The 56,469-nt window shown below is 73.6% G+C and carries 48 protein-coding genes (2 of these 48 cut by a window edge); 21 read left to right on the forward strand and 27 right to left on the reverse strand.

The window, feature by feature from the left end:
- On the reverse strand, window positions 1-170 hold the 5' portion of the coding sequence (locus KBY32_RS20170; RefSeq protein WP_210981058.1) for a hypothetical protein. 670 nt of this gene lie to the left of the window's left edge; only the first 170 of its 840 coding nucleotides appear in the window; the start codon lies at window positions 168-170; its stop codon lies off the left edge, out of view.
- Between the two features lie 75 nt (window positions 171-245).
- On the opposite strand from KBY32_RS20170, the gene KBY32_RS20175 reads away from it, so the two are divergent.
- Both KBY32_RS20175 and KBY32_RS20180 read left to right on the forward strand, forming a co-directional pair.
- Window positions 246-1,031 (forward strand): SDR family oxidoreductase, encoded by a 786-nt coding sequence (locus KBY32_RS20175; protein ID WP_210981059.1) that lies wholly within the window; start codon window positions 246-248, stop codon window positions 1,029-1,031.
- 160 nt (window positions 1,032-1,191) lie between these two features.
- Window positions 1,192-2,760, forward strand: coding sequence for a sodium:solute symporter family protein (locus KBY32_RS20180; RefSeq protein WP_210981060.1), 1,569 nt, complete (start codon window positions 1,192-1,194; stop codon window positions 2,758-2,760).
- A gap of 40 nt (window positions 2,761-2,800) precedes the next feature.
- On the opposite strand, the gene KBY32_RS20185 is transcribed toward KBY32_RS20180, so the two are convergent.
- On the reverse strand, window positions 2,801-3,916 hold the full coding sequence (locus KBY32_RS20185) for an ADP-ribosylglycohydrolase family protein (RefSeq protein ID WP_210981061.1): 1,116 nt from the start codon (window positions 3,914-3,916) through the stop codon (window positions 2,801-2,803).
- Between the two features lie 138 nt (window positions 3,917-4,054).
- On the reverse strand, window positions 4,055-7,363 hold the full coding sequence (locus tag KBY32_RS20190; RefSeq protein WP_210981062.1) for a tetratricopeptide repeat protein: 3,309 nt from the start codon (window positions 7,361-7,363) through the stop codon (window positions 4,055-4,057).
- 157 nt (window positions 7,364-7,520) lie between these two features.
- On the opposite strand from KBY32_RS20190, the gene KBY32_RS20195 reads away from it, so the two are divergent.
- On the forward strand, window positions 7,521-7,970 hold the full coding sequence (locus tag KBY32_RS20195) for a DUF2165 domain-containing protein (protein ID WP_308293766.1): 450 nt from the start codon (window positions 7,521-7,523) through the stop codon (window positions 7,968-7,970).
- Between the two features lie 24 nt (window positions 7,971-7,994).
- On the opposite strand, the gene KBY32_RS20200 is transcribed toward KBY32_RS20195, so the two are convergent.
- The 3 genes from KBY32_RS20200 to KBY32_RS20210 form a co-directional block, all read right to left on the reverse strand.
- Window positions 7,995-8,546, reverse strand: a complete 552-nt coding sequence (locus KBY32_RS20200; protein WP_055623578.1) for a L,D-transpeptidase — start codon at window positions 8,544-8,546, stop codon at window positions 7,995-7,997.
- A gap of 136 nt (window positions 8,547-8,682) precedes the next feature.
- The gene (locus KBY32_RS20205; RefSeq protein ID WP_210981063.1) at window positions 8,683-11,268 is read right to left on the reverse strand and encodes a bifunctional FO biosynthesis protein CofGH; all 2,586 of its coding nucleotides are present in this window, start codon (window positions 11,266-11,268) and stop codon (window positions 8,683-8,685) included.
- 97 nt (window positions 11,269-11,365) lie between these two features.
- Window positions 11,366-12,217, reverse strand: a complete 852-nt coding sequence (locus tag KBY32_RS20210) for an LLM class F420-dependent oxidoreductase (protein WP_210981064.1) — start codon at window positions 12,215-12,217, stop codon at window positions 11,366-11,368.
- Between the two features lie 194 nt (window positions 12,218-12,411).
- Here KBY32_RS20210 and KBY32_RS20215 point away from each other — a divergent pair, with 194 nt between their 5' ends.
- Both KBY32_RS20215 and KBY32_RS20220 read left to right on the forward strand, forming a co-directional pair.
- Window positions 12,412-13,926 (forward strand): CehA/McbA family metallohydrolase, encoded by a 1,515-nt coding sequence (locus tag KBY32_RS20215; protein WP_210981065.1) that lies wholly within the window; start codon window positions 12,412-12,414, stop codon window positions 13,924-13,926.
- A 213-nt stretch (window positions 13,927-14,139) separates the two neighbouring features.
- Window positions 14,140-16,419: an ABC transporter permease gene (locus tag KBY32_RS20220; protein WP_210981066.1), complete on the forward strand. Its 2,280-nt coding sequence runs from the start codon at window positions 14,140-14,142 to the stop codon at window positions 16,417-16,419.
- Between the two features lie 16 nt (window positions 16,420-16,435).
- On the opposite strand, the gene KBY32_RS20225 is transcribed toward KBY32_RS20220, so the two are convergent.
- A complete protein-coding gene (locus tag KBY32_RS20225; RefSeq protein WP_210981067.1) occupies window positions 16,436-17,251 on the reverse strand; it encodes an endonuclease/exonuclease/phosphatase family protein in 816 nt (271 codons plus the stop codon).
- A 113-nt stretch (window positions 17,252-17,364) separates the two neighbouring features.
- On the opposite strand from KBY32_RS20225, the gene KBY32_RS20230 reads away from it, so the two are divergent.
- The 3 genes from KBY32_RS20230 (at window position 17,365) to KBY32_RS20240 (ending at window position 20,655) form a co-directional block, all read left to right on the forward strand.
- Window positions 17,365-17,760 carry a nitroreductase/quinone reductase family protein gene (locus tag KBY32_RS20230; protein WP_210981068.1) on the forward strand — a complete coding sequence of 132 codons (396 nt, stop codon included), beginning with the start codon at window positions 17,365-17,367 and terminating at the stop codon, window positions 17,758-17,760.
- A 119-nt stretch (window positions 17,761-17,879) separates the two neighbouring features.
- A complete protein-coding gene (locus tag KBY32_RS20235; protein WP_210981069.1) occupies window positions 17,880-18,257 on the forward strand; it encodes a hypothetical protein in 378 nt (125 codons plus the stop codon).
- Window positions 18,241-20,655 (forward strand): caspase family protein, encoded by a 2,415-nt coding sequence (locus KBY32_RS20240; protein ID WP_210981070.1) that lies wholly within the window; start codon window positions 18,241-18,243, stop codon window positions 20,653-20,655. Before KBY32_RS20235 ends, KBY32_RS20240 begins: the two co-directional genes overlap by 17 nt.
- Before the next feature lie 21 nt (window positions 20,656-20,676).
- Here the strand turns inward: KBY32_RS20240 and KBY32_RS20245 are convergent, their stop codons facing one another.
- The 6 genes from KBY32_RS20245 to KBY32_RS20270 all read right to left on the reverse strand — a co-directional run bounded on the left by KBY32_RS20245 (window position 20,677) and on the right by KBY32_RS20270 (window position 28,123).
- On the reverse strand, window positions 20,677-22,122 hold the full coding sequence (locus tag KBY32_RS20245; RefSeq protein WP_210981071.1) for an aldehyde dehydrogenase family protein: 1,446 nt from the start codon (window positions 22,120-22,122) through the stop codon (window positions 20,677-20,679).
- A complete protein-coding gene (locus tag KBY32_RS20250; RefSeq protein ID WP_210981072.1) occupies window positions 22,119-23,852 on the reverse strand; it encodes an amidohydrolase family protein in 1,734 nt (577 codons plus the stop codon). Before KBY32_RS20250 ends, KBY32_RS20245 begins: the two co-directional genes overlap by 4 nt.
- Window positions 23,853-23,937: 85 nt before the next feature.
- Window positions 23,938-25,056: an LLM class flavin-dependent oxidoreductase gene (locus KBY32_RS20255; protein ID WP_210981073.1), complete on the reverse strand. Its 1,119-nt coding sequence runs from the start codon at window positions 25,054-25,056 to the stop codon at window positions 23,938-23,940.
- Between the two features lie 117 nt (window positions 25,057-25,173).
- Complete coding sequence (locus KBY32_RS20260) at window positions 25,174-25,944, reverse strand: SDR family NAD(P)-dependent oxidoreductase (RefSeq protein WP_210981074.1); 771 nt, start codon at window positions 25,942-25,944, stop codon at window positions 25,174-25,176.
- An 11-nt stretch (window positions 25,945-25,955) separates the two neighbouring features.
- Window positions 25,956-26,873, reverse strand: coding sequence for a TIGR03619 family F420-dependent LLM class oxidoreductase (locus KBY32_RS20265; RefSeq protein WP_210981234.1), 918 nt, complete (start codon window positions 26,871-26,873; stop codon window positions 25,956-25,958).
- Between the two features lie 5 nt (window positions 26,874-26,878).
- The gene (locus KBY32_RS20270; protein ID WP_210981075.1) at window positions 26,879-28,123 is read right to left on the reverse strand and encodes an amidohydrolase family protein; all 1,245 of its coding nucleotides are present in this window, start codon (window positions 28,121-28,123) and stop codon (window positions 26,879-26,881) included.
- 184 nt (window positions 28,124-28,307) lie between these two features.
- Here KBY32_RS20270 and KBY32_RS20275 point away from each other — a divergent pair, with 184 nt between their 5' ends.
- Together KBY32_RS20275 and KBY32_RS20280 are read left to right on the forward strand one after the other, a co-directional pair.
- Window positions 28,308-31,268 carry a BTAD domain-containing putative transcriptional regulator gene (locus KBY32_RS20275; protein ID WP_210981076.1) on the forward strand — a complete coding sequence of 987 codons (2,961 nt, stop codon included), beginning with the start codon at window positions 28,308-28,310 and terminating at the stop codon, window positions 31,266-31,268.
- 198 nt (window positions 31,269-31,466) lie between these two features.
- Window positions 31,467-31,676 (forward strand): hypothetical protein, encoded by a 210-nt coding sequence (locus tag KBY32_RS20280; protein WP_210981077.1) that lies wholly within the window; start codon window positions 31,467-31,469, stop codon window positions 31,674-31,676.
- A gap of 63 nt (window positions 31,677-31,739) precedes the next feature.
- On the opposite strand, the gene KBY32_RS20285 is transcribed toward KBY32_RS20280, so the two are convergent.
- Window positions 31,740-33,317, reverse strand: a complete 1,578-nt coding sequence (locus KBY32_RS20285; protein ID WP_308293770.1) for a FadD3 family acyl-CoA ligase — start codon at window positions 33,315-33,317, stop codon at window positions 31,740-31,742.
- Between the two features lie 95 nt (window positions 33,318-33,412).
- Here KBY32_RS20285 and KBY32_RS20290 point away from each other — a divergent pair, with 95 nt between their 5' ends.
- From KBY32_RS20290 to KBY32_RS20300, 3 genes are read left to right on the forward strand one after another with little or no spacing between them, the layout of a single operon-like run.
- Entirely contained in the window at window positions 33,413-34,570 is a 1,158-nt protein-coding gene (locus tag KBY32_RS20290; RefSeq protein ID WP_210981078.1) for a lipid-transfer protein, read from the forward strand.
- 6 nt (window positions 34,571-34,576) lie between these two features.
- The gene (locus KBY32_RS20295; RefSeq protein WP_055623591.1) at window positions 34,577-34,993 is read left to right on the forward strand and encodes a Zn-ribbon domain-containing OB-fold protein; all 417 of its coding nucleotides are present in this window, start codon (window positions 34,577-34,579) and stop codon (window positions 34,991-34,993) included.
- On the forward strand, window positions 34,990-35,760 hold the full coding sequence (locus KBY32_RS20300) for an enoyl-CoA hydratase/isomerase family protein (RefSeq protein WP_210981079.1): 771 nt from the start codon (window positions 34,990-34,992) through the stop codon (window positions 35,758-35,760). Before KBY32_RS20295 ends, KBY32_RS20300 begins: the two co-directional genes overlap by 4 nt.
- Window positions 35,761-35,766: 6 nt before the next feature.
- Here the strand turns inward: KBY32_RS20300 and KBY32_RS20305 are convergent, their stop codons facing one another.
- The 3 genes from KBY32_RS20305 to KBY32_RS20315 form a co-directional block, all read right to left on the reverse strand.
- Window positions 35,767-36,282, reverse strand: coding sequence for a hypothetical protein (locus tag KBY32_RS20305; protein WP_210981080.1), 516 nt, complete (start codon window positions 36,280-36,282; stop codon window positions 35,767-35,769).
- Between the two features lie 109 nt (window positions 36,283-36,391).
- Complete coding sequence (locus KBY32_RS20310; RefSeq protein ID WP_210981081.1) at window positions 36,392-38,743, reverse strand: PQQ-binding-like beta-propeller repeat protein; 2,352 nt, start codon at window positions 38,741-38,743, stop codon at window positions 36,392-36,394.
- Window positions 38,744-38,956: 213 nt separating this feature from the next.
- Window positions 38,957-39,694 carry a VOC family protein gene (locus KBY32_RS20315; protein ID WP_210981082.1) on the reverse strand — a complete coding sequence of 246 codons (738 nt, stop codon included), beginning with the start codon at window positions 39,692-39,694 and terminating at the stop codon, window positions 38,957-38,959.
- A 134-nt stretch (window positions 39,695-39,828) separates the two neighbouring features.
- Between KBY32_RS20315 and KBY32_RS20320 the strand changes: the two genes are divergently transcribed.
- Window positions 39,829-40,464: a TetR family transcriptional regulator gene (locus KBY32_RS20320; protein ID WP_055623596.1), complete on the forward strand. Its 636-nt coding sequence runs from the start codon at window positions 39,829-39,831 to the stop codon at window positions 40,462-40,464.
- 99 nt (window positions 40,465-40,563) lie between these two features.
- Here the strand turns inward: KBY32_RS20320 and KBY32_RS20325 are convergent, their stop codons facing one another.
- From KBY32_RS20325 to KBY32_RS20335, 3 genes are read right to left on the reverse strand one after another with little or no spacing between them, the layout of a single operon-like run.
- A complete protein-coding gene (locus KBY32_RS20325) occupies window positions 40,564-41,028 on the reverse strand; it encodes an Lrp/AsnC family transcriptional regulator (protein WP_055623597.1) in 465 nt (154 codons plus the stop codon).
- Window positions 41,029-41,085: 57 nt separating this feature from the next.
- Window positions 41,086-41,568 (reverse strand): nitroreductase/quinone reductase family protein, encoded by a 483-nt coding sequence (locus tag KBY32_RS20330; RefSeq protein ID WP_210981236.1) that lies wholly within the window; start codon window positions 41,566-41,568, stop codon window positions 41,086-41,088.
- A 2-nt stretch (window positions 41,569-41,570) separates the two neighbouring features.
- Window positions 41,571-42,764, reverse strand: a complete 1,194-nt coding sequence (locus KBY32_RS20335) for an acyl-CoA dehydrogenase family protein (RefSeq protein ID WP_210981083.1) — start codon at window positions 42,762-42,764, stop codon at window positions 41,571-41,573.
- Window positions 42,765-42,854: 90 nt separating this feature from the next.
- On the opposite strand from KBY32_RS20335, the gene KBY32_RS20340 reads away from it, so the two are divergent.
- From KBY32_RS20340 to KBY32_RS20350, 3 genes are read left to right on the forward strand one after another with little or no spacing between them, the layout of a single operon-like run.
- Window positions 42,855-44,033, forward strand: coding sequence for an acetyl-CoA acetyltransferase (locus KBY32_RS20340; RefSeq protein ID WP_210981084.1), 1,179 nt, complete (start codon window positions 42,855-42,857; stop codon window positions 44,031-44,033).
- Between the two features lie 19 nt (window positions 44,034-44,052).
- The gene (locus tag KBY32_RS20345) at window positions 44,053-44,478 is read left to right on the forward strand and encodes a pyridoxamine 5'-phosphate oxidase family protein (protein WP_055623601.1); all 426 of its coding nucleotides are present in this window, start codon (window positions 44,053-44,055) and stop codon (window positions 44,476-44,478) included.
- 34 nt (window positions 44,479-44,512) lie between these two features.
- Entirely contained in the window at window positions 44,513-45,169 is a 657-nt protein-coding gene (locus tag KBY32_RS20350; protein WP_210981085.1) for a pyridoxal 5'-phosphate synthase, read from the forward strand.
- Window positions 45,170-45,171: 2 nt separating this feature from the next.
- Here the strand turns inward: KBY32_RS20350 and KBY32_RS20355 are convergent, their stop codons facing one another.
- From KBY32_RS20355 to KBY32_RS20380, 6 genes are all read right to left on the reverse strand, one after another.
- Complete coding sequence (locus KBY32_RS20355) at window positions 45,172-46,038, reverse strand: GNAT family N-acetyltransferase (protein WP_210981086.1); 867 nt, start codon at window positions 46,036-46,038, stop codon at window positions 45,172-45,174.
- 72 nt (window positions 46,039-46,110) lie between these two features.
- Window positions 46,111-46,740, reverse strand: a complete 630-nt coding sequence (locus KBY32_RS20360) for a GNAT family N-acetyltransferase (RefSeq protein ID WP_210981087.1) — start codon at window positions 46,738-46,740, stop codon at window positions 46,111-46,113.
- Window positions 46,741-46,763: 23 nt separating this feature from the next.
- On the reverse strand, window positions 46,764-47,162 hold the full coding sequence (locus tag KBY32_RS20365) for a Zn-ribbon domain-containing OB-fold protein (protein ID WP_210981088.1): 399 nt from the start codon (window positions 47,160-47,162) through the stop codon (window positions 46,764-46,766).
- A complete protein-coding gene (locus KBY32_RS20370) occupies window positions 47,159-47,608 on the reverse strand; it encodes a DoxX family membrane protein (RefSeq protein WP_210981089.1) in 450 nt (149 codons plus the stop codon). The genes KBY32_RS20365 and KBY32_RS20370 overlap by 4 nt, the downstream gene beginning before the upstream one ends.
- Window positions 47,609-47,695: 87 nt before the next feature.
- Window positions 47,696-48,892 (reverse strand): NAD(P)/FAD-dependent oxidoreductase, encoded by a 1,197-nt coding sequence (locus KBY32_RS20375; RefSeq protein ID WP_210981090.1) that lies wholly within the window; start codon window positions 48,890-48,892, stop codon window positions 47,696-47,698.
- Between the two features lie 112 nt (window positions 48,893-49,004).
- The gene (locus KBY32_RS20380; protein ID WP_055623606.1) at window positions 49,005-49,952 is read right to left on the reverse strand and encodes an RNA polymerase sigma-70 factor; all 948 of its coding nucleotides are present in this window, start codon (window positions 49,950-49,952) and stop codon (window positions 49,005-49,007) included.
- A 220-nt stretch (window positions 49,953-50,172) separates the two neighbouring features.
- On the opposite strand from KBY32_RS20380, the gene KBY32_RS20385 reads away from it, so the two are divergent.
- From KBY32_RS20385 to KBY32_RS20400, 4 genes are all read left to right on the forward strand, one after another.
- Window positions 50,173-51,351 carry an NAD(P)/FAD-dependent oxidoreductase gene (locus tag KBY32_RS20385; protein WP_210981091.1) on the forward strand — a complete coding sequence of 393 codons (1,179 nt, stop codon included), beginning with the start codon at window positions 50,173-50,175 and terminating at the stop codon, window positions 51,349-51,351.
- A 120-nt stretch (window positions 51,352-51,471) separates the two neighbouring features.
- Window positions 51,472-53,697, forward strand: a complete 2,226-nt coding sequence (locus tag KBY32_RS20390) for an acetate--CoA ligase family protein (protein ID WP_210981092.1) — start codon at window positions 51,472-51,474, stop codon at window positions 53,695-53,697.
- A 1-nt stretch (window position 53,698) separates the two neighbouring features.
- Complete coding sequence (locus KBY32_RS20395) at window positions 53,699-54,496, forward strand: enoyl-CoA hydratase/isomerase family protein (RefSeq protein WP_210981093.1); 798 nt, start codon at window positions 53,699-53,701, stop codon at window positions 54,494-54,496.
- A 60-nt stretch (window positions 54,497-54,556) separates the two neighbouring features.
- Complete coding sequence (locus KBY32_RS20400; protein ID WP_210981094.1) at window positions 54,557-55,153, forward strand: flavin reductase family protein; 597 nt, start codon at window positions 54,557-54,559, stop codon at window positions 55,151-55,153.
- 7 nt (window positions 55,154-55,160) lie between these two features.
- Here the strand turns inward: KBY32_RS20400 and KBY32_RS20405 are convergent, their stop codons facing one another.
- Window positions 55,161-56,469: the 3' portion of an MFS transporter gene (locus tag KBY32_RS20405; protein WP_210981095.1), read on the reverse strand. It continues 26 nt past the right edge of the window; the window shows 1,309 of its 1,335 coding nt (coding positions 27-1,335); its start codon lies beyond the right edge, outside the window; its stop codon occupies window positions 55,161-55,163.

Below are 56,469 nucleotides of genomic sequence, written 5' to 3' on the forward strand. Positions count from 1 at the left end.
ATGGCCATGGCGCCCGCGTAGTAGTGGTCGTCCTCGTACCAGCGGTTGTAGGCGCGCTCATGGCCGGGGTGCGGTTCGACCATGGTGATCAGGGCGTGGCCGGGGGCGGCGCCGTACGGGCCGACGGCGGCCAGTTCGGCGTACACCTCACTGCGGGTGTCCTCGCTCACGCTGTTCCCCTTTCCTCGGCTCGCCCATACTCTGACGCCCCGTCAGATATTGCGCCAGGGTCGGGAGGCACCGGGATGTCACTGCTCATGGACAGGACCGTGGTCGTGTCGGGGGTCGGCGTGGGGCTCGGCCACCAGGTCGCGGCGGCGGTCGTACGGGACGGCGGGAACGCGGTGCTGGGGGCGCGGACGGAGGAGCGGCTGGCCCGCACCGCCGCCGAGATCGACCCGGCCGGGAAGCGCACCGCGTACCGGGCGACCGACATCACCGACGAGGCGCAGTGCGAGGCGCTGGCGGCGCTGGCCCGGGAGCGGTTCGGCGGGATCGACGCGGTGGTCCATGTGGCGGCCTGGGACTCACTGTTCGGCGGGCTGGAGGACGCCGACTTCACGACCTGGCAGGCGGTGCTCGACGTCAATCTGCTGGGCACGCTGCGGATGACCCGGGCCTGCCTGCCGGCACTGTCGGAGCGCGGCGGGTCGGTGGTGTTCATCGGAACGCAGTCGGCGGTCGCGGCGCCGTCCGAGGTGCGCCAGGCCGCCTACGCCGCCTCCAAGGGCGCCCTGACCAGCGCGATGTACTCGCTGGCCCGGGAGCTGGGGCCGCGCCGGATCCGGGTCAACTCCGTACTGCCGGGGTGGATGTGGGGGCCGCCGGTGGAGACCTTCGTACGGTTCACGGCGCAGACGGAGGGGGTCGGGGAGGACGAGGTGCGGGCGCGGCTGACCGGGCGGATGGCGCTGCCGGACATGCCCACGGACGGGGACGTCGCGGACGCGGCGGTGTTCCTCGCGTCGGACCGGGCGCGGGCCATCACGGGGCAGTCGCTGCTCGTCAACGCCGGGGAGTTGATGCGCTGACGTACGGGTTGCAACGGATTTCGTCGTTCACAGCCATGAACTGAAGTCACCAAGCAGAACGATTTTACTGTCCCTTGACCCTACTCGCGCTTGTCGCGCCCTCTTCCACGCATCGACCATGGGCGGGCCGTTCACAGGACGGAACCCTGGAAGGGGTCATATGAACAGTCTCGACTGGGCCGTGCTCATCGGCTACTTCGGCGTGATGGTCGCCATCGGCGTCTGGTCCCACAAGCGTGTGGACAACGTGAGCGACTTCTTCACCGCGGGCGGCAAGATGCCGTGGTGGCTGTCCGGCATCTCGCACCACATGTCCGGCTACAGCGCGGTGATGTTCACCGGGTACGCGGGCATCGCCTACACCTACGGCGTCACGTCCTTCGTCACCTGGTCCTTCCCCATCGCGCTCGGCATCGCCATCGGGTCGAAGCTGTTCGCGCCGCGCATCAACCGGCTCCGGTCACGGCTGCACGTGGCCTCCCCGCTGGAGTATCTGAAAACCCGTTACGACCTGCGGACCCAGCAGGCGCTGGCCTGGTCCGGCATGCTGCTGAAGATCGTGGACGTGGGCGCCAAGTGGGCGGCGATCGCGACCCTGTTGTCGGTGTTCACCGGTGTCTCGCTGAACCAGGGCATCCTCATCACCGGGATCATCACCGCCGTGTACTGCACCATCGGCGGCCTCTGGGCGGACGCCCTCACCGAACTCGGGCAGTTCGTCATCCAGTTGCTCGCCGGGCTCGCGATGTTCTTCGCCGTGGTGATGAAGCTGAACGACAAGGGCATCGGCTTCCTCGGCGCCTGGGACGAGCCCGAACTCCAGGGCCACGGCGAGCCGCTGGTCGGCCCGTACGGCACGGTGTTCCTGCTGGCGTTCCTCTTCATCAAGCTCTTCGAGTACAACGGCGGCATGCTCAACCAGGCCCAGCGGTACATGGCCACGGCCACCCCGCGCGAGGCCCAGCGCTCCGCCCGGCTGTCGGCGGTGCTGTGGCTGGTCTGGCCGCTCGTGCTGTTCTTCCCGATGTGGATGTCGCCGCTGCTCGTCGACTCGCAGAAGCCGGACGGCTCCGACTCCTACGCCCTGATGACCGAACAACTGCTGCCGCACGGCCTGTTGGGTCTGGTCATCGTCGGCTTCTTCTCGCACACCATGGCCATGTGCTCCTCCGACGCCAACGCCATCGCCGCCGTCTTCACCCGGGACGTGGCGCCGGTGCTGTCGAAGCAGGCGCGGGCCTGGAACGAGCGGTCGGGCCTGGTCGCGGCGCGGGTGACGACCGTCGTCTTCCTCGCCCTGTCGATGGCGGTGGCGACGCAGGTCGACTCCCCCACGTTCAAGGACATCATCACCGTCGTGATCAAGTGGGTCGCCGGTCTCATGGGCCCCATCGCGATCCCGATGATGCTGGGTCTGCTGCGGCCGTTCCGCCGCTCCGGGCCGACCGCCGCGCTCACCAGCTGGTCGATGGGCCTGCTCGCCTTCTGGCTGGTCAACTACCCGATCAGCTGGAACGTCGAGGGCGGTGTGCCGCTGCAGTACCAGGTGTCGATCCCGCTGGCGGTGTCGCTGATCCTCTACATCCTCATCGGCTATCTGAAGCCGGAGGACACCCCGGAGCGGCTCGCCGTGGTGGAGAGCGTCAACACGGACGGCGACGGGGCGGCGGCCGCCGCGGTGCCGGCGCCGGCCGGTCCGGTGGAGGACGTGGTGCGGGCCAAGGAGTGAGCGCGGGAGCGGACGGCGGCGTAGGGGTGCGGCCCGGGGCTCAGGCGCGCGGGTAGCGCGCCAGCCAGCCCGGGGCGGAGGCGCCCGGCCCGTGCAGGGCCGGGCCCTGCGTCATCTCCATCGCGAAATCGTCGGCGAGTTCCAGGATCGTGGGACGGCCCTCCAGCTCGGCCAGCCAGGCCGGCGGCAGGGCCGTCTCGCCGTGCAGGGCGCCGAGCAGACCGCCGGTGAGGGCGGCCGTGGCGGCGGACGGGCCGTCGTGGTTCACCGCCAGGCACAGTCCCTGCCGGACGTCCTCGCCGACCAGGGCGCAGTACACGGCGGCCGCGAGCAGGCCGTCCGCCGAGCCGTCGGCGGCCAGCTCCCCGACGCGGGCGGGCGTCGGCATGCCCTGGCGCACCGCGCCCAGCGCGTGCTGGAGCGCGTCCGACACCGGTTCGTACCCGGGGCGCACGGCGAGCAGCGCGAGGGCCCGCTGCACGGCACCGTCGAGGCTCTCCCCGCAGGCCAGGCCGTGCACGATGACGGCGTACGCGCCCGCCGAGAGGTAGGCGACGGGGTGGCCGTGGGTCTGTGTCGCGCACTCCACGGCGAGCTGCACGACGAGCTGCGGCTCCCAGCCGACGAGCAGCCCGAACGGCGCGGAGCGCGCGGCGGCCTCCGGTCCGAGCTCGGCGGTGTTCTTCGGCGTCTCCAGGGTGCCCATGGTCTCGTCGCCGAGGCCGAGCAGCAGGGAGCGGGTCGCGTCGCGGCGGGCGTACAGCCACTCCTCGCGGGCGAGCCAGCCGTCGTCCTTGCGGCGCTCGTCGGGGCCCCAGTCGCGCTGGGTGGCGGCCCAGCGCAGATAGGCGCGGTGCAGATCGGTCGGCGGATGCCAGGCGCCGGTGTCCCGGCGGACCTGGGCCCGTATGAGCCCGTCCACGGAGAACAGGGTGAGCTGGGTGAGATGGGTCACGGCACCCCGGCGGCCGTAGCCGAACGCCAGGTCGAGCAGGCCCTCGGCGCCGTGCTGCTCCTGGATCTCGGCCAGGCCCAGCCCGTCGACCGGGGCCCCGAGGGCGTCCCCGACGGCCACGCCGAGCAGCGTCCCGCGCACCCGGCTGCGGTAGTCCTGCTGCTCGGTACGGCCCCAGACGGGTCCGACAGTCGCCCCCACCAAGACCTCCCCGTGACCGACCGCTCGTACGACAGTTCGCCACTGTAATCGACCGGGGACGGGGGGTCGGGAGGGCGGAGCGGTATGCGGTGTGTGACGGAAGTGGTCGGGAACGGCCCTCTTCGTGCCGTTCGCCGGTCAGGTCCGGTGACGTACCCGGATGGCCTCCGCCGCCGCCGTGATCCGCTCCAGGCGCGGGGTGATGTGCGCCGCGTCGGCGCCGGGGCTGTTCAGGACGTGGCCGAGGATGGAGGCCAGGGTCGCCACGTCCGCCCAGCCGGGCTCCAAGGCGAGGAAGGCCGTCAGCCCCCGGTCGGCGAGGGGCCAGTCCCCGAGGGCGCAGCCGAGGAAGCAGTGGCCCTGCGCGCGCTGGGTGTCCTCCAGACCGGTTCCCGTCTCCAGCATCCCGGCCAGCTCCCGCCACAGGGGCTCGGCGGCGGCCAGGCCCTCCGCGAGGCCGGTGACCACGGCCATCTCGAATGCAGATTCAAGAGGCTCCGACTCCCGCAGGCGTTCCGCGCAGCGCCGGGCCTCCTCCCACTCCTCGCGGTGGGCGTGCCACTCGGCCCTCAGGCCGTCCAGGTCGCTGTCGGACAACCCGGCCTCCCCGGCCGCGCGCAGCCGGTCCCCCGCCTCGTCCCAGCGGCCGCACAGCACGAGCAGGTCGATGGCCGTCCAGCGGGCCCAGACCGGCTCCCAGCCCAGGGCCACGCACCGGTCCAGGTCGCCCAGGGCCTCCTCGCACCACCCGATCTCCAGCGCGACACGGGCCCGTCGGGCGCGGAGCCAGCCGACGTCACCGGCGGCCTCGAGGGCACGTCCCAGGCAGCGGTACGCCTCCCGGTGGTTCTTCAGCGCCAGGTGGACGGCTGCAAGGGCCGCGTGCGCGTAGTCGTACTCCGGGTCCTGGGCCAGGGACTGCTCAAGGGCGGCTCGCGCCTCCTCGTAGCGGCCCTCCTGCCGGTACGCCTCCCCCAGCTCGGCGGCCGCCCAGCCGTCCGAGGAGTCCGCGGCGGCGGCCCGCCGCAGATCGTCGAACCTGCCCTCCTTGTCGCCCATACGGGCTCTGACCTGGGCGCGGGTGACGAGCGCCCACGCGTAGTCGGGGATCAGGTCGATGGCCCTGGACAGATCGGCCAGCGCCTCCTCGTCCCGGCCCAGTTCGTACTGGGCGAGGCCCCGGCCGGCGAAGGCCGACGCGTGGTCCGGCTTGAGGGCGACGGCCCGGCCGAGTTCTGCGACGGCGTCCTCGAAGCGCCCCACGAGCCGGTAGGCGTCACCGCGCTCCGACGCGACCCAGGGGCTGTCGGGTGCCTTCTCCACGGCACGGTCGAAGTCGGCGAACGCCTCGTCCCACTCGGAGCGGACGCGGCGCAGCCGGGCCCGGCGCACCAGTGGCCACAGGTAGTCCTCGTCGAGTGCGACCGCCTGGTCGAGGTCGGCGAGCGCCTCGTCGTGCTGTCCCAGTTCCTGGCGGGACACGGCCCGGCCGGCTAGGTACTCCGGGTCCGTCGGGTCGAGGGCGACGGCCCGGTCGTACTCGGCGAACGCCTCCTGGAAACGGCCGGCCAGGCGGTAGGTCTCGGCACGCTCGGCGATGATCCAGTCGTCGTCCGGGGTGAGCCGGTCGGCGGTGTCGAAGGCGGCGAGCGCCGCCGGGAAGTCGCCGAGCGAGCGCAGGGCGAGCCCCCGGCCGGTGTGCGCCGAGGTCAGCTCGGGGTCCAGCTCGACCGCCCGGTCGGCGTCCGCGAGGGCGAGTTCGTGCCGGCCCTCGCGGCGCAGCTCCCGCGCCCGGAAGGAGTAGGCGGCCGCCCGGGTGCGCCGGTCGGGCCCCGGACGGGACAGGACCAGGTTCGCCACCGCGGTCATGGCGGTCGCATCGTCGGCGAGCGCCTCGCCCAGCGCCCCGCCCCAGTCGCCGAGGACAGGGTCGCCGGTTGCCTCGCCCGCCTCCACCAGCATCTGCGCCCAGCGCCGGCCCGCCGCCTCGTCGACGCCGCAGACCAGCACGACGTCCCGCAGCGCCGCGTTCAGCGCGGTGCGGGGGCGGGCGCACAGCGCGTGGTAGATCTCCTCCAGCCGCAGCTCGCGCCACTCCTCCTCCAGCCACTCCTGGAAGGGGCCGAGGCCCTGGCCCGCCTCCTCCCGCCAGCGGCCGTACACGGCGGCGAGCCGGTCGTGCCGCTCGGTCCAGCCGCGTGGGGAACGGCGCCGCTGCAGGCGGAGCATCGGTTCGCGCACCAGGTCGTGGTACCGCAGCCGGTCGCCCCGCTCGTCCACGAACGCCAGGCCGCGCAGCCAGGCGAAGAGCGGGTCGACGTCGTCGTCCGGCCAGTCCACGGCGGCCCGGAACACGTCCAGGTCCACCCGCCGGGGCAGCGCGCACGCGAGTGCCACGGCCCGGCGCACGGGATCCTGCTCCCACTTCAGGAAGCGTTCGACGGCGGTGGCGCTCGGATCGCCGATGTCGTCCGGGCGGACGGGGCGCTGTTCGGCCAGGGTCGAGACGAGGACGGGCAGGCCGCCGGTGAGCCGCAGGACCTCCTCGACGACCGGCTCGGCGACGACGCCCCGGTCGGCCAGCAGTCCGCGCGCCTCGGTCTCGGTGAACGGGCCGAGCGGTATGTCGGCCATGAAGTCGGTGAAGCCGCCCCAGCGGGCGGTGTCGAAGGGGTGCTGTCCCGCGGTGACCACGACGACGGTCGCGGGCAGCGCGCCGTACCGGTCGCTGGTCATGACGTCGTGCAGCCAGCCGTCCAGGAAGGGGCCGGTGCGCTCGTACGTGTCGAGGAACAGGACGATCCATGGGACCTGCTCCGCAGCGCCGGACAGTTCGGTCAGCAGGACGGGGGTGAGCACCCGCTCCGGGGAGAGCACCAGCTGCACGTCGTCCTGGCTGCGGAACCGGGCGCTGAGTCCGGCGCGCAGCCGGTCGGCGCTCTGGGCGAGCTGGGCGGCGTCCAGGGCTCCCGCGAAGGGGCCGATGCCGGGGACCATGCCGAGGCCGACGAGTCCGGCCCGCATCACGGCGGTGCCGGTGGCCGACGGCGCTTGCGGTTCGGTGCCCAGGGCTGCGGCCGCCGCCTCCGCCTCGTGCCGTCGTTCCCGGTGGGTGGCGAGTGCCCGGTCGAGGTCCTTCAACCGGTGGCCCTGAGCGGCGAACTGGCGGCTGATCGCCGCCATGGTCTCCGGGACGCTGCCGACGGCCTCGTCCACGGAGGCGGTCAGCGCGCCCTTCTCACGGGCCAGTTGCTCCAGTTCCCGCAGCAGGAAGGACTTGCCGACGCCTGCCTGACCGTGCACATGGAACAGGAAGCGGTGTCTCTCGTCCTGCGGCGGCAGCTCCAGGTTCTCCCGGAACGCGGCCCGTTCGGCTCCCCGGCCGACGAAGCCGGCGCGGCTGCGCTGCCGGATCAGCTCCTGCATCGACGGCTGCGCCTGCGCCACCGTACGTCCCCTCGTCCGACCGCCCCGAAGTCCGTCCCGTTCATTGTGGCGCAATGACGCCCGAACAACCGCGCTACGCGGGGAAGATGACCTCCATGTCGACCACACCCCCCCCCGTACCGCTCTGCATCTCGCCGCCACGCTCCTGACCGGGACCGTGGCGCTCTACATCGCGCTCGTCGCCTTCGGGAACATCACGGACTTCGGTACGAACCAGCAGTTCGTGAGGCACGTCCTCGCGATGGACACGACCTTCAAGGACGAGGACCTGATGTGGCGGGCCGTCACCGGCAAGGGACTTCAGGACGCCGCCTATGTCGCGATCATCGTCTGGGAGACCGTCGCCGCGCTCGTCCTCATATACGGCACCTGGCTGTGGGCGCGGCACGACGACGCCCGGGCCCGTCGGTTCTCCACGTACGGGCTGCTGATGCTGATGCTGCTGTTCGGCGCCGGGTTCATCGCGATCGGCGGTGAGTGGTTCGCGATGTGGCAGTCCTCGGACTGGAACGGCCTCGACGCGGCGACCCGGGTCTTCCTGCTGAGCGGCGTGGTGCTGATCGTGAACCACCTGCCGGCCGGGCAGGGCGGGAGCACGGAGGCCTGACGCACCTGAGGGACGGGGCGCCGGTCAGTCGACCACGACCACCGGCGTCCCGGTCTCGCCGAACTTCCACAGCGCCGCCCCGTCCGCCGCGCGCATCCGCACCCCGCCGGTCTGCTTGCCGTCGGCGGGCGGGGGCGAGGAGCCGTCCACGGCGTTGGAGAACGCGATGGAGATGCCGGACTTGGCGGCGAAGTACACGATGTTCTGGATCTGCACGCCGTCGGAACCCTGGGTGGCCATGGTCCGGGACGACACCGTGTAGCGGCCGGGGTCCGGGCTGACCGTACCGGGCCAGACGGTGAAGGTCCGCCGGGCGGCGTCGCTCGCGTCGACCAGCCAGACCCGCTTGTCGCCGAGGTCGTAGACGATCCGGCGGCCGGTGCCGGAGTCGGCGGGCACCTCGGCGGGCCGGGGCGTCCTCGACGGCGCGGGGCTCGTCTGCGGGGACGCCGACGCGTTCGGCCGGGCCTTCCCCGCCGTCGGGTGCGGGCCCTGGTCGGCCTGCACGGCGAGGACGGCGACGGCGGCTATGGCGCCCACCGTCAAACCGGTCACCCAGACCCTGGTAGCAGGCACGGGCACGCATCTCCTCGGCTACGGAAAGCTATGGACGGCCGTCGGCGGCCACGGAACGCGCCGACGGCTACGGAACGCCGGCGAGTCCACCAGCGAGGGTCGGATCATCGTACCGACCCTCGCCAGGGGCTCCCCGTCAGTCCAGGACGGGCAGCAGCTCGGGCAGGTGCCCGTCGGAGGCGGCCGCCGCCCGCTGCCGCTCCTCGGGCACCTCGCCGTACAGGGTCGTACGCGGCTTGGCAGGCCGCCCGGCCGCCTCGGCGACCGCCACCAGATCCCGTACGGACTTGTAGGAGCCGTACGACGAGCCCGCCATCCGCGAGATCGTCTCCTCCATCAGCGTGCCGCCCAGGTCGTTGGCGCCGGAGCGGAGCATCTCCGCCGCACCCTCGGTGCCCAGTTTGACCCAGCTCGTCTGGATGTTGGGGATGTGGGGGTGGAGGAGGAGCCGGGCCATGGCCGTGACCGCGCGGTTGTCGCGGATCGTCGGGCCGGGGCGGGCGATGCCCGCGAGATAGACCGGGGCGTTGGTGTGGATGAAGGGGAGGGTCACGAACTCGGTGAAGCCGCCCGTGCGCTGCTGGATGCCGGCCAGGGTGCGCAGATGCCCGAGCCAGTGCCGGGGCTGGTCGACATGGCCGTACATCATCGTCGAGGAGGAGCGGAGGCCCAGTTCGTGGGCGGTGGTGACGACCTCGATCCAGGTCGCGGCCGGCAGCTTGCCCTTGGTGAGGACCCAGCGGACCTCGTCGTCCAGGATCTCCGCCGCCGTGCCCGGGATGGAGTCCAGGCCGGACTCCTTGGCCGCCGTCAGCCACTCGCGGATCGACAGGCCGGTACGGGTGGCGCCGTTGACGACCTCCATCGGGGAGAAGGCGTGCACATGCATACCGGGGACGCGCTCCTTCACCGCCCGCGCGATGTCGAAGTACGCCGTGCCGGGCAGGTCGGGGTGGATGCCGCCCTGCATGCAGACCTCCACCGCGCCGACGTCCCACGCCTGCTGGGCGCGGTCGGCGACCTGGTCCAGGGAGAGCGTGTAGGCGTCGGCGTCGGTGCGGCGCTGGGCGAACGCGCAGAAGCGGCAGCCGGTGTAGCAGACGTTCGTGAAGTTGATGTTCCGGGTGACGATGTACGTCACGTCGTCGCCGACCGCCGTTTTCCGGACGTCGTCGGCGACACGGCACAGCGCGTCCAGGGCGGCCCCGTCCGCGTGGAGCAGGGCGAGCGCCTCGTCGTCGGTGAGCCGGGTCGGGTCGTCGGCGGCGACGCGGAGCGCCTGGCGGACGTCGGTGTCGATGCGCTCGGGGGCCATGCCGGGCGCGGCGGCCTCGCGCAGGGCGCCCCAGTCGCCGTACACCTCGTCGAAGTCGTCGCGCCGGTCGGACGTACGGCCCTCGGTGTCGATGGTGGTGTGCAGGTCGGTGCGGCCGGAGGAGACGAACGCCTCGTCGGGCTCCTGCCACGGGTGGCCCTCTACCACGGCGTCCGGCCGGGCGAGGCCCGTCTCCGGGTCGGCGAGCGCGCGGACGTGCGGCAGCAGCCGGGGGTCCAGCCAGGGCTCGCCGCGCGTCACGAACTCCGGGTAGACGCACAGCCGTTCACGCAGCTCGAACCCGGCGTCGGCGGAGCGCCGGGCCAGTTCCTCGATACGCGGCCAGGGGCGCTCGGGGTTGACGTGGTCGATGGTGAGCGGGGAGACACCGCCCCAGTCGTCGATGCCGGCCGCGATCAGCCGGGCGTACTCGTGGTCGACGAGGTTGGGCGGGGCCTGGATGTTGCCGGCCGGGCCCATGATGAGGCGGGCCACGGCGACCGCCGCGACGAGGTCGTCCAGTTCCGCGTCGGGCATGGCGCGCATCGCGGTGTCCGGCTTGGCGCGGAAGTTCTGGATGATCAGCTCCTGGACGCCGTGGTAGGCGCGGGAGACGCGGCGGAGCGCGAACAGGGACTCGGCGCGCTCCTCGTGGGTCTCGCCGATGCCGAGGAGGATGCCGGAGGTGAACGGCACGGAGGAACGGCCCGCGTCCTCCAGGACGCGCAGCCGGACGGCGGGCTCCTTGTCCGGGGAGCCGTGGTGCGGGCCGCCGGGCTCGGACCACAGACGGGTCGCGGTCGTCTCCAGCATCATGCCCATCGACGGGGCGACAGGCTTGAGGCGCTGGAAGTCGGTCCAGGTCAGGACGCCCGGGTTGAGGTGGGGCAGCAGGCCCGTCTCCTCCAGGATGCGGATGGAGATGGCGCGGACGTAGGCGATCGTGTCGTCGTAGCCGTGCGCGTCGAGCCACTCGCGGGCCTCGGGCCAGCGGTCCTCGGGCTTGTCGCCGAGGGTGATGAGGGCTTCCTTGCAGCCGAGGGCCGCGCCCTTGCGGGCGATGTCCAGCACCTCGTCCGGGGACATGAACATCCCGTGGCCGGCCCGGCGCAGCTTGCCGGGGACGGTGACGAAGGTGCAGTAGTGGCACTTGTCCCGGCACAGCCGGGTGAGGGGGATGAAGACGCTCTTGGAGTAGGTGATGACCCCGGGCCGGCCGGCGGCCTCCAGGCCCGCGTCCCGGACCCGGGCGGCGGACGCGGCGAGGTCGTCGAGGGCCGCGCCGCGGGCCTGGAGCAGCACGGCCGCCTCGGACACGTCGAGGGCGACGCCGTCCCGGGCGCGTTTCAGGGCGCGACGCATGGAGTTCTCGGTCGGGCCGGTTCCGGGGGTCGCGGGAGTCGTCATCCTTCGAGCATACGAGCGGGCTGATCAGCGGTGGCGGTCAGGCGACGAACGCCGCGCAACCGCCCAGGGCGAGGTGCACCTCGCCCGCCCGTGGACGTCAGGCGACGAAGGCCGCGTAGCCGTCCAGGGCGCGCAGCACCTCGTCCTCGCCGCCCGGGGGCAGTTGGACGACGACCTCCTCGATGCCGAGCTCGGCGTAGTGGGCGAGCTTGCCGGGGGTGGGGAAGACGGCGTACGGCACGACCTGGAGGGCGTCCGGGTCGCGTCCGGCGCCGGCCCAGACGGACCGCAGCCGGGGCAGGCTCTCGGACAGCCCGCGCCCGCCGATCGGCAGCCAGCCGTCGCCGTATTCGCTGATGTGGTCGAACAGTTTCGGCCCCGCCGCGCCGCCGATGAGGGTGCGCGGGCCGTTGAGGCGCGGGCCGCGCGGTTTCTGCACGGGCTTGGGGTGGGCGAAGCTGGCCCGGACGGACCCGAACTCACCCTCGTACGCCGTGGGTTCGTCGGCCCACAGGGCCCGCATCAGGGCCATCCGGTCGCGGACGAGGGCGCGGCGCGTGGACCAGTCGACGCCGTGGTCGGCGGCCTCCTCGACGTTCCAGCCGAAGCCGAGGCCGAGGGTGAAACGGCCGCCGGAGAGATGGTCCAGGGTGGCGATCTGCTTGGCCAGGTCGATGGGGTCGTGCTGGGCGACCAGGGTGATGCCGGTGCCGAGGCCGAGCCGCTCGGTGACGGCGGCGGCCTGGCCGAGGGCGACGAAGGGGTCGAGGGTGCGGCCGTACTCGGGCGGCAGGTCGCCGCCGGCCGGGTACGGCGTGGCCCGCTCGACGGGGATGTGGGTGTGCTCGGGCAGATACAGCCCGGCGAATCCCCGCTGCTCCAGCTCACGGGCCAGCCGGGTCGGGGTGATCGTCTCGTCGGTGAGGAAGATCGTGGCGGAGATGCGCATGCCTGCATCTGTACCCCCGGCGGGCCACGATGTCCATACCGACTGGTCGGCACATTTCGGACGCTGCCCGCACCGCGTGATTGTCCGCCGATCCCCTTCCCCCGCACCGGAGTTCACGGCTGAATACAAGGGCTGCACGCACCACCCCCGCACCACCCACGCCATGGCACTCACGACGATCCGGGAGCATCAGCATGTGCGAGGACGACCACGCGGGCCTGGGCCGCCGCGCGCTCTTCGTGACGGGCGCCGCCGCCGCGCTTACGTTGGGAAGCGTGACCTTCGCGTCAGGAGCCGACGACCACCGGGGCACGCAGACCCGCACCGTGCGGGGCACCCTGCCGCCCGGGTCCCCCGACTTTGTGTACGTACCCGTCGAAGTCCCGCCCGGGGTACGGGAGATCAAGGTCTCCTATACCTACGAGAAGCCGTCCGTCCCGGCCGGCACCCCGGGCAACGCCCTCGACATCGGCATCTTCGACGAGCGGGGCACCGACCTCGGTGGGCGCGGCTTCCGCGGCTGGTCGGGCGGGGCGCGCACGGAGTTCTTCATCCGGACGGACGAGGCCACGCCGGGCTATGTCCCCGGGCCGGTCCGCGCGGGCACCTGGCACATCGTCCTCGGGCCGTACACGGTGGCCCCGCAGGGCCTGCCGTACGAACTCACCATCACGCTCACGTACGGCGAGCCCGGCGAGGCGGTCCGGCCGGTGTACCCGCCGGAGCGGGCCAAGGGGCGGGGCCGCGCCTGGTACCGGGGCGACTGCCATCTGCACTCCTGGCACTCCGACGGCCGCCGCACCCCCGCCGAGATCGCGGCGCTGGCGCGGGCGGCGGGCCTGGACTTCATCAACTCCTCCGACCACAACACGCACACCTCGCATCCGCACTGGGCCGGGGCGGCCGGGGACGACCTGCTGATCATGCTGGGCGAGGAGGTGACGACCCGCAACGGGCATGTGGTGGCGCTGGGCACCGACCCCGGCACCTTCGTCGACTGGCGCTACCGCGCCCGGGACAACCGCTTCGGCCGCTTCGCCCGGCGGATCCGGGAGGCGGGCGGCCTCGTCGTGCCCGCGCATCCGCACGCCACCTGCGTCGGCTGCAACTGGAAGTTCGGCTTCGGCGAGGCCGACGTGATCGAGGTGTGGAACGGCCCGTACACCCCGGACGATGAAGTGGCCCTGGCGGACTGGGACAGCACGCTGGTGGCGTCGGCGCGCTCCGGGTCGCGCTCCTGGATCCCGGCGATGGGCAACAGCGACGCCCACCGCGACCCCGACCCGGTCGGCGGCCCGCAGACGGTCGTCCTCGCCGACGACCTGACCCGCGCCGCCATCCAGGAGGGCCTGCGCGCGGGCCGCTCCTATGTCGCCGAGTCGAAGAACGTCTCCCTGACCTTCGGCGTCTCCGGCGGCCGCGCCCGGCACGCGGGCATCGGCGAACGCCTGGAGGTGGACCCCGACACCCCCGTGACGGTCCGCCTGGAGGCGAAGGGCGCCCCCCGCTGCACGATCCGCTTCGTCACCGACCAGGGCGTCCTCCTCACCACGGACCCCCTCCCGGTCTCGGGCACCGGCACGGCCGAATGGCACACCACCCCGGCCAACGCGGCCTACGTCCGAGCGGAACTCCGCCACGAGACGGCGGCGGGACCCTTGCCGGGGGCTCTGGCGGCGTTCACCAACCCCATTTTCCTCGGGCATTGACGAATCCCCGGCATCACGATCAAGTCAAGCCGGGGCGTCCGACAGCCAAATGAGCTCCCGGGACGAACGGACGAACATCCCGGGAAGCGTCTGACCCGTCCTCCCCTGCGCCACGCGTGAAGACGCGCACCAGCCCGGGCCCAGGCCGACCTCCTGGGCCCGGGCGTCACTTTGGGGGAAGCCATCAGAACGTCAGACGTCCCGGGAGCCGGCGTGAGGGAGTTTCTGCTGGGGTTGCGGCTGTTGTTCGGGGCCGGGCGGGGGAGCCGGGTGCGGTTTCTGCTCATGGCGGCCGGGGGGTCGCTCGGGGTCTGCTGTCTGGCTCTCGTGCTGACCATTCCGCAGATCCTCGACGCGCATGACGGCCGGGTGGCCGCACGGCAGCCGCAGTCCGCCTCGGCGCGGCCCGCCGGTGCCACCCTGGTCCTCCAGCGCACCGACCCCTACGGCTCCCAGGCGTTCACCCGGGTCTTCGTCGCCCGGGGGATCCGGCAGGGCGACGCGGTGCCGCCCGGGCTGGAGCGGCTGCCGGGGCCGGGCGAGGTGTTCCTCTCGCCCCGCGCCCACGACCTGCTGCGCGACCGGCCCGCCGTCAAGGGTCTGCTGCCGGGCCGCGAGGAGGGGCTGATCGGCCCGGCGGGGCTCGCCCACCCCGACGAGCTGTTCGCCTACGTCGGCACGGAACGCGGCGAGATCGCCGACGAGGGCCGCGCCCTGAAGGGCTGGGGATACAGCTACGCCCCCTTCCCGGCCGTCGAACCGTCCACGCTCACCTACCTCCGGTTCGCGCTCGGCTCGCTCGTCCTCCTCCCCCTCGGCATCTTCCTCTCCGTCTGCGCCCGGCTCTCGGCCGCGAGCCGGAACCGCCGTCTCGCGTCGCTGCGTCTGCTCGGCCTCAGCATCCGGGGCACCCAGCGGGTCAACGCCGCCGAGACGGTCGTCGCGGCGCTCCTCGGGGCGCTGCTCGGCCTCGGCGAGTACGTGGTCCTCAACCAGGTGATGACCCGCACCGGCCTGCCGAGTCTGCGGTGGTACCCGGACGACGGCGCGCTGTCCGCGTCGACGGTCGCGGTCTGCCTGATCGGCTGTCCCCTGCTCGCCTGGTTCGTCGGCCGGATGAGCGCCCGCGAGGCCGCCGCCCGTCCGCTGGCCGTGCGCCGCTCGGCGGCCCCCGCGCGGCCGGCCCGACGGGGCGGCCTGCTGCTGGTGACCGGGCTCGGCATCGTCGCCGGGTACTGCGCCACGGGCTTCACCGACCACCCCGCCGACAGCATCGGCCTGAACGCGGTCGTGATGCCGGCGGGCATCCTGCTCACGGGGCTGGGGCTCGTCCTGACCCTGCCGCTGCTCTCCTACGCCCTCGCCCGCCGCGTGGCGCGCCGCACCGGCTCGCTCACCCTGAGCCTGGCGATGCGGCGCAACGAGGTGGAGCCGGGCAGCACCATGCGGGTCGTCACCGGTCTGGTGCTGCTCGTCTTCTCCGCCTCCCTCGCCCAGGGCGTCCTCATCCAGCTGGAGCAGGTCACCCGGCCGTCCGCTCCCGTGCGGGACTACGCCCTCGCCCTGTCCGCCCTGACGGATGAACAGCGCCGCGAACTCGCCGAGCTGCCGGGGGTCCGCGGGCACGCGGTGACCGCGGAGTCCTGGATGGACCCCGAGTCCGACACCGCCCAGCCCTGGGCCAGCGCCGTCGTCGCCACCTGCGGCCAACTCGCGCGCATGGTGAAGGAGTCCACCGGCTGTGTGGACGGCAAGGTCATGCGGCTCAGCGACCCGGACGCCGGGACCGGGCAGGGCGCGCGGCCCGGCGACCCGCTCCGGTTCCGGGTGCGGGAGGGCGGCAAGGACACGACCCTGACCCTCCGGGTCCCACGGGAGACGATCGCGTACGACACCCACGATCCGTCGGGAGTCCAAGGAGCGGACCTGCTCGTCCCGCCGTCCGCGCTGCCCGACGGGGCCCGTCTGGACGGTGCCCGGTACGTCCTCACCAGCGGCTCCGACCACGCCGAGGTCCGCAGGGTCCTCGACGGCATCGCAGGCGTCGTCCCGACCGCCGAGGTCGAGCCCATCGGCGTCAACGTCGAGGGGCTGCGGCAGATCGCGGTGCTGGAGACGCTCCTCGCCGTCGGCATGGTGATGGGCCTGGTCATCGGGACCGCCGCCTTCGTGGTGTCGGCCACCGACCGGGCGGTGGAGCGCCGCGCCCAGGTCACCGCCGTCACCCTGATCGGTGCCCGGGCGCGGACCCTGCGGGCCGTGCAGTGCGTCCAGGTGGTGGTGCCGCTGGGCATCGGGCTGGTGCTCGCGCTCGTGGCGGGCAAGCTCGCCGAGTCGGCCTACCTGATCACCGGGGGCGGTGAGACCCGCTGGGACCTCGCCGGTGTCCCGGTGCTCGCGCTGGCCGCGGCGGGCGTGGTGGCCGTGTCCGTGGCCGGGACCCTGCCGCTGGTGGGGCGGCGCGTCGACCCGGAACTCATCCGCCGCGACTGAGCGGCGGGCCGGGTCGTCAGTCGGCCAGGTCCGCCGTGACCGCCGCGTGGTCGGAGGGCCAGATGCCGGCGATCGGGGTGTCGCAGGCGCGGTGGACCGAGCGGACGTGGCCGAGGCCGCGTTCGCCCGGGGGGCCGACGTGGATGTAGTCGATACGGGCGCCCGGCTCCAGGGTGGCCGCGGCGTAGGGGTTCCGCGGGTCCCAGGTGAGCGCGGGGGCGCCCGGGTCGGCGTACTCCCAGGCGTCGAGGAAGACCTGGCCGGGGACGGGCGGCGCGGTGCGCAGACCGCCGAAGAGGCGCACCTCGTCGGAGTCGGGGAAGGCGTTGAAGTCGCCGGTGACGACGGCCGGGAAGGGCGTCCGGCCGCGGTGCTCGGCGACGAACCGGGCGAGCGCGGTGACCTGTTCGACGCGGACGGCCGACGCGTGCGAGGCGGAGGTCAGATGGGTGGTGAAGAACGGGATGTCGTACTCGGGCGTGGCCAGCCGGGTGTGCAGGGCGAGGCGGCCGTCGTCGAGGTCGGCGGGCACGGGCAGGCGCAGGGTGTGCCGGTCGACGACCGGCCAGCGGCTGAGGACGGCGGTGCCGATGTCGGCCGTGGGGTCCCCGATCCGCGCGCGCCAGCGCTCCGGGGCCGGTGAGGGCGCCCACGCCCAGTGCAGGCCCAGCTCACCGGCCAGCCACTCGGCCTGGTTCTCCCCGTCGGCGGCCCAGACCTCCTGAAGGCCTACGACGTCGGGGCGCAGGTCGCGCAGCGCGGCGAGGATGGCCTTGCGCCGGTCCTGCCAGGGGCCGAACCGCCACCACAGGTTCCACGTCACGACCCGCATCGGCAGCCACCCGCTCTCGTCCTGGCGCACAGGGGATCATGGAGGCAACGGTCCGGCAACACTTCGGCCGTCGAGACCCGGCGCCCCCGAGGGACCCAGGAGACTAGCCCTTCATGTCACGCCTCGACGACGCCAGGTTCCGTGCCGCCACCGCTTTCCAGCGCCATGTGGGGAATCCGGTCATGCGCCGCTTGCCCTTCCAGACGCTGCTGGAAACCACGGGCCGGGTCTCCGGCCTGCCCCGGCGGACACCGGTGGGCGGACGCCGGGTCGGGAACGAGTTCTGGCTGGTGTCGGAGTTCGGCGACCGGTCCCAGTACATCCGCAACATCAAGGCCGACCCCCGGGTGCGGGTGCGTGTGAAAGGCCGCTGGCACACCGGCACGGCCCATCTCCTGCCGGACGACGACACCACCGCCCGGCTGCGCGCCCTGCCACGCCTCAACAGCGCCGCGGTCCGGAGGATCGGGGTGGGGCAGCTGACGGTGCGGGTGGATCTGGACGGGTGAGGGGGCGCTGGAGACGCGGGATGGCACAACCGCCCGTGTCGTACGGTCTCTTGACACACCATCACCCGTTCACTGGAATGAACAACACCTGACACCACCGCACCACTCACGGGGGCCGCATGTCCGTCCGGATCGACGTCGCAGGGGACGAAGACGCGTTAGAGGACCTGTGGGAGTGGCTGGACGCCGAGCGTGAGCTGCGCGGCCGGATGGGGTGGGAGAGCCCGCCCGCCGCCGAAGGCACCATGGGTTCCGGAGTGGAGATCGCCGTACAGGCGATGGAGCTGGGGCTCGCGGGCGTCAACACGCTGGTGGCGGCGATCGGGGCGTGGCTGACGTACCGCTCGACGCAGGCGTCCCGGCCCGTCGGGAGCGTCACCATCACCGCGGCCGACGGCACACGCTACAAGATCGAGAACGAGGATCCCGCGGCGCTGGAGCGCACAACCCTGGCCCTCACCCAGCGTCTCCACGGCACTGATGATCCGGCTGCCTGACCGCGAGCGATCCCGTGCGTTCCTGTTCGGCACCGCCTCCTACGAGTCGGACGAGTTTCCCGATCTCCCGGCAGTCGCCAACAACCTGGAGGACCTGCACGCCGTCCTGACCTCTCCGGACGGCGCCTTCGCCGCCGAACACTGCACCGTACTCCTCGATCCGCCCGACGCGATCCCTCTCTACGACGCGCTGCACCACCAGGCCACCGAGGCCACGGACACCCTGCTGATCTACTTCTCGGGCCACGGCCTGCGCAAGCTCTTCGGCGACGGTCTGCATCTCGCCCTTCCGCACACCCGGTCCGTCAACCAGTCGGTCAGCGGCTTCGACTACGACCGGCTGCGCGAGGTCGTGCACTCGTCCCGGGCCAAGAACAAGATCGTGATCGTGGACAGCTGCTACAGCGGGCGGGCCATCCAGAGCATGAGCGGTGCCGCACCGGACCTGGACATCGAGGGCAGCTGTCTGCTGACGTCGGCCACCGGGAACAGCAAGGCCCTGGCTCCGCCGGGAGAGCGGCACACGACCTTCAGCGGCGCGCTCATCCACCTCCTGCGATACGGCACACCGGAGGCCGGACCGCTTCTCTCTTTCGGCATCATCAGCGACGAACTGCGCAGCAACGCTCTCCGGCAGAACGGCATACCGATCCCGGGACAGCAGTTCCACGGCACCGCGCAGCACATCGCGCTCGCCCGCAACGCCGCCGCGCCTTCCGCCGATGCCGCCGCGCCCCCGCCGACGGTGCCACCCCCGCCCCGGCCCACGGCCCGTCACGCCTACGTGTCGCGGCCGCTCCCCTTCGCCGGGACCTCGCACGCCACCAAGGAGCAACTGGCGGAGACGATCCGCGGGCACTGGGGGGTGGCTGCCGACCGGTTCTTCCGGCGTATGGGAACCCCGTCGCATCCCAGCGAGAGCTGGGGCGAACTCCGTTCCTGGCTCAGGCAGTTCAACGATCCCCTGATCGATGACGTCGAGGGCCGGATCGTTCTCATCGACCGCTATCTGAGCGATCCCGGTGTCCCTCACGACCACAAGGTGCTTCAGCTGCTGCACTGGCTGGACCCGCAGGGCCCGGCCGTCTATCGCGGCCGCCCGATCACCTACGCCGCGCTGGCCAACGCCTGCCTGCGCCGGTACGTCGGCGGGGGCAGACGCGACGCGGAGCTGCTCGAGGACCTGTCCGGCCCGCACCGCCTGCTCGACGCCCTGTCCGGATTCGCCGCGCTCGGCCGGCTGCGGGGCGTACAGCGCAAGTGGGAGAAGGCCCTGAAGGCGTGGCAGGCCGCGGACAGCACGTCATGGCCGACGGAGGTGCGGCAATGGGCCGCCGACGTCGGCCCGGGGGCGCTGCTGGCCGGCCTGCTGCCGCAGGAACATCTGGTGGAGGCCCGGCGTCGGCTCCCGGCCAAGGGCCGGCCTCCGGCCCCGTCGATCGACTGGTACTCCCAATTGCTCCGGGCCGCCGGGGGCCGGGAGACCCTGCTGGGCGGGCTGGTCGAGGCCGAGTGGTCCCAGCGGGCCCGGCAAGAGGGACTGGCCAAGGCCCGGGAGGGCGAACGGCGGCGCCGGGCGGCGGAAGAAGCACGCAAGCGGCAGCAGGAGGAGGAGCGCAGGGCCCAGGAGGAGGCCCGGAAAGCAGAGGAACTGCGGCTTCAGCGGAAGCGGGAGCGGGAGAAGCAGCGGCTGGCCGAGGAACCGCGGTTGCGGGAGGAGCGGCGGCGCGCCGAGGAAGAACGGCAGCGACGGGCCAGGCAGGCCGAGGCCGAGGAGCAGGAGCGTCAACGCAGGCTCGGGCAGTGGCGGGCCGCGGAGGCGGTACGGCTGCGTCCGGCCGCCCGGGCCGGGGCCGTGGTCCGCGCGTTCACGCTCGGCGCCGTATGGGCGCTGTTCCCCATCGTGGCCGTCTGGCTCACCTGGTGGTTCTCCAGTTACGAGTTCGACGCCGCGCAGCTCCTCTCCTGGCTGGCCTGCGTGGTGAGCGCCGCCGCGCTGTACCGGCTGGCCCCCTGCGCCTACCGGCTCGGCGCCGCTTTCAAGCCCCGGTTGCGCACACCCGCCACCTGGCTGCCGCCGGCGCGCACGGCCCTGGGAACCGGCGCGGTGCTGCTGGTCTACGGCCTGATCGGCGGCGACTCCAGCTCACGGGCGAGCGAGATCAAGGCCGACTCCGACTACCTCCGTGAGGTCGGCCTGGGCGATTTCCTCACCTATGTGGGGCAGGACGGGGCCAGAGCCTCGTTCACCGACATCCTGACGGGCCTGCTGGCGGTGCTCGCCGCGGCCGCCTGCGTGTGGCTCGGCCTGCACGCGGGCCGTACGACAGCCCGCGGCTGGGAGGAGCGGTACACCCGCGCCCAGGAGGAGGCACGCGGGCCCGCCCGTCAGCGGTGAGCCGGGTACCCGGCCCCTGCCTCACCCCGGCCAGACGATCGCCTGGACCTCGCTGTAGGCGTGCAGGGCGTACGAGCCGACGTCCCGGCCGACGCCGCTCTTCTTGAAGCCTCCGAACGGCGCCTCCATGTTGCGGGCGACCGTGTTGACGCCGACCCCGCCGGCCCGCAGCCGCCGTGCCACACGGAAGGCGCGGGCCACGTCGGCCGACCAGACGTAGTCGATGAGGCCGTAGTCGCTGTCGTTGGCGAGGGCGATGCCCTCCTCCTCGTCGTCGAAGGGCGTCACCGTCACCACCGGGCCGAAGATCTCCTCTCGGGCCACCCGCATGTCGTTCGTGCAGTCAGAGAGGAGAGTCGGGGGCACGTAGAAACCCCGGTCCACGGGCGGGCGTTCGCCGCCTGCCACCACCACCGCGCCTTCCTTGCGGCCGAGTTCGATGTACGACTCCACCCGGTCCCGGTGTGCCCGGGAGATCACCGGGCCGACCACCGTGTCCGGCTCGCGCGGGTCGCCGACCTTCAGGCGGCGCGCGTAGGCCGCCAGCCGCTCCACCAGGCGGTCGTAGACCGGGCGTTGGGCCAGTACCCGGGTCGGGGCCGTGCAGATCTGGCCGCTGTAGAAGGAGAACGTCGTGCCGATGCCGGACACCGCGGAGTCCACATCGGCGTCGTCGAGGACGAGCGCCGCGCCCTTGCCGCCCAGCTCCATCAACTGGCGGCGCATGTCCCGGCCGCAGACCTCGGCGATGCGCTGTCCGACCGCGGTGGAGCCCGTGAAGCTCACCATGTCGACGTCCGGGGAGGCGACCAGGGCCTCCCCCACCTCCACCGAGGAGCCGGACACTACGTTCACCACGCCGGGTGGGGCCCCAGCCGCCTCCAGGACTTCCGCCATGCGGTAGACCGACAGGGGGTCCTGTGGGGCGGGCTTCACGACGACCGTGTTGCCCATCGCGAGGGCCGGGGCGATCTTTCCGGCCGCGTTGGCCCAGGGGTTGTTGTAGGAGGAGATGCAGGCGATCACGCCGACGGGCTGGCGTATCGCCAGGGCCCCTACCACCCCGGCCTTGCCCATCGGGCCGGCCTCGTTGATCTGGGGGGCGATCGGCCACTCGGCCGGTTCCACGCGTGCGTACCGGCGGAAGCGGGCCGCAGCCACGCCGACCTGCATCGCGCGCGCGGTGCCGGTCGTGGCGCCGGTCTCCGCCTGGGCGAGTTCGGCGTAGGGGACCAGGCGTTCCCGGATCAGGTCGGCGGCCCGGGCCAGGATCGCCGCCCGCTCCTCCGGCGCCGTGCGCGACCACGGGCCGAAGGCCTCCCGGGCCGCCGTGCAGGCGTCCGCCACCTGGGCCCGTGTGGCCTCGGGGGCCGCGCCGACGGTGGCCTCGGTCGCCGGGTCGACGACCTCGTAGTGGCCGCCCTCGGGCTCGGTCCAGGTGCCGCCGATGAAGAGGCGCTGGTTCACCGGGTGCTCACCGTCCGGGTGTCGCGGCCGGAGCGCAGCACCCTGCCCGGCACCGCCCCGGTCACCACGTCGTCCCGGATCGCCTCGACGCCGTTGACCCAGACGGCGTGCACGCCGAGCGCCTTGGAGTCCAGGCGCGGGCTGTCGCCCGGCAGGTCGTGCACCAGGGTGGCCGTACCGGCGGCGATGCGTTCCGGGTCGAAGAGGACCAGGTCACCATGGAACCCCTCCTGCACGCGTCCCCGCTCGCGCAGCCCGAACAGCCGTGCCGGATCGTCGGTCAGCATCCGCACCGCCTGCTCCAGCGGCACCAGTTTCCGGCCGCGCAGACAGTCACCGAGGAAGCGTGTCGTGTACGGCGCCCCGCACATACGGTCCAGGTGCGCCCCGGCGTCCGAGCCGCCGAGCAGCACGTCCTCGTGCTGCCAGGTCTGGGCCCGCAGCGCCCAGGAGGCGGGGTCGTTGTCGGGGGGCATCGGCCAGAGCACCGTGCGCAGTTCGTCGTCGGCGCAGATCTCGACCAGGCAGGCGAACGGGTCCTGGCCGCGCTCGGCCGCGATGTCCCGCACCACGCGGCCCGTCAGCCCGCGGTTCGCCTCGCTGTAGGTGTCGCCGATGACGTACCGCCCGAAGTCCGCGAGCCGCCGGAAGACACCGGCCTCCTTGGAGGCGGCCCGGCGCAGCATCTCCGCGCGGACGTCCGGGTCGCGGAGCTTCGCGATCCGCTCCGGGACCGGCAGGCCGAGGATCGGTCCCCAGCCCGGGATCAGGTTCAGCGCGCAGAAGGTGCCCAGCGACATGTTCATGGGCGTGAGGATGGGCATGGTGAGAGCGACGATCCGGCCGCCCGCCTTGCGGGCCCGTTCGCTCGCCAGCAGCTGCCGGGGGACGCGTTCGGGCACGGCGGCGTCGACGGTGAGCACGTTCCAGTTCAGGGGGCGCCCGGCGGCCGCGCTCATCTCCACGAGCAGATCGATCTCGGCGTCGCTGAACTGGTCCAGGCACCCGGCGACGATCGCCTCGATCTGGGTGCCCTCGTGCTCGCCGACGGCCTTGGACAGCGCGAGCAGCTCGGCGGGCTCCGCGTGCCGGGACGCGACGGGGCGGCCGTCGCCGTCGGAGTGGGTGGAGGACTGGGTGGTGGACAGGCCCCAGGCGCCGGCGTCCATGGCGTCGTGCAGCAGCCCCAGCATCGCGTCGAGCTGTTCGCCGCTGGGCCGGCCGCCGACGGCGTCCTCCCCCATGACGTACCGCCGCAGCGCGCAGTGCCCCACCATGAAGCCCGCGTTGACCGCGATACGCCCTTCGAGCGCGTCCAGGTACTCCCCGAAGCCGTGCCAGTTCCAGGGGGCGCCCTCCTCCAGGGCGACCAGGGACATGCCCTCGACCTTGGACATCATGCGGCGTGTGTAGTCGGCGTCCCCGGGCCGGTCCGGGTGGAGCGGGGCGAGGGTGAAGCCGCAGTTCCCGCCGACGACCGTGGTCACCCCGTGGTTCAGGGACGGGGTGGCGTACGGGTCCCAGAACAGCTGGGCGTCGTAGTGGGTGTGCGGGTCGACGAACCCGGGCGCGAGCACGAGCCCGGTCGCGTCCTCGCTGCTCAGGGACGGTTCGGTGATGCCGGGGGCGACGACGGCGATACGGCCGTCCCGCATCCCCACATCGGCGGTGCGGGCGGGGGCGCCGGTGCCGTCGACGACGGTGGCGCCTTTGATGACGTGATCGAGCATGCCGGTTCCTCCTCGGGTCGGGGATGCGGACAGTGCCGTCAAGAGGCGCGGGCGCCCCCCACGCACCCGCGGCCGCCCACCGCGATCAGGCACCCCTCCGGAACCGCGTCGTCCGATGCACGGGATCCGTGTCGATCTTCGGAATCACGTGCTCCCCGATCAGCCGGATCGTCCGCAAGGTCTCCTCCTTGGGCACCCCCACCGGCAGCCCGAAGCTCAGCTGGTCCGCCCCGGCCTGCTCCCACCGCTTGCACTGGGTGAGCACCTCGTCCGGGTCGCCGCAGATCAGCAGCTCCTCCTCGATGAGCAGCTCCACGAACTCGGCGGTGTACGGCGGCAGTGTCTCGGGCCACTCGGGGAAGCCCTCGGGGCGCGGGAAGGTGTCGTGGTACCGGAAGACCAGCGAGGGCAGATAGTGCAGCCCGCCGTCGACCGCGACGCGCACCGCCTCCTCGTGCGTGGGCGCGCAGATGGCGGTGGTCGTCACCATCACGTTGTCGTTGACGAAGTCCCCGATCGGCTCGGCGTCCACGATCGCGCGCTTGTACTGCTCGAGCACCCACTCCATGTCGGAGACCTTCTGCACGCTGAAGCCGAGCACCCCCAGCCCCTTGCGGGCGGCCATGGCGTACGACGGCGGCGACCCGGCCGCGTACCACATCGCGGGGTGCGACTTCCCGTACGGCTTGGGCAGGATCTTGCGCGGCGGGAGGGACCAGTGCTTGCCCTGGAAGCCGGCGTACTCGTCCTGGAGCCACATCTTGGGGAACTCCGCGATGGTCTCCTCCCAGATCTCCTTCGTGTGGTTCATGTCGGTCACGCCGGGAATGAATCCGAGGATCTCGTGCGAGCCGGCGCCGCGCCCGCTGCCGAACTCGAAGCGGTTCCCGGTGAGATGGTCGAGCATGGCGACCTTCTCGGCGACCTTCACGGGGTGGTTGACCTGGGCGAGCGGGTTGAAGATGCCCGACCCGAGGTGGATGCGCTCGGTGGCGTGCGCCAGGTAGCCCAGGAACACGTCGTTGGCGGACAGATGCGAGTACTCCTCCAGGAAGTGGTGCTCGGAGGCCCAGGCGTACTTGAACCCGGACCGGTCCGCCTGGATGACGTACTCGGTCTCCTCCATGAGCGCCTTGTGCTCGGCGAGCGGGTCGGTCTCGGCGCGCCTGCCGACGTATCCCTGTACGAAGAGCCCGAATTCCAAGGCGGTTCACCGTCCCCTGGTCTCATCCGACGACCTGGTTTTATCTGACGATCCGTCAGATTCTTGTGCGGCCGACTGTGGCACCGCCCGCGTGGACCGTCAAGACATGACGGCGCGTCAGATCACGCTCACTCCGGCCAGCCAGCCGCCGTCGATCACGAAGGGCTGCCCGGTGATGTACGAGGAGTCCGCCGACGTCAGGAACAGCGCGAGCCGCGCGACCTCCTCGGGCCGCCCGATCCGGCCCAGCGGCACCAGCTTCCGGTAGAAGCCGTCGAGCGCGCGGGCGGACCGCTCCGGGTCGGCGTCCGGGTCCAGCCGGGCGGGGTTCGCCATCGCGGTGTCGACGGCCCCCGGGCAGATCGCGTTGACGCGGATGCCGCGGGACGCCAGCTCCAGCGCGGCGACCCGGGTGAGGCCGAGGACGGCGTGCTTGCTGGCCGCGTAGGCGCCCACACCCACCATGCCGGTCAGGCCCGTGTAGGAGGCGGTGTTCACGATCGTGCCGCCGTCCGCCAGCTCGGGCGCCACGGTCCGCACGCCCAGGAAGCAGCCGGTCTGGTTGACCCGCACGACCTCCATGAACTCCTCCAGCGGGGTGTCCACGAGGGCGTTGAAGCGCAGGATGCCGGCGTTGTTGACCAGGCCGTCGACATGCCCGTACGCGGCCTTCGCGGTTGCCACCGCCGCCTGCCAGTCCTCCTCCTCGCCGACGTCCAGGTGGGTGTAGCGGGCGCCCAGTTCCTTCGCCAGCGCCTCCCCCCGGTCGTCCAGCACATCGGCGAGGAGCACCTCGGCGCCCTCGGCCCGGAAGAGCCGCGCCTCCTGCTCCCCCTGGCCGCGTGCCGCGCCGGTGACGATCACGACCCGGCCGTCCAGCCTGCCCATGGCGCTCCCCCTCAGTCGAGACACGGGGCGACCTCGGCCCCGAAGGCGGCGATCTGGTCCTCCAGCTCGGCCCGGCCGCGGCTGCGCAGCCGCACCTGGACCTGGTGCACGCCCATCGCCCGGTAGGCCCGCAGCGACTCGGCGAGCGCCTGCGGCGGCCCGCTCAGCGTGCGGCGGCCGACGTCCCAGGCGGGCGTGCCCACGTACAGCGGCTCGGCGATGGCGCCCACGGTGAAGGGGCCCTCGACGCCCGCCTCCTCCCTCAGCCGGTGGATGCGGGCGATCTGCGCGGGGAGCCGGTCGCGCGGATCGCCCTGCGGCAGCCAGCCGTCGCCCTTGAGCGCGGCCCTGCGCACGGCGGCGGGCGAGGACCCGCCCACCCACACCGGGACGTGCTCCTGCGCGGGCCGCGGACGCTGCCCGAGTCCGGCGAAGTCGTACCGCTTGCCGTGGTGTTCGGGGAACTCGTCCGGCCCGAGCGCCGCGCGCAGGGCGTCGATCGACTCGTCGAGGACGGCGCCCCGGCGCGCGAAGTCCACGCCCAGCACGTCGAACTCCTCGCGCACATGCCCGGCGCCGACGCCGAGGATCAGCCGGCCGCCGCTGAGGTGGTCGAGGGTGGCGTACTGCTTGGCGGACAGCAGGGGGTGCCGCAGTCCGACGACGGCGACATGGCTGAGCAGCAGGGTCCGCTCCGTCGCGGCGGCGAGGAAGGCGAGGGTGGCGACCGGGTCGTACCAGATGGTGCTCATCGCGGCGGCGAGGCGGCGCGGGACGCCGACGTGGTCGCAGCTCGCGATGTACGCGAATCCGGCGCGGTCGGCCGCGCGGGCGACGGCGACCAGGTCGTCCGGTCCGGCGGCGGCCTCCCAGGGCTCCGCGTAGAGCGTGCTCTGCGACTGGACGGGGAGCTGGAGGCCGTAGCGCAGGCCGCTCACCGGGCACCGCCGCCCGGCCCCGGCCACAGCCCGTCGCCGGTCAGGCCGAGCAGCTCGATGGCGTTGCCCCGGACGATCCGCTCGACGACCTCGGCGTCCAGGTGCCCCATCTGGGCCTCGCCGACCTCGCGGGACTTCGGCCAGGTGGAGTCGGAGTGCGGGTAGTCCGTCTCGTACAGGACGTTGCCGACGCCGATGGCGTCGAGGTTGCGCAGGCCGAAGGCGTCGTCGAAGAAGCAGCCGTAGACGTGCTCGGCGAACAGCTCGGACGGCGGGCGGTGCACCTTGTCGGCGACGCCGCCCCAGGCGCGGTTCTCCTCCCAGACGACGTCGGCGCGCTCCAGGATGTAGGGGATCCAGCCGATCTGGCCCTCGGCGTACATCACCCTGAGGTTCGGGAAGCGCTCGAACTTGCCGCTCATCAGCCAGTCGACCATCGAGAAGCAGCAGTTGGCGAAGGTGATGGTGGAGCCGACGGCGGGCGGGGCGTCGGCGGAGGTGGAGGGCATCCGGCTGCTGGAGCCGATGTGCATGGCGACGACCGTGCCGGTCTCGTCGCAGGCGGCGAGGAAGGGGTCCCAGTCGTCGGTGTGCACGGAGGGCAGGCCGAGGTGCGGGGGTATCTCGGAGAAGGCGACGGCGCGGACGCCCCGGGCGGCGTTGCGGCGGACCTCGGCGGCGGCGAGTTCGGCGTCCCAGAGCGGGATGAGGGTGAGGGGGATCAGCCGGCCCCGCGCCTCGGGGCCGCACCACTCCCCCACCATCCAGTCGTTGTAGGCCCGCACGCACAGCAGGGCCAGTGCGCGGTCGGCGGCCTCGGTGAAGGTCTGGCCGCAGAAGCGCGGGAAAGTCGGGAAGCAGAGCGCGGACTGGACATGGTTGACGTCCATGTCGGCGAGGCGGGCGGGGACGTCGTAGGAGCCCGGGCGCATCTGCTCGTAGGTGATGACCTCGAGTCTGATCTCGTCGCGGTCGTAGCCGACGGCGGTGTCGAGGCGGGTGAGGGGGCGGTGCAGGTCCTCGTACACCCACCAGTCGCCGACGGGGCCGTCGTCGCCGGGGCGGCCCATGACGGGTTTGAACCGGCCGCCCAGGAAGGTCATGTCCTTCAGCGGGGCGCGCACGATGCGCGGGCCGGTGTCCCGGTGCTTCTTCGGGAGCCGGTCCTGCCAGACGGTGGGGGGTTCGACCGTGTGGTCGTCCACGGAGATGATCGGCGGGAACGTCGTCTCGGTGTCCATGTCGGCCACCGTAGCGCCGATCTGACGACCCGTCAGCTACGCCGGTGGGGGTCGGCCGTGCGAAGGGTGCGTGTGGACCGTGTGACATCCCGCGCGCCCGGCCGCCAACACCCGCTCCACGGCTGACGCATCGGCCGGAACAAGGCAAACTGACGGAGTTGTAAACGGTCTGAGGGAGACGGCGATGGACGGGGAACCGCGAGTGCCGGAGCAGAGGCGTCCCGGCTCCTCGGCGGATGCGGCGGCGCCGGTGACGGCCCTGCGCTTCGGCGTGCTCGGCCCGGTGCGCGCCTGGCGCGGCGAGGAGCCCCTCCCCACCGGCTCGCCACAGCAACGCGCGCTGCTGGCGGCCCTGTTGCTGCGCGAGGGGCGCACGGCGACCGCGGCGGAGCTGATCGACGCCCTGTGGGGCGAGGAACCGCCCTCGCAGGCGCTCGCCGCGGTCCGCACCTACGCCTCGCGGCTGCGCAAGGCGCTGGGCGCCGAGGTCCTGGTCAGCGAGTCCGGCGGCTACGCGATCCGCGGGCTCGGCGAGGGCGCGCTGGACCTGGCGCGGGCGCAGGAGCTCGCCGCCGACGGCGAGAAGGCGCGGGCCGCCGGGGATCTGTGCCGGGCGCGGGAGCTGCTGGGGCGGGCGCTGGCGCTGTGGGACGGCGAGGCGCTGGCCGGGGTGCCCGGCCCGTACGCGGAGGCCCAGCGGGTCCGGCTCGAGGAGTGGCGGCTGCAGCTCCTGGAGGCGCGGCTCGACATGGACCTGGAGCAGGGCTGCCACGCGGAGGCCGTCTCCGAGCTGACCGCGCTGACCGCCGCGCACCCGCTGCGCGAGCGGCTGCGGGAGCTGCTGATGCTCGCGCTGTACCGCAGCGGCCGGCAGGCGGAGGCCCTCGCGGTGTACGCCGACACCCGGCGGCTGCTCGCGGACGAGCTGGGCGTGGACCCGCGGCCCGGTCTGAAGGAGCTGCAGCAGCGCATCCTCCGGGCGGACCCGGCGCTCGCCGAGCCGTCGTCCCCGGCGGCCGAACCGGCGGCGGCGCCGGTGCGCCCGGCCCAGCTCCCGGCCACCGTGCCGGACTTCACCGGCCGGTCGGCGTTCGTCTCCGAGCTGAGCGAGGTGCTGTCCTCGGCCGAGGGCCGGGTGATGGCGGTGTCGGCGCTGGCCGGCATCGGCGGGGTGGGCAAGACGACGCTGGCGGTGCACGTCGCCCATCAGGCGCGGGCCGCCTTCCCCGACGGGCAGCTCTACGTCGACCTCCAGGGCGCCGGTCCGCGCGCCGCCGAGCCGGAGACCGTGCTGGGCTCCTTCCTGCGGGCGCTCGGCACCGCGGACACCGCGATCCCCGACTCGCTGGAGGAGCGCGCGGCGCTGTACCGGTCGGTGCTGGACGGCCGGCGGGTCCTGGTGCTGCTGGACAACGCGCGGGACGCCGCCCAGGTACGGCCGCTGCTGCCGGGCACGGACGGGTGCGCGGCGCTGGTGACGTCCCGGGTGCGCATGGTGGACCTCGCGGGCGCCCACCTCGTCGACCTGGACGTGATGTCGCCGGAGGAGGCGCTGGCCCTCTTCACGAAGATCGTCGGCCAGGAGCGGGTGGCGGCCGAGCGGGAGGCCGCGCTGGACGTGGTCGCGGCGTGCGGCTTCCTGCCGCTGGCCATCCGGATCGCGGCGTCCCGGCTGGCGGCGCGGCGCACCTGGACGGTGTCCTCGCTCGCCGCGAAGCTCGCCGACGAGCGGCGCCGGCTGGACGAGCTGCAGGCCGGGGACCTCGCGGTGAAGGCGACGTTCGAGCTGGGGTACGGCGCGCTGGAGCCCGCGCAGGCCCGCGCGTTCCGGCTGCTGGGCCTCGCGGACGGCCCCGACATCTCGCTGGCGGCGGCCGCGGCGGTGCTGGACCTACCGGTGGAGGACGCCGAGGACCTGCTGGAGCCGCTGGTCGACATGTCCCTGCTGGAGTCGGCGGCGCCGGGCCGCTACCGCTTCCACGACCTGGTCCGCCTCTACGCCCGCTCCTGCGCGGAACGCGACGAGCACCCGCCGGGGGAACGGGAGGCGGCGCTGTCGCGGCTGCTGGACTTCTATCTGGCGACCGCCGCCCGGGTCTACGCCATCGAACGCCCCGGTGACCGTCTGGTCGATCACCTGGAGGCAACCGAGTATCCCGGGCTGACCTTCACCGACGCCAAGTCGGCGGTCGACTGGCTGTACACCGAGTCGGAGTGCCTTCTGGCCTGCGTACGGCAGGGTGCCGGGGGCGGGAGGCTCCGGCGGGCCGTCGATCTGCTGTGGGTCGCCAAGGACCTGGCCGAGTCCGGAGCGAACTCGCACCAGTACGAGGCGACCGCGGTGGCCGCACGTGATCTCGCCCGGACCGCGGGCGACGGGCACGCCGAGGGGCGGGCGCGTACCGCGCTGACCAACGCCCTGATGGTGTCGGACCGGTTCGCGCAGGCCGACGAGGAGGCCCGGCAGGCCACGCTCCTCGCGCAGGCGGCCGGTGATCTCGCGCCCTGCTCCTGGGCCCCCAACGACCGGGGCATCATCGCCTTCTACCAGGGGCGTCACGACGACGGCGAACGGCACCTCCAGGAGGCCATCGCCAACTACCGCACGGACGGGAACCTCCCGGGGGAGGCGAGCGCTCTGTGCAACCTCTCGCGTATCCAGGTGAGCCTCGGCCGGACCACCAGCGCGGTGGAGCTCGCCCGGCGCGGCGTGTCCATCTACGACCAGCTGGGACTGACCGTGCGTCTGGCCAACGGCCGGCTGGCCCTCGGCATCGCCCTCACGGCGGCGGGCCGCCACGCCGAGGCGCTCAAGGAGCTCGAGGAGGCACTGCGGCTCTTCCAGGAGAACCGCCAGCGGCTGTGGGAGGGAACCGCCAACTTCCGTATGGCCGAGGCGTACATGGCGGGCGGACGCCCCGCCATGGCCGCGCAGCACGCGGAACGGGCTCTCGCGCTCCGGGTGATCGGCGGTGACTGGATGCGTGCGAACGTGCTGACCACGTTGGGGCGGGCCCTGCAGCAGATCGGGCAGACGGACCGCGCGAGGGCCTGCTGGCGCGAGGCCCTGAGCATCCACGAGGAGGCGGGCGCCGCGGAGGCCGAACAGGTCCGCGCTCTGCTCACGCCCGCGGCCGTGGCCTAGGGGCGTCACGAGTCGCGTTCATCGTTTGTTTATCGAGGGCCGCCATGCTCATGAGTGCTGATCCGTTGCGTCGGGGGGCAGACGGCTCGGCACTCGGTCGCACCACTAAGGTGATCGGCCTTGAAATGGTCCGTCCGGCGACCCGCGGGGGAGTCGCCGGACGGACCATCCGCTGTCAGTCAACAGAAAGTTCGGACGATGAGCGACGAAGCGCAGAAGCAGAAGATCAGGACGCTGGAGAACCACGCCGGCAGCCCGGGGGACGGCTCCACGGCCAAGCCTGCCGAGAACCACGCCGGCAGCGTCGCCGAGGGCGAGACCATCAAGCCCCTGGAGAACCACGCCGGCAGCATCGGCCAGGACATCCTGAAGACCGACGAGAACCACGCCGGTTCCGAGCAGGCCTGACCGGTACCCGGCCCGGAGGGCGACCGCGGCGGTGCGGAGGGGGAGCCGTCGCGGTCGTCGGCGTCAGCCGGGCGCGGGGTCCGCGTCCCGCAGCGCCGCCTTGACGACCTTCCCGCTCGCGTTCCGCGGCAGCCCCGTCACGAACTCCACCCGCCGCGGCACCTTGTAGTTCGCCATCTCCCGCCGCGCCCAGGCGATGAGGTCGTCGCCGGTGAGCACGGCTCCCGGCCGGCGGACCACGAACGCCTTGCCGACCTCGCCGAGCCGCGCGTCCGGGACGCCGATCACGGCGACGTCCGCCACCTGCGGGTGCAGCCCGAGGGTCCGCTCGATCTCCGCCGGGTAGGCGTTGAAGCCGCCGACGATGAACATGTCCTTCAGCCGGTCGGTGATCCGCAGATTGCCCGCCGCGTCGAGCACGCCGACGTCCCCGGTCCGCAGCCAGCCGTCGGCGGTCAGCACCTCGGCCGTCGCCGCCGTGTCCTCGTAGTAGCCGCGCATCACGTTGAAGCCGCGCACCAGGACCTCGCCGGGCTCGCCGGGCGGGGCCTCCACCCGGACCTCGGTGCCGGGGATCGCCCGGCCGGACGTCGTCGCGATCACCGAGGGGTCGTCGCCGCGCCGGCACATCGTGACCAGGCCCCCGGCCTCGGAGAGCCCGTAGGCGGTGAGGACCGTCTCCACGCCCAGTTCGCCGCGCAGCCGTTCCACCAGCCGGAGCGGGACGACCGCCGCGCCGGTCACCACCAGGCGCAGCGCGGACAGGTCGTGGCTGTCGCGGGCCGGGTGGTCGAGGAGCGACTGGTGCAGGGTCGGCGGGCCCGGCAGCACCGAGACGCGTTCGGACGCGATGTTGGCGAGGGCCGTCTCCACGTCGAACACCGGCTGCGGGATCATCGTGGCGCCCCGCATCAGGCAGGCGATCACCCCGGCCTTGTAGCCGAAGGTGTGGAAGAAGGGGTTCACGATCAGGTAGCGGTCGCCGTGCCGCAGGCCCGCCAGGTCGCTCCAGACCGCGTAGGCCCGCAGGGTCTGCGCGTGGGTGATCACCACGCCCTTGGGGCGGCCGGTCGTCCCGGACGTGAACACGATGTCCGAGGGCCAGGAGCCCTCGACGGCCGCCGCGCACGCCCGCACCCGTGCCGCGCTCACGGTGTCGCCGCCCGCGAGGAAGTCCTTCCAGGTGCGGTAGTCCGCGGGGGCGTCCTCCGCGAGCACGACGACCTGCTCCAGCGCGGGCGACCCCGGCCCCCCGGCGAGCGCGCGGCGCAGCGAGGCCACGTACGAGGTGCCGAGGAAGGTGCCCGTGACGAACAGCAGCCGGGCGCCGCTTCTGCGCAGCACGTCGGCCGCCTCGGCGCCCTTGAAGCGGGTGTTCAGCGGCACCAGCACCGCGCCCGCCGAGACGGCGCCGAGCGCGGCCACGATCCAGGCGGGCGAGTTGGGGGCCCACAGGGCGACCCGGTCGCCGGGCCGGACGCCCGCGGCGAGGCAGGCGGCGGCCGCCCGCTCGACACGGGCGCCGAGCTCGGCGTAGGTGATCCGGGTGCGGCCCTCCACGACGGCCTCGGTGTCCGCGTACCGGGCGGCGGCGGCCCGTACGAGTTCCGGAACGCTGCCCCACTCCACGTCACCGTCCACCACGGCCTCCCGCACCACTAGCTGACCGACCGTCAGATTAGCTGTAATCTGACGGACTGTCAGCAGTCGTTCCGGCACGCGGAGGTGCGCACCGCATGACGTCAGGCACCGGCCTCAAGGACGCCACGGCGATCGTCGGCATCGGGCAGACCCCCTTCGCCCGGCACCTCGCGGACGACGAGCGGACCCTCGCCTGCCGCGCCGTGCTCGCCGCGCTCGACGACGCCGGGATCGCGCCCGGCGAGGTCGACGCGCTGGCCTCGTACACGATGGAGGAGACCGACGAGGTCGAGCTGGCGAAGGCCGTCGGCCTCGGCGACCTCACCTACTTCGGCAGGGTCGGCTACGGCGGCGGCGGTTCCTGCGCCACCGTCGCGCATCTGGCCGCCGCCGTCGCCACCGGGCAGGCGTCGGTGGGTGTCGCCTGGCGGTCCCGGAAACGCGGCAGCGGCCCCCGGCCCTGGCGGAACACGACCGCGCAGCTGCCCACCCCGGCCCAGTGGACCCGGCCGTACGGCCTGTTGCGCCCGGTCGACGAGATCGCCATGCTCGCCCGCCGCTACATGCACGAGTACGGCGCCACCCGCGACCACCTCTTCAACGTGGCCCTCGCCTGCCGCAACCGCGCCAACCAGAACCCGGCCGCGATCATGTACGACCGCCCGCTGACCCGCGAGATGTACATGACCTCGCGCTGGATCAGCGAGCCCCTGTGCCTGTACGACAACTGCCTGGAGACCGACGGCGCCCTCGCCTGTGTGATCGTCGGCCGTGAGCGCGCCCGCGACTGCCGGCGGGCCCCCGTGTACGTGCACGCGGCCGCGCAGGGCCTGCCCGCCCAGCACCACGGCATGGTCAACTACTGGAACGACGACCCGCTCACCGGCCCCGCCTGGACGGCCGCCCGGCATCTGTGGAAGCACGCCGACCTCACCCCCGAGGACGTGGACGTCGCCCAGATCTACGACGCGTTCACCGCGCTCGTGCCGCTCTCCCTGGAGGGGTACGGGTTCTGCGCGCGGGGCGAGGGCGGGGCGTTCACCGAGGGCGGCGCCCTGGAGACCGGCGGACGGCTGCCGCTGAACACGGGCGGCGGCGGCCTCAGCGAGGCGTACGTCCACGGCTTCAACCTGATCACCGAGGGCGTCAAGCAGTTGCGCGGCACCAGCACCGCGCAGGTCCCCGGCGCCGCCACCTGCCTCGTCACCGCGGGCGAGGGCGTCCCCACCTCCGCGCTGCTCCTGAGGAGTTGACCGCTGATGCTGTCCCCCGTCACCGACGCCGACGGCGCCCCCTTCTGGGAGTACGCCGCCCGGGGCGAGCTGCGCGTGCAGACCTGCGGCGCCTGCGCCGAGCCCCGCTTCCCGCCCCGGCCCTGCTGCCCGCACTGCCAGTCCTTCGCGAGCGAGTGGCGCCTCATGAGCGGACACGGGCGGATCTGGTCGTACGTCGTCCCCCACCCGCCCCTGCTGCCGGACTACGCGGAGCTGGCGCCGTACAACGTGGTGGTCGTCGCGCTCGCCGACGCGCCCCGGATCCGGCTCGTCGGCAACGTCGTCGCCGGTCCCGGCGCGGCCCTGAACTCCGTGCCGCCGGAGCTGATCCGTATCGGCGCCCGGGTCCGGGCGGTGTTCGACGGGACGGGGCTGCCGCGCTGGACGCTGGAGCGGCCATGAGCCTGGACGTGCGCGTCGACAAGGACACCGGGGTCGCCGTGGTCACCCTGGACCGGCCCGGGCGGCTCAACGCGCTCGACCTGGCGACGCGGGACGAACTGGTCGCCGCCTGGCGGCGGATGCGGTTCGACGACACCGTCCGGGCCGTCGTCCTGACCGGCGCCGGGGAGCGGGCGTTCTGCACCGGCCTGGACCGGGACACCGTGGTGCCGCAGCCCGACTCCCCCTATATGACGGACGATCCGCTGCTGCGGGCCGGACCCAAGTCCAACGACCTGTGGAAGCCGGTGATCGCCGCCGTGCGGGGCATGGCCTGCGGGGGTGCCTTCTATCTGCTCGGCGAGAGCGACTTCCTCGTCGCCGACCCGACCGCCGCCTTCTTCGACCCGCACACCACGTACGGCATGGTCAGCGCCTACGAGTCCATACTGATGGCGCTGCGCATGCCGTACGGGGAGGCTGCCCGGATGGCGCTGATGGGCTCCGCGGAACGGCTGGGCGCGCGGCGGGCCCATGAGATCGGGCTGGTCTCCGAACTCACCGCCCCCGGTGAGGCGTTGCCCGTGGCCGTCGAGCGCGCGGCGGTGATCGCCGGGTATCCGCCGGAGGGTGTGCAGGGCACCGTGCGGGCGCTGTGGGCGGCCCGGGAGGCCGCCCTCGACCGCGCCTTCGCGCAGGCCCCGCATCTCATCGCGCTCGGCAATCTGCCGGGCGAGCGGCAGGAGGAGCTGTTCCGCACCCGGAGCCGCGCGTTCAGAACCCGGTGACAGCCCTTAGTACGAGTCGGCCATGCGCAGGGCCTCGCCCAGCACGCAGGTGCCGCTGCCGGTGGCCTGCGTGCGGGCCGTGACGTCGACCGACTCGGTGGCGCCCGGCTCGACGGTCAGGATGCCGGAGGTCTGCTTGTCCAGCTCCCCGCCCCCGGCGTCCTTGAACGTGACGGTGAACGTGTACGAGTACGTCCGCAGCGCGTCGCTGTTGGTGGCGCTCACCCGGGCGCCGAGCCCGCGCTCCGGGTCGTTCTCACAGCGGACGATGTCGACGTCATCGGTCTCCGCGGCGTCCGGGCCCTCGCTGGTCTGCGCACCGCCGCCCGAGGTGGACCCGGTGTCGTAGTCGTCATCGTCGTCGTAGTGGGTGCTGCCGCCCCCGCTGCCGCCGGAGCTCGACGAGGAGCTGCTGGACGAGTCCGAGCCGCTGCAGCCGCCGCCGCTGGAGTGCCGGGCCCCGGTCAGTGCGACGACGACTCCGACGAACACGGCCACCGCGCGGACATGGCGAAGCTTCACTGGTGTCAACCCCCGTTGAATTTGAGCGTGAGCACGTCACGGTAGCAGTCGGTGAGCGCCAGAAAGCGCTCACTCGGCGTGACGGCCCGTGCAGGACCCGTGAAGACCCCTATGCGGTACGGGCGGTTCCAGTGCCTTTCTCCGCGTCCAGCGCGTAGACGCAGCGGTCCTTGCTGCACGCGTACACCACGCCGTCGCGGACCACCGGGGAGCCGGTGATCTCGCCGCCGGTGGCGAGCTTCCAGCGCAGCCGGCCGTCGTCGGCCTTGAGCGTGTAGAGCAGATGGTCGGTGGAGCCGAAGTGGATACGGCCCTCCGCCACCGCGGGCGCGCCCACGATGTCGCCGCCCGCCTGGAAGCGCCACTTGGGCGTCCCGGTGACGGCGTCCAGGGTGTACAGGCCCTTGCCGCTGCCGACGTGGACATGGCCCGCGGCCACCAGCACCGGCTCGGTCGAGGAGCGGGCCTCGGTGGCGATGCGCCAGCGGTCGCGGCCGTCGGTGGCGTCCAGCGCGTACACCGTGCCGAGGTAGTCGGCGAGGTACACACCGCCGCCGGTCACCGCGGGACCCGGTACGAAGGCCGGCGGGCACAGGAAGACCGCCGGGGCCTCGAAGTGCCAGCGGACGTGCCCGCCGATCGCGTCGAGGGCGAGCACCCGGGTGCCGGCCGAGACGTACACGAAGCCGTCGTGGGCGCGGGCCACCCGTACCGGCACCCCGCCGCAGGAGGCGGCGTCGCCGATCGGGTACGACCAGCGCTCGTCGCCGGTGCGGGCGTCCAGGGCGCGCAGCCGGGCGTCCTGCCAGACGTACGCGCTGCCGTCGAACAGCGCGGGGCCCGCCTCCGGGGTCTCGAAGTCGGTCTGCGCGCCGGTGATCTCCCAGAGCTTCTGGCCGTTCGACGCCTCCCAGGCCTGGACGCCGCCGCCGCGGGTGCCGGTGAGGACCGTGCCCCGCTCGGCCTTCAGGGAGTACACCCAGGCGTCCGTCTGGAGCCGCCACAGGTCGGCACCCTCCCTGCAGTCCAGGGCGAAGAGGGTGGGGCCGTCCGAGGCGTGGATGCGTCCGTCGGCGACCGCCATGGACCAGGCGACGTCCCGGGTCTTGAAGCGGCGCCGGCCGGTGGCCACGTCGAGGGCGTGCACCTCGAAGGAGGTGACGTAGACGAGGTCGCCGGCGACGGCGGGGGTGCCCCAGACGTCGTTCGACATGCGGAAGCGCCAGGGGCGCCAGCCGCCCGGGCCCTCGGCGGGGGCCGCGGGCGCGGCCGGGAGGGCGGGGTCGGCGCCGTTGACGCCGGGGCGGGGCTTGGACCAGGAGGCGACCAGGGCGGACTCGGCGGGCGGCGCCTTCATCGCGGCGGCGCGGGCGTCGGCGACCCGGGGGCCGGGGCCGATCGGGACGGCGGCGCCGGCCAGATGGACCGGGCCGGTGTCGGGGGCGCCGACCGGGACCGGCTGGGGCGCCGGGACGACCGGGTCGTGCGGCGGCGGGGGCGGCACGGGCGCGGGGACGTTGCGTCCGGCGCTGCGGCCCGAGGCGGGCGCGGGCTTGGGGGCGGGGCGGCCGCCGCGGCGCGTCTCGATCAGGCTGACGGCCCGCTCGGGCAGCCAGGCGGAGGCGGTGCCGCTGTCGTCGGTGCCGGAGCCGAAGAGGTGCGGGGCGAGCTGGGCCTGGAGGTCGGCCGGGTTGGGCCGGGCCGTCGGGTCCATCTGCATACAGGACTCGATGAGGGGGCGCAGCTCGTCGGGCAGGCCCTCCAGGTCCGGGCCCTCGCGCAGCAGCATGAAGACGGTCTCGACCGGGTTGGCGCCGTGGAAGGGCGGGTGCCCGGTGGCGGCGAACACCAGCATCGAGCCCAGCGAGAAGACGTCGCTGGCGCCGGTGACGCTGCGGGAGTCCTTCGCCTGCTCCGGGGACATGTAGGCGGGGGTGCCGACGGCGACGTTGGTCATGGTCAGACGTGTGTTCGACACGCCGGACGCGATACCGAAGTCGATGACGCGCGGCCCGTCCTCGACGACGAGCACGTTGGACGGCTTGAGGTCGCGGTGGACGAGTCCGGCGCCGTGGATCGACTGGAGGGCCTCCGCCACACCGGCCGCCAGCCAGCGCACCGCCTGGGCCGGGAGCGGCCCGCACTCGTTCACTATCTCCTCGAGGGAGGGCGCGGGGACGTACGCGGTGGCCAGCCACGGCACGGCGGCACGCGGGTCGGCGTCGACCACCGCGGCCGTGTAGAAGCCGGAGACCGCCCGGGCCGCCTCCACCTCGCGCGTGAAGCGGACGCGGAAGAGCTGGTCCTCGGCGAGCTCCGTGCGGACGGTCTTGATCGCCACCCGCCGGCCCGAGGCCGACCGCGCGAGATAGACCAGCCCCATGCCGCCGGCGCCCAGCCGCCCGAGCACCTCGAACGGCCCGATCCTGCGCGGATCGTGCTGCGTCAGCTGATCCACCACTCTGCCTGCCACCTCCCCGTACGGGCCCCGTGCACCCACATATGTACGTGACCCCGTGCAGCGTCTCACCACCGCACCGCCGCGGCGGCACGCACCCCGATTCTTCCTGTCCGAGCGCCCGGTGGCGAACCCGGGTTCAAAAAGGGGTGTCTCGGTACAAACCAGTACATCGAGAGGGGCGATTGGCCCCTCTCACCTGCCGGGACGCCCCGCTCAGCGCTCCAGAAGGCCGAACGACGCCCCCTGATTGTCGGTGACGACGGCGACCGTGCCGTACGACGTCTCGAAGGGCGGGACCTGCACCCGCCCGCCGAGGCCGCTCACGCGCGAGAGGGCGCGCGCACAGTCCTCGACGCGGAAGTGCACGACGAAGTGGGGCGGCATCATCTCCGCGAAGACCTCCCCGACCGCCGCCCGCCCGAAGTCCGGCTCGGCGCCGGGGCCGAACAGGGCGTCGTGGAAGAGCCCGCCGTAGAAGGTGTTGGCGGCCTCGGTGTCCCGGGCGTACAGCTCCGCCCACGCGAACGTCCCCGGCTCGTGCCGGCGCCCGAACCCGGGGTGCGAGCCCGCCTCCCACAGCCCGAACACGGCGCCCTCGGGGTCGGTGACCAGCGCGGCCGTGCCGAGCCCCTCCCCCACCTCCACGGGCGAGGTGACCACCTGGCCGCCCGCCTGCCGGATCCGCCCGGCCAGCGCCCGGGCGTCCGGGGTCGCGAAGTACACCGTCCACACGCTGGGCATCCGCCCGTCCGTCTTCGGCGTCAGCGCGGCCACCCGGTCACCGTCCAGCAGGGCCCATACGGCGGAGTCGTACGCCTCCTCGAAGGCCCAGCCGAAGAGCTCGCCGTAGAACCGCCTGCCCGCTTCCACGTCGGGGATCTGCGCGTCCACCCAGCACGGAACGCCCTCCACCTGATCCGTTCCGTCTGCGGATGCCCTGTTTTCGGCCATACCGCCAACGTAACGGCCCCGCGCGCACCGCGCAGACCAGGCACACCACCCCTCGCACCCCGGTGCACCCCATTTGCAGTCGGCCGAATCGCGCCCCGATGCCGCCTCGGTAAGCTGACGACATGACAGGACAAGTGCGTACCGTCGACGGCCGCGTGGCCGGCCGGCGTGGGCAGGCGACCCGGCAGAAGCTGCTCGACTGCCTCAGCGAGATGCTCAGCTCTTCCCCGTACCGGGACGTCAAAGTCATCGATGTCGCCCGGAAGGCGGGCACTTCTCCCGCCACCTTCTACCAGTACTTCCCGGACGTCGAGGGCGCCGTCCTGGAGATCGCCGAGCAAATGGCCACCGAGGGCGCGGAGTTGACCGAGCTGGTCGAGGGCCGCAGCTGGACGGGGAAGGCCGGCTGGCAGACCGCGCAGGAACTCGTCGACGGCTTCCTGGACTTCTGGCGCCGCAACGACGCGATCCTGCGGGTCGTCGACCTCGGCGCGTCCGAGGGCGACAAGCGCTTCTACAAGATCCGCATGAAGATCCTGAACTCGGTCAACAACTCCCTCGCGGACGCGGTGACCCAGCTCCAGGCGAAGGGCAAGGTCGACAAGGACGTCAACCCCGCCGCCATCGCCGGATCGCTCGTCGCGATGCTCGCCGCGGTGGCCTCGCACCAGAAGGGCTTCCAGACCTGGGGCGTCAAGCAGGCCGAACTCAAGCCCAATCTGGCCCTGTTGGTGCACCTGGGCGTGACCGGCAGGAAGCCGACGAAGTGACGCCCGGGCGTCCGGCGGGGCGGCCCTCCGCCGGATAGCCCCCCCAAGTCCTGTCTGGCAGGCGGTGGTCCACCCGGGTGGGCCACCGCCTGCCGTGCGTCACGGCCCGGTCCGGCCCGGCAGCGGCCGGTCCTTCACCACGTGCTTCATCACCAGCGTCGACGTCAGCCGCTGCACCCCCGGCAGCGTGGCCAGCCGCTCGTCGTACAGCCGCTGGTAGGCGGCGAGATCGGCGGCGACGACCCGCAGCAGATAGTCGGGCTCCCCGAACAGCCGCTGCGCCTCCAGCACCTCCTCCACCTCGCCGAGCGCCCGCTCGAACCCGGCGACGGTGTCCCGGTCCTCCTGCCGCATGGAGACGAAGACCAGCGCCTCGAAGGCCAGCCCGACGGCGGCCGGGTCCACCACGGCCCGGTATCCGCCGATGGCGCCGGACCGCTCCAGCTCGCGCAGCCGCCGATGGCACGGCGAGACACTGAGCCCCACCCGGGCGGCCAGCTCCGTCACGGTGAGCCGGCCGTCCTGCTGCAGCTCGGCGAGGATGCGTCTGTCCACGTCGTCCATGGGCGGATCCTCCCCCGGAGGGCCGGGTGCCGGGCAAATGCCGCCGTCGTTTTCGGGTCAGCGGACCTGGGGCGTGAGCCGGAAGACCCGGATCTCCCGGTCCACGCGGGCCTGGTACGCCGCGTACGGGGTCCAGAGGGCCACCGCCGCCCGCCAGGCCGCCTCCCGCTCCTCCCCCGCCAGGAGCGCGGCCGTGACGGGGATCGTGCGGCCCTTGACGTCGATCGCGGCGTCGGGGTGGGCGAGCAGATTGTGGGTCCAGGCGGGGTGCCCGGGCCGGCCGAAGTTGGAGCCGACGAGGAGCCAGGAGCGGCCCTCCCCCTCGGGCACACAGGCGAGCGGCGTCCGGCGGGCCCGTCCGCTGCGGGCACCGGTGGAGGTCAGCACGACACCGGGCAGCATCAGGGCGCTGAGCAGCACCTTTCCCCGAGTGAGCCGGTGCACGGCCCGGTCGAGGGCGGGGACGGCATGGGGGGCGGCGCGGGCGAAGGCCCGGGTCGCGGAGACCTTCTGCACGGCCCGTACGACGGCTCGCGGCATGGTCACACCCGTACCTCCCGTGTCCCGGACGCCTCGAAGAGCCGGGCCGTCCCGGCGGCGTGCGCGCGCAGCCGGTGGACCGGCCCGAGGAGCAGTTCGTCGCCGGCGGCCCGCTTGAAGTACAGGTGCGCCTCGTGCTCCCAGGTGAAACCGAGGCCGCCGTGGAACTGGATGGCCTCGGCGGAGGCGGTCCGCTGCGCCCGCAGCGCCTGGGCGAGGGCGAGGCCGCCGGCCCGTTCGCCGTGGGCCGCCGCCCAGGCCGCGTAGTACGCCGCGGACCGGGCCGCCTGCACCTCGACGTACACGTCCGCGAGCCGGTGCTTGACGGCCTGGAAGGACCCGATCGGCCGCCCGAACTGCTCGCGCCGCCCGACGTGCTCCACGGTCCGCTCCAGGGCCCGTCCCGCGGCGCCCACGGCCTCGCAGGCGAGGACCGCCGCAACCCGGTCGCCGGTCTCCGCGAGGGCACCGGTCACGTCGGCCCCCTCCTCCCCCAGCAGTCGCGCGTCGACGTCCCTGAGGTGCACCCGGCCCTGTGGGCGGGTGGCGTCGACGGTGGTCCGCCGGGCGCGGGCCACTCCGGCGGCGTCGCCGGGCACCAGGAACAGCAGGGTCCGCGGGCGGGTGTAGCCCCCGGTGTGCGCGGCGACGACGAGCAGGCCGGCGCTGTGCCCGTCGAGGACCTGGTCCGCCTGCCCGTACAGCCGCCAGCCGCCCGTGGTCCGCCGGGCCTGTACGCCGCCCGCCCGGCCGCCGCCGGCCCAGTCGCCGCCGTTGCCGCCGGTCAGGGCGAGGGCGGTGGCGAGGACGGTGCCGTCGACCGCGAGCGCGGCGGTGAGGGCGCCGGAGGCGAGGCGGGGCAGCAGTTCCTCCCGCTGGGCGGGGGTGCCGAGCGCGGCGATCAGGGGGGTGGCGAGGACGGTGGTGGCCAGGAGCGGGGAGGGCGCCAGGGCCCGGCCGGTCTCCTCGCAGGCGAGGGCGAGTTCGGTCACCGAGCAGCCGACACCGCCGTATGTCTCGGGGAGGGCGAGGCCGGGCAGGCCGAGCCGTTCGGCGAGGGCGGTCCACAGCGCGGGGTCGTGACCGGAGGGGGTGTCGAGGGCGGCGCGCAGCTCGTGGGGGCCGCAGCGGCTCTCGAGCAGGTCGCGCAGGGCGCGGCGGACGCCGTCCTGCTCGGGGGTGAGGCTGGTGTCCATGGGCGGTTCCCTCCGGCTCTTCCCCTCGGATCTGACGGTCCGTCATATTAGGAGCGCCGACATGAGATGCCCAGAGGCGGGAGGCCGCGCATGACTGCCGGGAGCCGGAGCGTCGCCGTGGTGGGTGTGGCCCTGTCCGACTGCGGGCGGGTGGACGACACGACCGCGTACACCCTGCACGCCCAGGCCGCGCGCCGGGCGCTGGCCGACGCCGGGCTCGGCCGGGAGGTGGTGGACGGCTTCGCCTCCGCGGGCCTCGGCGTGCTCGCGCCCGTCGAGGTGGCCGAGTATCTGGGCCTGCGCCCGACCTGGGTGGACTCCACCTCGGTCGGCGGCGCCACCTGGGAGGTGATGGCCGCCCACGCGGTCGACGCGATCGCCCGTGGTCACGCGAACGCCGTGCTGCTGGTGTACGGCTCGACGGCCCGCGCGGACATCAGGGCGGGCCGGCGGACCGGCGATCTGTCCTTCGGCGGCCGGGGTCCCGCGCAGTTCGAGGTCCCCTACGGGCACACGCTGATCGCCAAGTACGCCATGGCCGCCCGCCGCCACATGGTCGAACACGGCACGACCGTCGAGCAGTTGGCGGAGGTGGCCGTCCAGGCGCGGGCCAACGCGGCCCTGAACCCGGAGGCGCTGCACCGCGACCCCGTCACCGTGGACGACGTGCTGTCCGGCCCGATGATCGCGGACCCGTTCACCCGGCTGCACTGCTGTCTGCGCTCCGACGGCGGCGCGGCGGTGCTGCTGGCCGCCGAGGAGTACGTCGCCGGCTGCCGTACGGCACCGGTGTGGGTGCTCGGCACCGGGGAGCACGTCTCGCACGCGTCGATGTCCGAGTGGCCGGACTTCACGACCGGCCCGGCGGCGGTGAGCGGGCGGCTCGCCTTCGCCCGGGCCGGACTGCGGCCCGAGGAGATGGACTTCGCCGAGCTGTACGACGCCTTCACCTATATGACGCTGGTGACCCTGGAGGACCTGGGCTTCTGCGCCAAGGGCGAGGGCGGGGCGTTCGTCGGGAAGGGGCGGCTGCTGGTGCGCGGCGGGGAGCTGCCGGTGAACACGGACGGGGGCGGTCTGTCGGCCCAGCATCCCGGGATGCGCGGGCTGTTCCTGCTGGTGGAGGCGGTACGTCAGCTGCGGGGCGAGGCCGGGGAGCGTCAGGTGGCCCGGCGGGGCCGGACGGGGGAGCCGCCTCGGCTGGGCGTGGTGTCGGCGACGGGGGGATGGTTCTGCTCGTCGGGGACGTTGGTACTGGGAAGGGAGTGAACCGACCCGAGGAGACGGTATGGCGCTGACCCGTGAAGAGCGTGAGCAGTTCCTCGCCGAGCCGCATGTCGCGGCGCTGGCGGTCGACGCGGGGGGCGGGCGGGGCCCGCTGACCGTGCCCATCTGGTACCAGTACGCCCCCGGCGGCGACGTGTGGATCCTGACCGGCCTCGACTCCCGCAAGAACCGGCTGATCCAGGAGGCACGCCGGTTCTCCCTGCTGGTGGACCGGCTGGAGCCGACGATCCGGTACGTGTCGGTGGAGGGCCCGGTCCTGCGGACCGTGCCGGCCACCCTGGAGGACCTGCGGGAGATCTCGGCCCGCTATCTGCCGCCCGAGAAGGTCGACGGCTATGTCGACTTCGCCTGGAAGAACCACGGCGAGCAGGTCGTCGTCCATATGCGGCCCGAGCACTGGCTGTCGTCGGACATCGGCCGGCTCTGAGGCCCGGCCGTCCCCCGCGCGGGACAATCGCGGCATGGGAACGGATCTTCACGACCTGCTGAGGTCGCTGCGGGTGTGGGACGTCGAGCTGCCCGCCTTCGACCCGTCGGACGCGCCCGGCGAGCCGCTCGGCCTGTTCACCGAGTGGTTCGCCGACGCGGTCGCGGCCGGGCAGACCGAGCCGCACACGATGTCGCTCGCCACCGCGGACGAGGAGGGCCTGCCGGACGTACGGACGGTGATGCTGCACGGCGCCGACGCGTCCGGCTGGGCCTTCGCCACGCACCGGGACAGCCGCAAGGGCCGCCAGCTCGCCGCCCGCCCGTACGCGGCCCTCGGCTTCTACTGGCCGGCGCGGGGCCGCCAGGTGCGGGTGCGGGGCCCGGTGACGGCTGCCCCGTCCGCCGAGTCCCAGGCCGATCTGCACGCCCGCTCGACGAAGGCGCTCGCGGCGGCCCTGACCGGCAGGCAGAGCGAGGTGCTCGGCTCCCCCGAGGAGCTGGAGCGGGCGTCGCGGGCCGCCTGGGAACGGGCCCGGCGGGAGCCGGACGCGCCGGTGCCGACGTGGACGCTGTACCGGGTGCGCCCCGACGAGGTGGAGTTCTTCCAGGGCGACGCCGAGCGGCGGCACGTCCGGCTCGTCTACCGGCGCGCGGAACCGGGGTGGGTCAAACAGCTGCTCTGGCCCTGACGTCAGCGGGCGCGGTGGAGGTCGTACGCCGTGAAGTCGGCCACCGGGCGGTAGCCGATGCGCTGATAGAGGCCGTTGCTCGTGCCGTTGGACAGGTCGGTGAAGAGCAGCACCTCGCGTACCCCGGAGGAGAGTGCGGCCCGGGTGACCGCGGCGGTGGCCGCGCCGCCGTAGCCGCGCCCGCGCAGCGGCGCCGGGGTGTAGACGGGGGCGACGCGGACCTGCCCGGCGATGAGCGGGGTCACCCCGACCATGGCGCGGGGAGTGCCGTCCTCGGCCTCCCACAGGGTGATCCCGCCGTAGGCGATCCGCGCGTCGGCCCAGGCGCCCGGGTCGCGCGCGGCGGTGTGCCCGGCGGCCTTCGTGAACTCGCCGTACCAGCGGGCCAGCAGCTCCCGGTCCGGTCGCCCGGCGAGGCGCGCGCGGCCGGGCGGGATCGGCCGCGGCACGGTCAGATTGCCCAGCCGGTACAGGCGCTGGCGCTGGGCGACGGTGCCGTGGGCGCCGGTGTGCCGCTGCCAGGCGGCGACGAACGCCTCGGCGGTCTCCCGGGCGGCGACGACCCCGGGGACCGTCTGCCCGAGCGCGAGCAGATGGGCGGCGAGGGCGTCGGCCTCGTCGGGGGTGAGCGGGGTGACGTTCAGCATGTGGGGCGGGGTGCGGAAGTAGGCGGCCCGCACCTGCCCGTCGCGTTCCAGCACCCCGAACACGGGGGGCTCGTCGCCGTACGCGCGCGGCCCGTTGACGCGCAGCGTCTCGGTGACCGTCAGGGCGACGGTGTGCAGGTCGGGGCGTGAGCGCAGGAAGCCTCCGGCGTGGGACAGGAAGCCGTTGAGGTCCTGGGTGCAGTACCAGTCGTCCGGGCGCATGCCTCATGATCCCGCGCCGGGCCCGGCGCTGTGCACTTTTTTCCGCCGTGGACACCAAGACGACACAAGTCGTCACACCGGGCCGGGTGTTGGGGTAAGGAGGACGTCGGGCTCGGGGTCGGTCGCCAGCCGTGCGTGCAGATGCACGTCCCGGTACGCGTCCTGCCGCCCGGCCTCCCACATCGCGCCCCGCAGGGTGCCCTCGGCGGGGAAACCGCAGCGCTCGGCGACCCGGCAGGAGGCGTCGTGGCCCGCGGCGTGCCCGAGCTCGAGGCGGTGCAGCCGGGGGCCGTCCGGCGCGGTCAGCGCCCAGCGGGCGGCGAGGGCGAGCGCGCGGACCGCCACGCGCCGGCCGCGGGCCTCGGGCAGCACCCAGTAGCCGACCAGGCCGTAGTCCATGCGCCGGCTGACGACCGTCACCCCGACATGGCCGAGGAGGGCGCCGGTATAGGCGTCGGTCACGCAGTACGCCGCCGAGCCGTCCGCCGCGCCTACGGCGGTCCGCAGGGAGGCGAGGGCGCCCTCGCGGTCCGTGGCGAGCGACAGCGGGGTGTTCCAGCGCCGGTACTCCGGGTCGGCGCGGCCCCGGCACCAGGCGTCCAGGTCGGCCTCGGAGTCCGGGTCCCAGGGGCGCAGCCGCAGTCCGTGGCCGTGCAGGTCGGGGAAGGGGCGGGGTGCGGGGCGTATGGCGGCGTCGGTCATGAGGTCCATTGAAACCCGGAGGATCAGTCGGCCGGGCGGAACATCGGCACCCCGTCCGGGAAGGCGGCGGTCAGCGCCAGGCCGGCCCGCAGGAGGGCGGGGTCCGGGCAGTCCACGAGGCCGGTCGTCATCCGGGGGCCCTCGGCGAGGTCGACGACGGCGGCGACGTACGGGGTCCGCGCGCTGAAGGGCGGCAGGTCGTTGCGGTGGACGACGGACCAGGTGTACAGGGTGGCCCGGCCGCTCGCGGTCTCCCAGACGACGTCCTCGCTCCAGCACTGCGGGCAGGCCTCGCGCGGGTAGTGGTGGGCCCGTCCGCAGGCCCGGCACCGGCGCAGCAGCAGCCGGCCGGCGGCGGCCGCGTCCCAGTAGGGGCGGGTGAAGGCGTCCGGTTCGGGGACGTCGTAGCGGGGCGCGCTCATCCGAACAGTCCGAGCGCGGCGTCCACCGACCAGGACTGCCAGGACATCCCGAACAGGGCGACGACGGAGATCAGCGCCATCATGCCGTTCTGCCCCTGCTCGGCCCAGTCGTGGATCATCAGGGTGAGGTACAGCACGTTGAGCAGCAGTCCGCCGGCGAGGGCGACCGGGGTGAGGAACCCGAGCACCAGGCCGAGTCCCAGGGCCAGTTCGGCGTAGAGGACGACGTACGCCATGACCCGCGGCCGGGGTGCCACCACGCGCTGGAAGCCGGTGCGGACGGCGGGCCAGCGGTGTTCGGCCGCGATGTCCGCGGCCCAGGCGATCCCGGACCCGGCCAGCCAGCTCCGGCGGTCCTTGTGCCGCCAGCTCTCCAGCCACCACAGCCCGAGGCCTATCCGGAGCACGGCCAGCCATTGAGCGCCTGTGAGCCAGATCGCGTCCATGGATCTGACGGTACGTCAGATCCATGGGGCCTGACAATCGTCCGGGTGCCCCGGCCGTCCCGCGGCCGGGGCACGACCCCTGCCGGTTCAGGCGGCCGCCTCGGCCGCGGCGAGGGCGGCGTCCTGCGGGGCCACCGTCCGGCGGCGGCGCAGCGGCATGCCCATCCCCGGGTTGCCGACGTTCCAGGCGGCGCCCTTGCAGATCAGCTCCTTGTAGAAGGCGGCGATCCGGCCGGTCAGCACCGCGCGGACGGGGCGGTCGTCCCCGGTGACGTACTGGATCAGGCCCTGCCTGCGGCCCAGCGAGACGCACTGGTTGAAGTAGCGCAGCGGGACCTTGGGCAGCTTGCCGCCGGTCAGGCGGGCCACGATGGCGTCGGCGGCCTGCCAGGCGGTGAAGCCGCCGGAGGCGCACGACATGCGCAGCGGCTTGCCGCCGACGCCCCGGGCGAGGGCGGCGTCGCCGATGGCGTAGACGTCCGGGTGGGAGACCGAGCGCATGGTCCCGTCGACCACGATCTGCCCCCGGTCGCCGACCTCCAGGGTGGTGGCCAGCGCGATCGGGTGGACGGCGAAGCCGGTGGTCCACACGGTGACGGCGGCCGGGAGCACGGTCCCGTCGGCGGTGGTGACCCGGTCGGGTCCGACCTCGGTGGCGGTGGTGTCCTCGTGGACGGTGATGCCGAGCCGGCCGACGACCTTGCGCAGGTGGCGGCGGCCCTTGGCGGAGAGCCAGTCGCCGAGTCCGCCGCGCACGATCAGGGAGACGTCGAGGTCCGGGCGGGCCTCGGCGATCTCGGTGACGGCCTCCACGCCGGTGAGGCCGCCGCCGACCACGATCACGGGCGCTCCGGCGTCCAGCGCGGCGAGGCGCTCGCGCAGCCGCAGCGCGCCGGGCCGGCTCGCGAGTTCGTAGGCGTGCTCGGCGACTCCGGGGACGCCCTGGTCGTCCCAGCCGCTGCCGAGGGCGTAGACGAGGGTGTCGTACGCCAGCTCCTCGGTGCCGTCCGCGTCCTTGACGGCCACGGTCTTCCGGTCGGCGTCGACGGCGGTGACCCGGGCGATCCTCAGGTCGACGCCGGTGCCCCGGAACAGGTCGGCGAACGGCCGGGGCCTGAGCTCCTGTCCCACGGCGAGCTGGTGCATGCGGACGCGTTCGACGAAGTCGGGCTCCGCGTTGACGAGGGTGACGGTGACGTCGTCGCCGTGCAGTCGCCTGGCGAGCCGCCCGGCCGCGAACGCTCCGGTGTAGCCGCCCCCGAGCACGATGATGCGGTGCTGCATGTCCTTGCTCCTGTCTTCAGCGGGTTCGCCACCTGAACCGGGCGGCCCGCCGATTCCTGACAGGATCGCGATGTGAACCACGTCACATCGCGCGCGGAGCGTCGTACGGGGGTCAGAAGGCCTCGCGGACCAGGGGTTCCCCGTGGTCGGCGGCCTGCCAGACCCGGGTCGCGCGCTCCAGCTTGTCGGGGTTGACCTGGCTGCGGAACGCGGCGAGGCCGTCCTCGGCGACCTCCACGCACATGACGCCGATGACCCGGCCGTCGACGACCACCACGAGGGCGGGTCCGCCGTTGGCGGTGGCCGCGTAGTACTCGGGCGACCCGCCCACCAGCGCCCGCTTGGCCTCGCTGGGCTTGAACAGGCCGCGCAGGAACTTCGCGGCCGCCAGGGCGCCCTCGACCGCCTTGGCCCGCGCCGGGACCTTGCCGCCGCCGTCGCCGACCACGACGGCGTCCTCGGTGAGCAGCCGGACCAGGGGCTCGGTGCGGCCACTGGTGGCCGCCGCCAGGAACTCGTCGATGATCCGCCGGGCCGCGGCCTCGTCGACCTCGGCACGGGCCCGCCCCTGGGCGACGTGCTTGCGGGCGCGGTGCAGGATCTGCTGGCTGGAGGCCTCGCTGATGTCGAGGATCTCGGCGATCTCGCGATGCGTGTAGTCGAACGCCTCACGCAGCACGTACACCGCCCGCTCGCTCGGCGAGAGCCGCTCCAGCACGACGAGCACGGCGTACGAGACCGACTCGCGCTGTTCGGCGGTGTCGGCCGGGCCCAGCATGGGGTCCCCGGCGAGCAGCGGCTCGGGCAGCCACTGGCCCACATAGGTCTCGCGGCGGGCGCGGGCCGAGGTGAGCTGGTTCAGGCACAGATTGGTGAGCACCTTGGTCAGCCATGCCTCGGGGACCTCGACGCGCTCCACGTCGGCGGCCTGCCAGCGCAGGAACGTCTCCTGGACGGCGTCCTCGGCCTCGCTCGCCGAGCCGAGCATCCGGTAGGCGATGGCCTCCAGACGGGGGCGGGCCGCCTCGAACCGTTCCACGTCGTTCACCGTGAGGACCATGGGTTCGGATCCTAACTCCCGTGGCCGCCAAGGGCAGGTGGAGACGGTCCCCCGGTGGCGCCCCGGGCGCACCGCGCCCCCGCATCCCGGGGCCCGGACCCACAACCAGGAGAGCTACGTCACAGGCCCCACCCAGGTCTCCTACAGTCGTGATCGATCCGCAACCAATTCCGGGCTTGACCGAGACCCATCAACCCATCGCGTGATTACGCTCCGAATCATGGCCGACACCCCTCATCTCCCGGAACGCCCCGTCTACGTCGTCGGGGGCGGCCCCGGCGGGCTCTCCGTCGCGTACGCCCTGCGCGCCCGCGGCATACGGGCCGTCGTCCTGGAGCGGTCGGACGCGGTCGGCGCCTCGTGGCGCGCGCACTACGACCGGCTCCGTCTGCACACCACCCGGCGGCTGTCGGCGCTGCCCGGCCTGCCGATGCCCCGCCGGTTCGGGCGCTGGGTGTCCCGCGACGACATGGTGCGCTACCTGGAGAAGTACGCCGAGCACCACGACCTGGAGATCGTCACCGGCGTCGAGGTCTCCCGCGTCGATCCCGCGCCGGACGGCTCCGGCTGGCTGCTGCACGCCACCGGCGGCCGGGAGCTGGCGGGCGCCGCCGTCGTCGTCGCCACCGGGTACAACCACACGCCGCGCATCCCCGACTGGCCCGGACGCGAGGGGTACGGCGGGGAGCTGCTGCACGCGGGCGAGTACCGCTCCCCCGCCCCGTACGCCGGCCGGGACGTCCTGGTCGTGGGCGCCGGCAACACCGGCTCGGAGATCGCCGTGGACCTCGTGGAGGGCGGGGCGGAGCGGGTGCGCCTCGCGGTGCGGACGGTGCCGCACATCGTGCGCCGCTCGACCGCCGGATGGCCCGCGCAGTTCACGAGCATCGCGGTCCGGCGGCTGCCGGTGCGGCTCGTGGACCGGCTCGCCCGGCCGGTGGCCAGGATCAGCGTCCCGGACCTGTCGGCGCACGGGCTGCCGCGCCCCGACACCGGCCTGTACAGCAGGGTCCGGGAGGGGGCGATCCCCGTCCTGGACGTCGGGCTCGTGGACGCGGTGCGCGAGGGCCGGGTCGAGATCGTCGCCGCCGTCGAGGGGTTCGACTCGGACAAGGTGCTGCTCGCGGACGGCAGCCGGATATCCCCGGACGTCGTCGTCGCGGCCACCGGGTACGCGCGCGGCCTGGAGGGCCTGGTCGGGCATCTCGGCGTGCTCGACGGGCGGGGCAGACCGAGTGTGCGGGGCGCCCGGACCCCGGCGGAGGCACCGGGCCTGTACTTCACCGGCTACACCAACCCCATCAGCGGCAATCTGCGGGAGATGGCGATCGACGCGCAGAAGATCGCCCGGGCCGTGGCGGGCGACCGGCGCCGCAATGTCTCCCGGCTGCCGGTCTGAGCGGGTCGGATCGCGCAAGGGCCCGACTTTTGCCCTGCAAGACGGTTCCTGACGCCGTGTCAGTTCCTTTAATCTGACACAGCGTCAGTTAATCGCTGTCATCCAGGGACGGGCGGACCGATGCTTGGATCAACCCACGGCACCCTCACCACCGACTCCCGCCGGGCCCGGGTCGTCGCCTGCGGCGAACAGCCCGCGCCCGCCGTCCACGGCCGGCCCGCCGAACCCGACGACCTCGACGTCAGCGGCCGCCCCCTGTACTGCGAGGTCCCCGACCTGGACCGCCTCTTCCGGCCGGAGTCCCTCGCCGTGATCGGCGCCTCCGACGCCGAGGGGCGGCCGAACACCGGGATCACCCGGCGGCTGGTCGACTGGGCCGGGCGGGTCGGCGCCCGGCTCCATCCCGTCCACCCGTCCCGCCCGTCCGTCTTCGGCCTGCCCTGCTCCCGGACCGTCGCCGACCTGCCCGAACAGGTCGACCTCGCCGTCCTGCTGGTCGCCGACCCGCTGCCGGTGATCGAGGAACTGGCGCAGGCGAAGGTGAAGTTCGCCGTCGTCTTCGCCTCCGGGTTCGCGGAGACCGGCGACGAGGGCGCCGCCGCGCAGGCCCGGCTCACCGCCGCCGTCGAGCGCTCCGGGCTGCGGCTGCTCGGCCCCAACACCAACCTCAACGCCTTCGAGCGGTTCCGGGACGACCTGGACGGGCCCGCGATCGCCCTCATCACCCAGTCCGGGCACCAGGGCCGCCCCGTCTTCGCCCTCCAGGAGCTGGGCGTACGCCTGTCGCACTGGGCGCCCACCGGCAACGAGGCCGACCTGGAGACGGCCGACTTCCTCTCCTACTTCGCCGAGCGGCCCGAGGTCGGCGCCATCGCCGCCTATGTCGAGGGCATCAAGGACGGCCGCGCCTTCCTGCTCGCCGCCGACCGCTGCGCCCGCCGCAAGGTGCCCGTCGTCGCGGTAAAGGTCGGCCGCACCGAGGCCGGCGCGCGTACGGCCGCCTCCCACACCGGCAAGCTCACCGGCGCGGACGCGGTCGTGGACGCGGCCCTGCGCCAGTACGGGGTGATCCGCGTCGACGGCCTGGACGAACTCCAGGACACCGCCACCCTTCTGGCCCGGGCCCGCCCGCCGCGCGCCGACGGCGTCGCCGTCTACTCGATATCGGGCGGCACGGGCGCCCATGTGGCCGACCTCGCGGCCGGGGCGGGGCTGCGGCTGCCGGTCCTGTCGGAGGCCAAGCAGGCCGAACTGCACCAGTGGATACCGGAGTACCTGAGCGTCGCCAACCCCGTCGACAACGGCGGGCACCCGGTCGGCGACGAGCGCGGGCCCCGGATCATCCGGGCGATCCTCGACGACCCCTCGGTGGGCGTGCTGATCTGCCCGGTCACCGGGCCGTTCCCGCCCCTGAGCGACAAGCTCGCCCAGGACCTGGTGGACGCCGCCGAGCGCACGGACAAACTGGTCTGCGTGGTGTGGGGGTCGCCGGTCGGCACCGAGCGGGCCTACCGGGAGGTCCTGCTGGGCTCCTCGCGCGTGGTCACCTTCCGCACGGTCGCCAACTGCGTCTCCGCCGTCCGCGCCTACCTCGACCACCACCGGTTCGTCGACGGCTACCGCTCCCCCTTCGACGAGGCGCCCCGCACCCCCTCGCCGTCCAGCCGCAAGGCGCGCGCCCTGCTGCGCCCGGGACAGCAGCTGAGCGAGCACGCGGCGAAGCAGCTGCTGCGGGCGTACGGCATCCGGGTCCCGCGCGAGCAGCTGGTGACCAGCGCGGCGGCGGCCGTGCGCGCGGCGGGGCTGGTGGGCTACCCGGTGGTGATGAAGGCGTCCGGCGCCCGGATCGCCCACAAGACCGAGCTGGGTCTCGTCAAGATCGGGCTGACGTCGGCCAGCCAGGTCCGGGACGCCTACCGCGAGCTGACCGACATCGCCCGCTACGAGGACATCGCGCTGGACGGCGTCCTGGTCTGCCAGATGGTGGAGCGGGGCGTGGAGATGGTGGTGGGCGCCTCGCACGACCCGCTGTTCGGACCGACGGTGACGGTCGGGCTGGGCGGGGTGCTGGTGGAGGTGCTGCGCGACACGGCCGTCCGGGTGCCGCCCTTCGGGGAGGAGCAGGTCCGTGGGATGTGCGCCGAACTGCGCGGGCGGGCGCTGCTCGACGGGGTCCGGGGGCGGCCCCCGGCCGACCTCGACGCGCTGGTGGAGGTCGTGCTGCGGGTGCAGCGGATGGCGCTGGAGCTGGGCGACGAGCTCGCGGAGCTGGACGTCAACCCGCTGATGGTGCTGCCTCGCGGGCAGGGCGCGGTGGCCCTGGACGCGCTCGTGGTGTGCCGCTGACATGGCGACGTCCGACCTGTGCGTACGGCACTCCCGCGAGGACGGGGTCTGCCGGATCACCCTGGACCGCCCCGAGTCGCTGAACGCGCTCACCCCGGGCATGCGCGACCGGCTCGTCGCCCTGCTCGACGCCGCCTCCGCGGACCCGGAGACACGGGCCGTCGTCCTCACCGGCACCGGGCGCGCGTTCTGCGCCGGGGCGGACCTGCGGGGCGGGGCGGCGGGCGGGGAGCGGCGGACCGGGGACGTCGCCCGCACGCTCCGGCTCGGCGCCCAGCGGCTGATCGCGGCCGTCCTGGACTGTGAGAAGCCGGTGATCGCGGCGGTGAACGGTACGGCGGCCGGGCTCGGCGCCCATCTGGCGCTCGCCTGCGATCTCGTCCTGGCCGCCGAGTCGGCGCGGTTCATCGAGGTCTTCGTGCGGCGCGGACTCGTCCCGGACGGCGGCGGCGCCTATCTGCTGCCCCGGCTCGTCGGCCCGCACCGCGCCAAGGAGCTGATGTTCCTCGGCGACGCCCTGGGCGCGGCGGACGCGGAGCGGCTGGGCCTGGTCAACCGGGTCGTCCCGGACGCGGAGCTGGAGGACGCGGCCCTCGGCTGGGCGGTGCGTCTGGCGGTGGGCCCGACCCGTGCGCTGGCCCTCACCAAGCAGCTCGTCAACGCCTCCTGGGACAGTGACCGCGCCGGCGCCTTCGCGGCGGAGGCGGCCGCGCAGGAGATCAATCTGACGACCGAGGACGCGGCGGAGGGCCTGGCGGCCTTCGTGGAGCGCAGGAACCCGGAGTTCCGGGGGCGCTGACATCTCCCCACCTCGCAGGTCTTCCCATCTGACGGTCCGTCAGTTTCAATGACGGGTGTGATGGGACACGCTGGGATGGCGGCCGCCGCCGTCCGTCACCTCCGCCCGGCCGGGGCGCCGCCCGCCCCGGCTCCGCCCCGCCCCCCGCTGCGCTGTGTCGGCGCGGACGAGCGGGCGCCGGTCCCGCAGGACGTGTTCCGGCGGGTGCTCGGCAGCTTCGCGACCGGCGTGGTGGTCGTGACGGCCCCGGCGGACGCGGAGGACCCGCACCGCCCCGCCGGATTCGCCTGCCAGTCCTTCGCGTCCCTCTCCCTCGACCCCCCGCTGGTCGCCTTCATGGTCGGCCGTACGTCCACGACCTGGCCGCGCATCGCCCGCGCGGGCGTCTTCTGCGTGAACGTGCTCGGCGCCGGGCAGGGCGAGCTGTGCCGGGCCTTCGCGGTGAGCGGCGCCGACAAGTTCGCCGGGGTGCGCTACGACCAGGCCCCCGTCTCCGGCTCCCCGCGTCTCGCGGGCACGCTCGCCTGGATCGACTGCACGGTCCACGCGGTGCACCCGGGCGGCGACCACCTCATCGTCGTCGGCCGGGTGGACGACCTGGGCGCCAGCGAGGGGGACGAGCCGCCGCTGCTCTTCCACCGGGGCCGGCTGCGGTGACCGCGCGTCAGAGGGCCGGGACGGCGGCCTGCGGGCGCCGCCGGATCACCAGCGCCATCAGCGCCGCCGCCGCGCACAGGGCGCCGGACGCGTACCAGACCATGTCGTAGGAGCCGAACACGTCCCGCGCCACCCCGCCGAGGAACGCCACCAGCGCCGCGCCGACCTGGTGCGAGGCGAGCACCCAGCCGAAGACGATCGCGCTGTCCTCGCCGTACTGCTCCCGGCACAGGGCGACGGTGGGCGGGACGGTGGCGACCCAGTCGAGGCCGTAGAAGACGATGAAGAACAGCATCGGCGGGTGGACGCTCGGCGCGAGCAGCATCGGCAGGAACAGCAGCGAGACACCGCGCAGGGCGTAGTAGACCGCGAGCAGGCGGCGCGGTTCGAAGCGGTCGGTGAGCCAGCCGGAGAAGACCGTGCCGACGACGTCGAAGACGCCGATGACCGCGAGCAGGGAGGCGGCGGCCTGGACGGGCATGTGGTGGTCGAGGGCGGCGGGCACGAAGTGGGTCTGGATGAGGCCGTTGGTGGAGGCGCCGCAGATCGCGAAGGTGCCGGCCAGCAGCCAGAAGGGACCCGTGCGGGCCGCCGAGAGGAGGACGGTGACGGCCCGGCGGGCGGCGCCCTGCGCGGGCGGCGGCTTGGGCACGAACTCCGTGGCGCCGTAGGGCGCGAGGCCCACGTCGGCCGGGTGGTCGCGCAGCAGCAGCCAGACGAAGGGGACGACCGCGAGCGCCGCGAGGGCGACGGTCACGACGGCCGGCCTCCAGGTGTGCTCCTCGACCATCCAGGACAGCAGCGGCAGGAAGATCAGCTGGCCGGAGGCGGAGGCGGCGGTGAGGATGCCGGTGACCAGGCCGCGGCGCTCGGTGAACCAGCGGTTGGTGACCGTGGCCGCGAAGGCCAGCGCCATCGAACCGGTGCCGAGGCCGACCAGCAGCCCCCAGCACAGCAGCAGTTGCCAGGCCGCCGTCATCCAGTACGTCAGCCCCGAGCCCGCCGCGATCAGCACCAGGGCCACCGCGACGACCCGCCGGATGCCGAACCGGTCCATCAGCGCGGCGGCGAACGGGGCGGTCAGGCCGTAGAGCGCGAGGTTGATGGAGACGGCCGCCCCGATCGTGCCCCGCGACCAGCCGAAGTCGTCGTTGAGCGGGTCGATGAGGAGGCCCGGCAGGGAGCGGAAGGCGGCCGCGCCGAGGATCGTCACGAAGGCCACGGCGGCGACGAACCAGGCGCGGTGGATCCGCGGCCGGCGCGGTGTCGGTGCGGCGCCGTCGGCGGCGGAGGCGTCCGGCGCGGCGGCGGAGTCG

It is taken from the genome of Streptomyces sp. RK62, from assembly GCF_018070255.1.
In the GTDB taxonomy this organism is placed as follows: domain Bacteria; phylum Actinomycetota; class Actinomycetes; order Streptomycetales; family Streptomycetaceae; genus Streptomyces; species Streptomyces nigra.

What these genes read in the sequence shown, in the direction of transcription:
- KBY32_RS20175 (WP_210981059.1), top strand. Translation starts at nt 246, where the DNA reads ATGTCACTGCTCATGGACAGGACCGTGGTCGTGTCGGGGGTCGGCGTG.
- KBY32_RS20180 (WP_210981060.1), top strand. Translation starts at nt 1,192, where the DNA reads ATGAACAGTCTCGACTGGGCCGTGCTCATCGGCTACTTCGGCGTGATG.
- KBY32_RS20205 (WP_210981063.1), bottom strand. Translation starts at nt 11,268, where the DNA reads ATGACGACTCCCGCGACCCCCGGAACCGGCCCGACCGAGAACTCCATG.
- KBY32_RS20210 (WP_210981064.1), bottom strand. Translation starts at nt 12,217, where the DNA reads ATGCGCATCTCCGCCACGATCTTCCTCACCGACGAGACGATCACCCCG.
- KBY32_RS20215 (WP_210981065.1), top strand. Translation starts at nt 12,412, where the DNA reads ATGTGCGAGGACGACCACGCGGGCCTGGGCCGCCGCGCGCTCTTCGTG.
- KBY32_RS20225 (WP_210981067.1), bottom strand. Translation starts at nt 17,251, where the DNA reads ATGCGGGTCGTGACGTGGAACCTGTGGTGGCGGTTCGGCCCCTGGCAG.
- KBY32_RS20230 (WP_210981068.1), top strand. Translation starts at nt 17,365, where the DNA reads ATGTCACGCCTCGACGACGCCAGGTTCCGTGCCGCCACCGCTTTCCAG.
- KBY32_RS20235 (WP_210981069.1), top strand. Translation starts at nt 17,880, where the DNA reads ATGTCCGTCCGGATCGACGTCGCAGGGGACGAAGACGCGTTAGAGGAC.
- KBY32_RS20240 (WP_210981070.1), top strand. Translation starts at nt 18,241, where the DNA reads ATGATCCGGCTGCCTGACCGCGAGCGATCCCGTGCGTTCCTGTTCGGC.
- KBY32_RS20250 (WP_210981072.1), bottom strand. Translation starts at nt 23,852, where the DNA reads ATGCTCGATCACGTCATCAAAGGCGCCACCGTCGTCGACGGCACCGGC.
- KBY32_RS20260 (WP_210981074.1), bottom strand. Translation starts at nt 25,944, where the DNA reads ATGGGCAGGCTGGACGGCCGGGTCGTGATCGTCACCGGCGCGGCACGC.
- KBY32_RS20270 (WP_210981075.1), bottom strand. Translation starts at nt 28,123, where the DNA reads ATGGACACCGAGACGACGTTCCCGCCGATCATCTCCGTGGACGACCAC.
- KBY32_RS20275 (WP_210981076.1), top strand. Translation starts at nt 28,308, where the DNA reads ATGGACGGGGAACCGCGAGTGCCGGAGCAGAGGCGTCCCGGCTCCTCG.
- KBY32_RS20280 (WP_210981077.1), top strand. Translation starts at nt 31,467, where the DNA reads ATGAGCGACGAAGCGCAGAAGCAGAAGATCAGGACGCTGGAGAACCAC.
- KBY32_RS20290 (WP_210981078.1), top strand. Translation starts at nt 33,413, where the DNA reads ATGACGTCAGGCACCGGCCTCAAGGACGCCACGGCGATCGTCGGCATC.
- KBY32_RS20295 (WP_055623591.1), top strand. Translation starts at nt 34,577, where the DNA reads ATGCTGTCCCCCGTCACCGACGCCGACGGCGCCCCCTTCTGGGAGTAC.
- KBY32_RS20300 (WP_210981079.1), top strand. Translation starts at nt 34,990, where the DNA reads ATGAGCCTGGACGTGCGCGTCGACAAGGACACCGGGGTCGCCGTGGTC.
- KBY32_RS20315 (WP_210981082.1), bottom strand. Translation starts at nt 39,694, where the DNA reads ATGGCCGAAAACAGGGCATCCGCAGACGGAACGGATCAGGTGGAGGGC.
- KBY32_RS20325 (WP_055623597.1), bottom strand. Translation starts at nt 41,028, where the DNA reads ATGGACGACGTGGACAGACGCATCCTCGCCGAGCTGCAGCAGGACGGC.
- KBY32_RS20330 (WP_210981236.1), bottom strand. Translation starts at nt 41,568, where the DNA reads ATGCCGCGAGCCGTCGTACGGGCCGTGCAGAAGGTCTCCGCGACCCGG.
- KBY32_RS20335 (WP_210981083.1), bottom strand. Translation starts at nt 42,764, where the DNA reads ATGGACACCAGCCTCACCCCCGAGCAGGACGGCGTCCGCCGCGCCCTG.
- KBY32_RS20340 (WP_210981084.1), top strand. Translation starts at nt 42,855, where the DNA reads ATGACTGCCGGGAGCCGGAGCGTCGCCGTGGTGGGTGTGGCCCTGTCC.
- KBY32_RS20345 (WP_055623601.1), top strand. Translation starts at nt 44,053, where the DNA reads ATGGCGCTGACCCGTGAAGAGCGTGAGCAGTTCCTCGCCGAGCCGCAT.
- KBY32_RS20350 (WP_210981085.1), top strand. Translation starts at nt 44,513, where the DNA reads ATGGGAACGGATCTTCACGACCTGCTGAGGTCGCTGCGGGTGTGGGAC.
- KBY32_RS20355 (WP_210981086.1), bottom strand. Translation starts at nt 46,038, where the DNA reads ATGCGCCCGGACGACTGGTACTGCACCCAGGACCTCAACGGCTTCCTG.
- KBY32_RS20360 (WP_210981087.1), bottom strand. Translation starts at nt 46,740, where the DNA reads ATGACCGACGCCGCCATACGCCCCGCACCCCGCCCCTTCCCCGACCTG.
- KBY32_RS20365 (WP_210981088.1), bottom strand. Translation starts at nt 47,162, where the DNA reads ATGAGCGCGCCCCGCTACGACGTCCCCGAACCGGACGCCTTCACCCGC.
- KBY32_RS20370 (WP_210981089.1), bottom strand. Translation starts at nt 47,608, where the DNA reads ATGGACGCGATCTGGCTCACAGGCGCTCAATGGCTGGCCGTGCTCCGG.
- KBY32_RS20375 (WP_210981090.1), bottom strand. Translation starts at nt 48,892, where the DNA reads ATGCAGCACCGCATCATCGTGCTCGGGGGCGGCTACACCGGAGCGTTC.
- KBY32_RS20380 (WP_055623606.1), bottom strand. Translation starts at nt 49,952, where the DNA reads ATGGTCCTCACGGTGAACGACGTGGAACGGTTCGAGGCGGCCCGCCCC.
- KBY32_RS20385 (WP_210981091.1), top strand. Translation starts at nt 50,173, where the DNA reads ATGGCCGACACCCCTCATCTCCCGGAACGCCCCGTCTACGTCGTCGGG.
- KBY32_RS20390 (WP_210981092.1), top strand. Translation starts at nt 51,472, where the DNA reads ATGCTTGGATCAACCCACGGCACCCTCACCACCGACTCCCGCCGGGCC.
- KBY32_RS20395 (WP_210981093.1), top strand. Translation starts at nt 53,699, where the DNA reads ATGGCGACGTCCGACCTGTGCGTACGGCACTCCCGCGAGGACGGGGTC.
- KBY32_RS20400 (WP_210981094.1), top strand. Translation starts at nt 54,557, where the DNA reads ATGGGACACGCTGGGATGGCGGCCGCCGCCGTCCGTCACCTCCGCCCG.